The following is a 54,618-nucleotide window of genomic DNA, read 5'->3' on the forward strand; positions in this document are numbered from 1 at the left end:
GGAAGAATGCCTCCCGGGCGGCGGGGTCCATGCCGGACTGCTCCAACAGCGGCCCGGCGGCCTGCTGCAGCACCGCCAGCCAGAGGCGGTCGATGCCCGGTGCCAGCAGCTCCAGCAGCAGCACCGCGCCGGCCCCCATGAGCACCGCGGCGAGCAGGGTGGCGGACCAGGACACCCTGGCCCGCAACACCTGCGCCGCGGCCACGGCCGGGAGCCACTGCACCAGGGCGGTGGCCGCCCCTGCCGCCGGGCCAAACCCGGCGGCCCAGGTCATGACGGCGATGACCACGGCGGCAAGGCCCGTCACCGCCAGCCCCTGGGCGGCCCCCAGTCTCAGGGTCACCAGGGCGACGGCGGAACTGCCCAACAGGGCCACCGGGGGCAGCAGCAGACCGCCCGCGCCGAAGCCGGCGGTGGCGGTCACGGCCCGCAGCCGGCCCTGCATGATGAACCCCGCCAGTCTGCGCATGGGATCAGCCGCCCGGGGCGACGGGATCAGTGGTTATCGCAGTAGGGCAGCAGGGCCAGGTAGCGGGCGCGCTTGATGGCGGTGGCCAGCTGGCGCTGGTAGCGGGCGCTGGTGCCCGTGATGCGGCTGGGGACGATCTTGCCGGTCTCGGTCACGTAGTTCTTGAGGGTATTGAGGTCCTTGTAGTCGATGAACTCGACACCCTCGGCGGTGAAGCGGCAATACTTGCGGCGGCGGAAGAAACGGGCCATGGTCTTTCTACCTCGGAATCAGGGGGTGAACGGGGTGGTTCAGGCGGCGTTCTCGCCGGAGGACTCGCCTTCTTCCTCGTCCCGGTTCTTGGCCAGGGGAGAAGCTTCGGTGAAGGCCCGGTCCATGCGCATGACCATGTGACGGATCACGGCATCGTTGAAACGGAAGGCGCTCACCAGTTCCTCCAGGGCGCTCTCGGGGCACTCCACGTTCATGAGGACGTAGTGGGCCTTGTGCAGCTTCTGGATGGGGTAGGCCAGCTGGCGGCGACCCCAGTCCTCCAGGCGATGGACCTCACCCTCGGCGGATTCGACGATCCCCCGGTAGCGTTCCATCATGGCGGACACCTGTTCACTCTGGTCCGGGTGGACCATGAAGACGATCTCGTAGTGACGCATGCGGCTTTCCTTTCGGGTAACAGCCTCCCGGGGCATCCGGTGAGGCAAGGACGGCAGGCCGGGCGCTTGGCCCGGAAAAAGGCGGAATCTTAACCCGTCGTTGCGCTACGATCAATCGACCCGCACCGGGGGCATGCCCCGGCGCCGATCCCATCCGCTTGCGGAAGGAAACAGCCCATGATCCCCCTCTCCGACGAGAACCCCACCGAGCGAGCGCCCCTGGTCTCCTGGGCGATCCTGGTCCTGTGCGTAGTGGCCTTCTTCTGGCAGGTCTCCCTGGGCCAGGAGGGGGCGGCCCGGGCCATATATGGCCTGGGATTCATCCCCGCGGTGGTCCTGGAGGGGGCACAGCTCCCCCCCGGGGTGCAACTGGTGCCGCCCTGGCTGACGCCCTTCACCAGCCAGTTCCTCCACGGCGGCCTGTTGCATCTCATCGGCAACCTGCTCTTTTTGTGGGTGTTCGCCGACAACGTGGAGGACGCCCTGGGGCATGTGCGCTTTGTGCTCTTCTACCTGCTCTGCGGGGCCGCCGCCGCCCTGGGCCACGGCCTGCTGGCCCCGGGTTCGGAGGTGCCCATGATCGGCGCCAGCGGGGCCATCTCCGGCGTGCTGGGGGCCTATCTGCTGCTGCACCCGGCGGCGCGGGTGACCTTCCTCATCCCCCTGGGGCTGATCCTCTACCCCGCCCGGCTGCCGGCGGCCTTCGTACTGCTGTTCTGGTTCGTGCTGCAGCTGCTGCAGGCCCTGTTCACCCCGCCGGACCAGCCCGGCGTGGCCTTCCTGGCCCACGTCACCGGATTCGTCGCCGGGATGTTCCTGCTGCTGGTGTTCAGGCCCCGGGGGCGGTCGCCCTTCGGCTGAGGCGCTGGCGCACCGCCTCGTAGAGACAGACCCCCGCCGCCACGGACACGTTCAGGCTCTCCACCTGCCCCTGCATGGGCAGGTGCACCCGGGCATCGCAGTGTCGGGCGGTGAGCTGGCGCATGCCCCGCCCCTCGGCCCCCAGCACCAGGGCCACGGGGCCGGTGAGATCGGCTGCGTAGAGGCTGTCCTGGGCCTCGCCCTCCGTGCCCACCACCCACACCCCCAGGTCCTTGAGCAGGTCCAGGCTGCGGGCCAGGTTGGTCACCTGCACGAAGGGCACGCTCTCGGCGGCGCCGCAGGCCACCTTGCGCGCCACCGCCGTGAGGCCGGCGGCCCGGTCCCGGGGGGCGATCACGGCGCTGGCCCCGGCGGCGTCGGCGGTGCGCAGACAGGCCCCCAGGTTGTGGGGATCGGTGACCCCGTCCAGCACCAGCAGCAGGGCCTCCTGCCCGGCCTGCATCACCCGGTCCGGCAGGTCCCGCTCCTCCACCGCCCGGGCGGCGGCCACCCGCGCCAGCACCCCCTGATGGCGGCCGCCGCCGCAGGCCCGGTCCAGATCCCCCCGGGGCACCCGCCGCACCGGGAGCGCGGCCGCCTGCGCCCGGTCCAGCAGCGCCGCCATGCGCGGGTCGTCCCGGCCCTGCTGCACCTCCAGGGCCTTCACCCGCCCCGGGTCCCGGCGCAACAGGGCCTCCACGGCGTGCAGGCCGAAGACCTTGTCCCCTGCGGCCACGGCTCAGCTGTCCTTGCGCCGGGGACGGCGGCGCTTGCTGCGGGGCTTGTCCGGGGTCTCTGCGGCGGGGGCGGAGTCCTCCTTCTTGGCGGTGTCACGGGGCTGATTCCGGGGCTTGCGCCGCGAAGAGCCGCCCTTGTTGCGGGACCGTCCCCCGTCACCGGTCTCCCGGTCCCCCTCCTCCGTGGTCTCGGGCACGAAATCGATCTTGCGATCGTCCAGGTTCACCGCCGCCAGGCGCACACGGATGGGATCGCCCATGCGGTAGACCCGGCCGCTGCGCTCCCCTTTAAGGCAGTGGGCCACGGGGTCGAAGTGGTAGTAGTCGTTGGACAGGCTGGTGACGTGCAGCAGGCCCTCCACGTAGATGTCCTTGAGCTCCACGAACAGGCCAAAGGAGGTGACCGTCTTCACCACGGCATCGAAGGTCTCCCCCACCCGGTCCTGCATGTACTCGCACTTGAGCCAGGCCTCCACGTCCCAGGAGGCCTCGTCGGCGCGGCGCTCGGCCATGGAGCAGTGCTCCCCCAGGGACGCCATGTCCGACTGGGTGTAGTCGAACTCCCGCGGCTTGCCGCCGCGCAGCACGTGGCGGATACCCCGGTGCACCAGCAGGTCGGGATAGCGGCGGATGGGGGAGGTAAAGTGCAGGTAGTCGTCGTGGGCGAGACCGAAATGGCCCAGGCGCTCGGGGCTGTACACCGCCTGGGACAGGGAACGCAGCAGGGCGGTCTGCACCAGGTGGCCGTCGGGACGGTCCTTCACCGCCTCCAGCAGGGCGGCGAAATCCCCCGGCTCCGGTTCGTCACCCCCGCCCAGGGAGAGCCCCAGCTCACCGAGAAACTCCCGCAGGTCCGCCAGCTTCTCCGCCTTGGGGCCTTCGTGCACCCGGTACAGGGTGGCCATGCGGTGGCGGCGCATGAAGCGGGCCGTGGCCACGTTGGCGGCGATCATGCACTCCTCGATGATCTTGTGGGCATCGTTGCGCTCGTAGGGGACGATGCGCTCGATCTTGCGGTCCTCGCCGAAGACGATGCGGGTCTCGGTGGTCTCGAAGTCGATGGTGCCGCGGCGCTCCCGGGCCTTGCGCAGCAGTTTGTAGAGCCCGTACAGGTCCTCCAGATGCGGCACCACCGACGCGAACGCCTCTCGTGTCTCCTCGTCCCGATCCAGGAGGATGCGCGCCACCTGGGTATAGGTGAGCCGCGCATGGGAGCGCATCACCGCCTCGTGGAACTGGAACTCGGTGATGCGGCCGCGGGAGTTGACGGTCATCTCGCAGACCATGCACAACCGATCCACGTCCGGGTTCAGGGAGCACAGGCCATTGGACAGGGCCTCGGGCAGCATGGGGATGACCCGGTCCGGGAAATAGACCGAGGTACCGCGGCGGTAGGCCTCCTGGTCCAGGGGGTCCCCGGGATGCACGTAATGGGAGACATCGGCGATGGCCACCCACAGCTTGTAGCCGCGCCGCCCCAGGGATTCGCAGTAGACGGCATCGTCAAAATCCCGGGAGTCCTCCCCGTCGATGGTCACCAGGGGCATTTCGCGCAGGTCCAGACGGTCCTTCTTGGCCGATTCCGGCACCTCTTCGCCGAAGTGCTGCGCCGCCTCCAGGGCCTCTTCGGGCCACTCGAAGGGCAGCCCGTGGGCGCGCACGGCGATGTCCACCTCCATGCCGGGGGCCATGTGCTGCCCCAGCACCTCCACGATCTGACCGATGGGACGGGTGCGCTTGGTGGGCTGCTCGCGGATCGCCACCACCACGATCTGCCCCGCCTCGGCCCCGCCCAGCCATTCCGGCGGGATGAGCACGTCCATGGGCAGGCGCTTGTTGTCCGGGTCCACGAAGCCGATGCCCCCCTCGATGCTGAGGCGGCCCACCACCTGCTCCGTGTTGCGCTCCAGGACCTCGATCACGGCCCCCTCGCGGCGTCCGCGGCGGTCGATGCCCACCACCCGGGCCACGGCCCGGTCGCCGTGCATCAGGGCTCGCATCTGCCGGGGGGAGAGGAACAGGTCATCCCCGCCCTCGTCGGGGATGAGGAACCCGAAGCCGTCGGGATGGGCCGTGACCCGCCCCCGCACCAGGTCCGACTGGTTCACCGGCAGCCAGCCGCCGGCCCGGTTGCACACCAGCTGCCCGTCCCGTTCCATGGCCCGCAGGCGCCGCTGCAGGGCCTCCAGATCCGTATCCTCGTGCAGGTCCAGCAGACCGGAGAGGGTTTCGAAGGACACCGGGCCATCGGCCTCCTGGATCACCTTGAGGATCAGTTCCCGGCTGGGGATGGGGCGTTCGTATTTCTTGGCCTCGCGGTCGAAATGAGGGTCTTGGATGGTCTTCTTCTTTCGTGACATGGAATCGCCGAATAATTTTTTGTGGCGGGGCGTTGACACAGACCCCGGATGACTGTAAAGTTTGCGCTCACTTGAGACGCGGGCAACAAAAAAGCCCGCACCTCTGCCGAGGTGGCGGAATTGGTAGACGCGCTAGTTTCAGGTATTAGTGGGGGAGACCCCGTGGAGGTTCAAGTCCTCTCCTCGGCACCAATCTTCTTTTGAAAAGGCCCGCTCAGCGGGCCTTTTCTCGTTCAAGGGGCGGGATTCTACGCCCTTTCCCCGGTAAATCCCACACCAGCGCAGCCGCGGCCCCATGACGCCTTGGAAAAACGGCGCCGAGGGCCGCCCCGCGCCACGGGACAGGCCGCACCGCACTGCGGGGATCGGCAGGCGCGTCCCCGCGGGGCGGCCCATGCCCTCCCCCGGACGCCGGGGCACGCGGCCCCGGCCCGGGTTCCTTGCGGCCCTTACCGCGCTTCTCAATGGAAGGGGTGCCGCTGCAGGATGGTCTGGTCCCGATCCGGACCGGTGGAGATCATGTCCACCGGCACCCCCGCCACCTCCTCGATGCGCTTGAGGTAGGCCCGGGCATTGGCCGGCAGGTCCTCCAGATCGGTGAGCCCGGCGGTGGATTCCCGCCACCCCGGCAGGTCCTCGTATACCGGCTCGCATTCGGCGAAGGCATCGGCCCCGGCCGGGGGCTCGGCACTCACTGTGCCGTCGCAGCGATAGCCGACACACAGGCGCACCGTGTCCAGGCCATCCAGTACGTCCAGCTTGGTGATGCACAGCCCGCTGAGGCTGTTGATGGTCACCGCCCGCCGCAGGGCCACGGCGTCGAACCAGCCGCAGCGCCGGGGACGGCCCGTGGTGGAACCGAACTCGTGCCCCTTCTGCGCCAGGTGCTCGCCCATGGCATCGAACAGCTCCGTGGGGAAGGGCCCGGATCCCACCCGCGTGGTGTAGGCCTTGGTGATGCCCAGCACATAGTCCAGGTCCAGGGGCCCCACCCCGCTGCCGGTGCACACCCCGCCGGCGGTGGTGTTGGAGGAGGTGACAAAGGGATAGGTACCGTGGTCCACGTCCAGCAGGGTCCCCTGGGCCCCCTCGAACATCACCGAGGCCCCTTCCCGGCGCAGCTGCTGCAGGCGGGCGGGCACGTCCATCACCATCGGCGCCAGCCGCTCCCCCACCTCCAGGGCATGGTCCAGCACCGCCTGGAAGTCCAGGGTCTCCGCCTTGAAGTAGTGCTTGAGCACGAAGTTGTGGTAATCCAGCACCTCCCCCAGCTTGGCGGCGAAGCGCTCGCGGTGGAACAGGTCCCCCAGGCGCAGGCCGCGGCGGGCCACCTTGTCCTCGTAGGCCGGGCCGATGCCCCGCCCCGTGGTGCCGATGGCGGAGGCCCCGCGGGCCTTCTCCCGGGCCTGATCCAGGGTGACGTGATAGGGCAGGATGAGCTGGCAGGACTCCGACAGGCGCAGGCGTTCCCGCACCGGCACACCGTTGTCCTCCAGCATGGCCATCTCCTTGATGAGGGCCTCCGGCGACAGCACCACGCCGTTGCCGATGAGGCACTGCACGCCCTCGCGCAGGATGCCCGAGGGGATCAGGTGCAGTACGGTCTTGCGGCCGTCGATCACCAGGGTGTGCCCGGCATTGTGCCCCCCCTGGAAGCGGACCACCGCCGCGGCCTTCTCCGTGAGCAGGTCCACGACCTTGCCCTTGCCTTCATCGCCCCACTGACTGCCCAGGACCACTACAAATCTGCTCATTTCAAGCGTCCACCACTGTCCAATGATTGTCTGTTTTCACCAGGACCCGGTCGCAGCCCATGGCCGCGGCATCCCCGGTCTGACCCGAGAGCCCCCGGATGACCCGCTCGCCCCGGCGGCGCAGGTCCTCCACCGCCGCCTCCAGCCCCGGATCGGGGTCCGCTGGCGCGAAGATGGCCGCCGGGGCCGGGTTCTCGGGGCAGCGGGACAGGCGCACCAGGGTCTTGAGATCGGTGCTGAAGCCGGTGGCCGGGCGCGCCCGGCCGAAGACCCGGCCGATATCGTCGTAGCGCCCGCCCCGGGCCACCTCCTGGCCGTTGCCCGGCAGGAAGGCGGCGAAGACCAGCCCGGTGTGGTAGTGATACCCCCGCAGCTCCGCCAGGTCGAAGTGCAGCGCCACCCCGGGATGGGCGGCGCGCAGCCGCGCGGCCATCTCCTCCAGGGCCTCCAGGGCGGTGAAGACCCCGGCACCGGCACCGGCCAGGCGGTCCCGGGCCTGGGCCAGGGTGTTCTCGTCGCCGTTGAGCTCCGCCAGGGCGGCCAGGTGTCCGCGGCTGCGGGCCGGCAGGTCCAGGGCCTCCAGGCAGGCATGGATCTCCGGCACGGCCTTGCGCTGCAGCATATCGAACAGGTCCGACTCCTGCTGCCGGTCCAGGCCGGCATCTTCCGCCAGCTGGCGGAAGATGCCCACATGCCCCAGATCCAGCAGGGGGGATTCCACGCCACAGACCTCCAGGGTGCGCAGCATCAGGCGCAGGATCTCCAGATCGCTCTCCATGCCAAAATGACCGTACAACTCCGCCCCCACCTGCAGCGGGCTGCGGGTCCCGGCGAAACCGTCGGGGCGGGTGTGCAGCACGGTGCCCACGTAGCACAACCGCGTGGGCACCTCCCGCTGCAGGCAGTGGGCGTCGATGCGGGCCGCCTGGGGGGTCATGTCCGCCCGCACCCCCATGAGCCGCCCGTTCAATTGATCGGTGAGCTTGAAGGTCTGCAGATCCAGGCCATGCCCCGTCCCGGTGAGCAGGGACTCCAGGTATTCCACCAGGGGGGGGATGATCAGCTCGTACCCCCAGGCGTGATAGAGATCGAGCAGTTCCCGGCGCAGGGTCTCCAGGCGTTCCGCCAGCGGCGGCAGGGCCTCCTCGATCCCCTCGGGAAGCAACCAGCGATTGGTGTCGGTCATGTCAAGGCGTCGTGTCGATGGGCAAAGGATCGGGCCGGCGGCGGGCCCCATGTACGGCGGGGGCCGTTCGCCTCAGCCGCGCACCCACCAGAGCAGCAGGGCGCCGGCCAGCAGGGTGAACAACCCGACCCCGCGCAGCACCCCATCGGGCAACTGCGCCGCCTGCAGGAAGGCCCGGCGCAGGCCGCCGGGGTGAATGGAGGGCAGCAGGCCCTCGATCACCATGAGCAGGGCGAGGGCCGTGAGCAGATCGGACCAGTCCAAGGCCTGCCCTCCCGGGGTCACTCACCCCCGTTCAAGACCGGGGCGCCGCCGCCCTGGAAGTAGCGGAAGAACTCGGAATCCGGCTCCAGCACGTAGACGTTGTCCTTTCCGGACATGCTGTTGCGATAGGCCAGCAGGCTGCGATAGAAGCTGAAGAAGGCCGGATCCTGCTTATAGGCATCGGCATAGGCGGCCGCCGCCTGGGCATCCCCCTCCCCGCGGATCTCCTGGGCCTCGCGGTAGGCCTCGGCCAAGAGGATGGTACTCTCGCGGTCGGCCCGGGCACGGATGCGCTCGGCCTCCTCGCGGCCCCGGGCACGGAACTCCTGGGCGATGCGCTGGCGCTCGGCGCGCATGCGCTCGAACACCGACTCGCTCACCTCGGTGGGCAGCTCCATGCGCCGGATGCTCACGTCCACCAGGCTGATACCCAGATCGTCGGCGGCATCCAGGGCCTGCTGGCGCACCGCCCCCATGATGGTGAGGCGCTCACCGGAAATCACCTTGTTTAAGGTGTATTTGGCGAACTCGTTGCGCATGGCATCCCGCAGGATCTGGGCCATGCGTTGTTCGGCCACCCGTTCATCCCCCCGGGTGGCACGGAAGAACTGGGCCACGTCCTCGATACGCCACTTGGCGTAGAAATCCACGATGACATTCTTGGCCTCGCTGGTGAGGAAGCGGTCCGGGGGGATGTCCAGGGTGAGCACGCGATCGTCATAGGTGCGCACGTTGTTCACCAGTGGGAACTTGAAGTGCAGTCCCGGCTCCGGGTCCACCTGCTTGATCTCCCCGAGACTGAAGACGATGACCCGTTCGCGCTCGTCCACCGTATAGGTGGAGGACAGCAGCACCAGCAGGACGACGACGACGGCGGCAGCGGCGATCCTCAACATCAACGCACCTCCCGGGAACGGGGATCCGGACGCGTGCCCGGGTTGGGCAGCGGCATGGGTGTGGAATTCACGCCTCGGGGCCTGTTACCGGAGTCCGTCTCCGCATCGCCCCCCTGCCCTGTGAGCAGCTGATCCAGCGGCAGGAGCATGAGGTTGTTGCCGTCCTTCACGTCCAGGAAGACCTTACGCGTGGAACCCAGGACCTCTTCGGCGGTTTCGATGTAGAGGCGCTCCCGGGTTACCTCCGGGGCACGCTCGTACTCCGCCAGGAGCTGGCTGAAGCGGGAGGCATCCCCCCGAGCCTGGGACACGACCTCTTCCCGATAGGCCTCGGCCTCCTGGATGCGGCGGGCCGCCTGGCCCCGGGCCTCGGGCACCACGCGGTTGGCGTAGGCCTGGGCCTCGTTGCGGAAGCGCACCTCATCCTCGCGGGCGCGGATGGCATCGGCGAAGGCCTCCTGCACCGGCTCCGGCGGCTGCGCCTGCTGCATGCTCACCGCGGTGACGGCCACACCCAGGCCGTAGGTGTCCAGGGCCTCCTGGATGGCGGTCTGGGCGGTGCTGGCCACCTGGGCCCGGCCCTCGCCGAGGATGTACTCCATGCGGTTCTTGCCGATGCGTTCGCGAATGGTGGATTCCATCACCTGGCGCACGGTGGTGTCGGGATGGCGCACATTGAGCAGGAAGTCCACCGGATCGCTGACGCGGTACTGCACGGCCACATCCACGTCGATGATGTTTTCGTCGCTGGTGAGCATGAGGGCGCTGTGCTCGATGGAACGGATGGTGCCCACATCCACGATCTCTACCGTCTCCACGGGATAGGGCCAGTGCCAGTTGGGTCCGGGCATGGCCACGGAGGTGAAGGCGCCAAAGCGCAGCACCACGCCCCGTTCCCCCTCGCTGACGATGAAGAAACCCGAGGCCAGCCAGATCACCAGGGCGAGGAGGGCGGCCAGGCTGATCCCCGCCTGGGCGCCGCGGCCCATGCCGCCGCCCCCGCCATCCCCGAATAGGTTCTTAAACCGAGCCGACCACTTCCTGAGGAGTTCTTCGAGATCGGGGGGGCCCTGGTTGCCGCCGCGGTTACCGCCGCTCCAGGGATCCTTGTTGCCGTTACCCGGTTCGTTCCAGGGCATGTGCTGACTCCGTCGAAAACGCGATCATGCGTGTGGGGTGAGGCGGCCTCGCGGCCGAATTCCCGGCCACACAAGCCGGTCATTCTAGTCTTCGGACAGTTTCGGTGTGAACCCTGCCCCCCGAAAAAGTTCGTCCAGGCGCCGCCGCGGCAGGACCACGCGCAGGCGCCAGCCGCCACTCTCCAGGGTCTGTTCCTCCTGCACCGCGTCCATGTCGAACAAATGCGCCCGCTCCCGTCCGCCCCCGGGGGGCAGTTCCAGCCAGCCGCTGACCATGGCGCCGGCAAAACGCTCCGCCAGGCGCTCCCGCAAGGCCTCCACCCCCTCGCCGGTGGCCGCCGACAGCCACACCCGGTCCGGCTCGCCAAAGGCTCCGGGCTCCACCCGCGGGGCGGCCCCGGGGATCAGGTCCACCTTGTTGAACACCAGGATCTGGGGCACGTCCCGGGCGCCGATCTCCTCCAGGACCCGGTTCACCTGTTCCATGTAGAGATCCCGGCGCGGGTCGTGGGCATCCACCACATGCAGCAGCAGTGCGGCCTCCCGGGTCTCGGTGAGGGTGGCCTTGAAGGCGGCCACCAGGTCGTGGGGGAGATGGCGCACAAAACCCACCGTATCCGCCAACACCACCGCCTGCTGCGAGGGTAATTCCACGCGCCGCAGGGTGGGGTCCAGGGTGGCGAAGAGCTGGTCGGCAGCGTAGACCTCCGCCCGGGTGAGGCGATTGAACAGGGTGGACTTGCCGGCGTTGGTGTAGCCCACCAGGGAGACGGTGGGCACCTCCGCCCGGCGCCGGCCCTGGCGACCCTGCTCGCGCTGGTGTTCCACCTTCTCCAGGCGGCGGCTGATCTGCTTGATGCGCCCCCCCAGGAGGCGCCGGTCCGTCTCCAGCTGGGTCTCGCCGGGGCCGCGCAGGCCGATGCCCCCCTTCTGGCGCTCCAGGTGGGTCCAGCCCCGCACCAGGCGGGTGGACATGTGGCGCAGCTGGGCCAGCTCCACCTGCAGCTTGCCTTCGTGGGAACGGGCGCGCTGGGCGAAGATATCCAGGATCAAGCCCACCCGGTCCAGCACCCGGCATTGCAAAAGCTGCTCCAGGTTGCGCTCCTGACTGGGGGAGAGGGCGTGGTTGAAGATGGCCACCTCGGCCTCTTCCTCCCGTACCCGGTCACGCACCTCCCCGGCCTTGCCGCTGCCGATGAAGTATCGCGGATCGGGGGTCCTGCGGCTACCGGTGATCAGGGCCACCGGCTCGGCGCCTGCGGAACGCACCAGCTCCAGGAATTCGTCGCAGTCCTCTGCGGCCTCCTCCCGTTCGGGGAGATCCAGATGGACGAGAACGGCCTTCTCGCCGCGGCGGGGTCGGTCAAACAAGGCGGGGTTTCAACCTCCGGCAGGGGATGACCCGGGCCGCATCCGCGGCCGCGGGGCGTCGGGGATCAGGATGCGTCCTCTGCGTGGCCGTCCTCCCCCATGGAGAGCTTCACGGGGCGGGACGGGACGATGGTGGAGATGGCGTGCTTGTAGACCATCTGGCTCACGCTGTTCTTGAGCAGGACGACGAACTGGTCGAAGGAATCGATCTGTCCCTGGAGCTTGATGCCGTTCACCAGGTAGATGGAGACCGGGATGCGCTCCTTGCGCAGGGTGTTGAGAAAGGGTTCTTGTAGGGTCTGCCCTTTTGACATGGGGTGCTCCGGGTCGTGTCTCGTTATTGTGGTCCGGCCCCGTACCCACGTGGGACCGGATCGCCGTTTACGCGGATTCTAGCATAGGCCCCCGGGGCCCATCGGGTCCGCGTGGCGGCGCACCCGGGCCAGCACCGATTCCGGATCCAGCCCCTCCGGATCCAGGGGGACGATCCCGGGATAACGCCGCAGCCAGGTCATCTGCCGCTTGGCCAGTTGGCGCGTGGCGGTCACGGCCTTTGTGACCATGGTGTCATGGTCCAGTTCCCCTTCCAGATAGGACCAGACCTGGCGGTAGCCCACGGCGCGGATGGCGGGCAGCGCCGGCGACAGGTCGCCGCGCCGGTGCAGGGCCCGCACCTCCTCCACCAGCCCCCGGTCCAGCATCGCCTCGAAGCGGCGGGCGATGCGGGCCCGCAGCGGTCCCCGATCCCCGGGCATCAGGGCCAGGCGCAGCACCCGATGGGGCAACCCCGGCTGCGGCGCACCGCCCTGCTGCGCCGACAGGGGACGGCCGCTGACGCGGCAGACCTCCAGGGCCCGTTGCAGGCGCTGGGGATCGTTGGGGTGGATGCGCGCCGCCGCGGCCGGATCCAGCCGCGCCAGCTCCCGGTGTACCGCCGCCCAGCCGGAGCGGGCCGCCAGGGCCTCGATCTCCCGGCGCACGGCCGGATCCGCCTGCGGCAGGGGGTCCAGACCGAACTCCAGGGCGCGGAAATAGAGCATGGTCCCCCCCACCAGCAGGGGCAGACGGCCACGGGCGTGGATGGCGTCCACGAGCCCCAGGGCGTCCTCGCGGAAACGGGCCGCGGAATAGCTCTGGGCGGGATCCAGGATGTCCACCAGGTGGTGGGGCACCGCCCCCAGGATCTCCGGGGACGGCTTGGCGGTGCCCACGTCCATGTCGCGGTAGACCATGGCCGAGTCCACACTGATGATCTCGCAGGGCAGTTCCCGGGCCAGGGCCAGGGCCAGTTCCGTCTTGCCCGTGGCGGTGGGGCCCATGAGGAAGACGACGGGCAAGGGGGATAGGTGCATGGCGTTGTGGGAATCAGCAAAGGGATTCGGGATGGGCTTCAGCGCCCGCGCTGGAAGAGCCGGTCCAGCGCGTCCATGGACAGCAGCGTCCAGGTGGGGCGGCCGTGGTTGCACTGGCCGCTGCGTTCCGTGGCCTCCATGTCCCGCAGCAGGGCGTTCATCTCCGGCAGGGTCAGGCTGCGGTGGGCGCGCACCGAGCCATGGCAGGCCATGGTGCCCAGCAAGGCGTGGATACGCTCCTCCACACGACTGGAACTCCCCTGGGCCTTCAGGTCGGTGAGGACGTCCCGCACCAGGGCGGCGGTGTCCCCCTGGGCCAGCAGGGCGGGCACGGCCCGCAGCCGCAGCCGCTCCGGCCCGGCCCGGTCCAGTTCCAGACCCAGCCGCTGGAAGGTCTCCCGCCGTGCCTCGGCCAGATCTGCCTCCGCCCGGCTCACCTCCAGGGTCTCGGGCAGCAGCAGCGGCTGGGCGCGGATCCCTTCCTCCTTCCAGGCCCGCTTGAGGCGCTCGTAGGTGATGCGCTCGTGGGCGGCGTGCATGTCCACCAGCACCAGGCCGTCCCGGTTCTGGGCCAGGATATAGACCCCGTGCAACTGCCCCAGGGCGAACCCCAGCGGGGGGTCCTCCGGTGCCTCCTGCTGCGCCGTCCCCGCGGTGGCCTGCGGCTGTGTCGGGGCCTCGGCATGCAGACGCTGGTAGGCGGCCATGGCCTCGGCCACGGGCAGACCCAGCCGCCCCTGGGTGCCTCCCGGGTCCCGTTCCCCGGGGCCTCGGGTCGGCATCTGCGGGGCCGCGGCGGTGGGCCGGTGGCCCGCCTCAAGGGGTGCCTGCTGCTCCCCGGGACCGCCCTCGCCCCCGGATGCGGCTTCGCCAGAGGGAGCGGCAGGGGCGGGCACGGCCCCGGGTCGCAGTTCGGCCAGGGCCCGGTGCAGGCTGCGGAAGAGGAAGTCGTGCACCAGGCGGGCGTCGCGAAAGCGCACCTCGTGCTTGGCAGGATGGGCGTTCACGTCCACCAGGGCCGGGTCCAGTTCCAGGAACAGGACATAGGCCGGGTGGCGGCCGTGCTGGAGCACGTCCCGGTAGGCCTGGCGCACGGCGTGGGTCACCAGGCGGTCGCGCACCATGCGCCCGTTGACGCCGAAATACTGCAGGTCCGGCTGGCTGCGGGAGAAGGTGGGCAGACCCATCCAGCCCCAGAGCCGCAGTCCGGCCCCCTCCTGTTCCAAAAAGACCGATTGCTGGATGAAGGGCTCGCCGCAGATGCGCGCCACCCGCTGATCCCGCGCCGCAGCCTCCGTGGCCGGTGGCAGGCGCAGCCCGCTGCGGCCGTTGTGCACCAGTTCCAGCCCCAGGCCCGGGCGGGACAGGGCGATGCGCCGGATCACCTCCTCCAGATGGCCGTACTCCGTACGCTCCGTGCGCAGGAATTTGCGCCGCGCCGGGACGTTGTAGAAGAGATCGCGCACGTCCACGGTGGTGCCCACGGGATGGGGCGCGGGCTCAGGGTCCTCGAAACGGTCGCCCCCGTCCCCCCGCAGGGTCCAGCCGCTGTGGGCGCCGGCCACCGCCGAGGTGAGGGTGAGCCGGGACACGGAGGCAATGCTGGGCAGGGCCTCGCCCCGGAACCCCAGGCTGGCCACCCGTTCCAGGTCCGCCAGGTCCGCGATCTTGCTGGTGGCGTGGCGGCGCAGGGCCAGGGCCAGTTCGTCCCGGGGGATGCCGCGGCCATCGTCGCGCACGCGGATACGGCGCATGCCCCCCTGCTCCACATCCACCCGGATCTGCCCGGCACCGGCGTCCAGGCTGTTCTCCAGCAGCTCCTTGACCACCGACGCCGGCCGCTCCACCACCTCGCCGGCGGCGATCTGGTTGATCAGCTGGGGGGGCAGTTCACGGATGGACATGACGGGCCTTCGCGGGGGGCGAGGGCGAAGGATAGCGCAAGCGGGCCGGGAGACACGACCGCCGCCCAGTGGAACCGTGGAGGGGGTCAGCCGCCGTGGCGGGGGATCTCCAGCACCTGCCCCACCCGGATCAGGTCCCCGTCCAGGTTGTTGTGGCGGCGCAGGTGGCTGATGGGCACCTGATAGCGTTCGGCGATAGCGGAGAGGGTCTCGCCCCTGCGGATCACGTGCTGGTCCTCCCCGGCCTCGGCCAGCAGCGTCCCCGGCGGGGCGTGCACGCTGAAGTAGTCCCGCAGCCCTGCCAGCAGGGCCCGGGCCATATTGCGCTGAAAATCCTCGGTGCGCAGCCGGCGTTCCTCCTGGGGATTGGAGATGAAGGCCGTCTCCACCAGCACGGACGGGACATCCGGGGCCTTGAGCACGGCGAACCCCGCCCGCTCCACCGTGGAGCGGTGCACGTGCCCCACCCTTGCCAGCTGTCCCAGGAGTTCTTCCGCCAGGGTGTTGCTGGCCTCCAGGGTGGCGGTCTGGGAGAGATCCAGCAGCACCGAGGCCAGGACGTCGTCCTTGTCGCTGATGGGCACGGCCCCCAGGCGGGCATCCACCGCGTTCTCCCGCTGCGCCAGGAAGCGGGCCGCCTCGCTGGAGGCCCCCCGCTGCGAGAGCATATATACAGAGGAACCACGCACGCTGCGTTGCGGCACGGCGTCGGCATGGATGGAGAGGAAGACGTCGGCATGCCGCGCCCGCGCCGTGCGGATGCGCTCCCGCAGGGGCAGGAAGTAATCCCCGGTGCGGGTCATCACGGGCTTCATCCCCGGCTCCGCCGCCACCAGGGCCTCCAGGCGCCGGGCGATGGCCAGCACCACGTCCTTCTCATAGGTGCCCCCCGGACCGATGGCCCCGGGATCCTTGCCGCCATGCCCGGCGTCGATGGCCACGATCACGTCCCGGGAACGGGGCACGGATTCGCCCACGGCCGGCGCCTCCTGTCCGCCCTCCCCGTCGCGCCGCAGGTCGATGACCAGACGATGGCCGCTGCCCTTGGCGGGGCGCAGGAGGAAGCTGCGGGGATGGGCGGGGCGGCTCAGATCCAGCACCACGCGCAGGTCGTCCCCGTTGCGCGGGGCATGGCGGATGCGCTCCAGCAGGCCATCGCCGCTGCTCTTCAGATCCAGGTCGCCGGTGAGGCGCGCATCGCGCAGGTCGATCACCACCCGGTCGGGGTCACTGAGGGTGAACAGGGCATGCTCCACCGGCCCCGAGAGATCGAACACCAGGCGCATCACCTCCCCGTTGGCCGAGGAACGCAGCGCCTCCACCCGGGTACCGGTTCCCGCCCGGGCCCAACCCCACCAAGGGGAGACCACCAGGGCACCGGAGGTGCACAGGAGGGCACGCAGCAAGCGCCGCCGTATGAAATCGTGATCGTCCGCGGCCACGGCAGGCCCCCCACAAAACGCTTGGCTTCAATGATGGGCCCAGTCCCACCGGGATTGCAAGACTGAAAGACCGGGGATATGAACCAGATAGCCGCGGACCTTCGGGTCAATTCTCGGTCAGGCGCCGCAGCCAGTCCCGCCCCTCCGGGGTCGGGGCCTCCAGGGTGGCCCGGCGCCCCGCCCCCAGGGGGTCCAGGGTGATGCGCAGGTCCTCCGGCGGCAGCCAGCCCTGGCCCCGGGCCGGCCATTCCACCAGCACCAAGGCGTCCCCGTCTATCTCCTCGCGCACCCCCAGAAACTCCAGTTCCTCCGGGTCCGCCAGGCGGTACAGATCGAAGTGCAGCACCCGATGTCCCGCCAGGTCATAGGGTTCCACCAGGGTGTATGTGGGGCTTTTCACCGCACCGGTACACCCCAGGGCCCGCAGGAAGGCCCGCACCAGGGTGGTCTTGCCGGCCCCCAGGTCCCCGTCCAGGAACACCAGCCCCCGCACCGGGCAGGTGCGGGCCAGCCGTTCCCCCAGGGCCCGGGTGGCGGCCTCGTCCGCAAGATCGATCCGTTTCATGGGTTGACCGCCCCCCGCAGGTGGTTGAGCAGGTCCGAGGCCAGAAGCCCCCGCTCCCCCTCCCCGGCGGCCATGTCCGCCGCCCGGGCGTGGGCGCACACCCCCAGGACGGCCGTCTCCCCGGGGGTGGCCGCCAGGCCCTGGGCCATGCCCCCCGCCAGGATCCCGGTGAGCACGTCCCCCATGCCGCCGCTGGCCATGCCCGGGTTGCCGCCGGTGCAGACCGTCAGGCCGCGGCCATCGTGCACCAGGGTGCCGGAGCCCTTGAGTACGCAGACCCCGCCATAGCGGGCCTGCAGGGCGGCGGCCGCCGCGGGCCGGTCCGCCTGCACCCGGGCCGTGGTGCAACCCAGCAGCCGCGCCGCCTCCCCGGGATGGGGCGTCAGCACCCAGTCTCCCCGGCGCTGCGGCGCCCCCGCCAGCAGGTTCAGGGCATCCGCGTCCAGGACCCGGGGCCCTTCCCAGGCCAGCACCCGCTGCAGCAGGGCCCGGCCCCAGTCCCCCTGACCCAGTCCCGGGCCCACCGCCACCACGGTGGCCCGCTCCAGGAGGGGATCCAGATCGTCGGGGGCCGTCACGCCGTGGGCCATGACCTCCGGCCGGGCCAGGGGAATGAGGGCGGCATGTCCGGCATGGGTGGCCACGCTCACCAGGCCGGCCCCCACCCGGGCCGCCGCCTCGGCGGCCATGCGCACCGCCCCGGGCATCCCCGGCGCGCCGCCCACCACCAGGACATGGCCGAAATCCCCCTTATGGGCGCTGCGCCGGCGCCGGGGCAGGCGCCCCAGCACCGCGGCATCGGCTCGGGTCGCCGACGGGATCATCCCCGCATACACCGCCGCCGGGACCGCGAGCGCATCGAAATGCACCTCGCCGCCATGCTCCCGGCCCTCGCCGGTGAACAGCCCCAGCTTGAGGCCGATGAAGGTCACCGTGGCCCGGGCCCGCACCGCCCGTCCCAGCACGGCGCCGGTGTCCGCCCCAAGCCCCGAGGGGATGTCCAGGCTCAGCACCGGCACCCCTGCGGCATTGATGCGCAGGATGGCCTCCGCCATGGCCCCCTCCACGGGGCGCCCGAGCCCCGTGCCCAACAGGGCATCCACGATCACATCACAGCCCTCCAGGGCCGCATCCAGGGACACCACCCCGCCCCCTGCGGCGCGCCAGTCCCCCCAGGCCCGGGCCGCATCCCCCTGCAGAGCCCCGGGATCGGTGACCGCCGCCAGGCGCACCTCCCAGCCCGCCGCCCGGGCCAGACGCGCCAGGACGTAGCCATCCCCGCCGTTATTGCCCGGCCCGCAGACCACCGCCAGGACCCGGCCCCGGGGCCACATTCGGTCCAGCACCTCCAGGGCGGCGGCCCCGGCCCGCTGCATGAGGGTGTAGCCCGGGATGCCGTGCCCCTGGATGGCGCGGCGGTCCAGCTCGCGCACCTGGTCGGCGGTGTAGAGGGCTTCTGGGAGGGTCATCGAAGACTCGGGTGCCATGCTGGCCGCGGTTCGCGCATCGGTGGGAGAATCCCAGAAGATACAAGACTGCCCCGGACAAGACCATGGACACCCCCGACCCCGCATTGCAGCAACTGGCCCATGACATCAAGGCCTGGGGCGCGGAACTGGGCTTTGACCAGGTGGGCATCACCGACACCGACCTGGCCGAGGACGAGGCCCATCTGCTGCGCTGGCTCCAGGCCGGCCGCCACGGGGACATGGACTACATGGCCCGCCACGGCAGCAAGCGCTCCCGTCCCGGGGAACTGGTGCCGGGCACCCGGCGCATCATCTCCGTGCGTATGCAGTACCTGCCCCCCCGGGCCCGGGACGCCCGGGCGGTGATGCACGACCCCGGGGCCGCCTTCCTCTCCCGCTATGCCCTGGGGCGGGACTACCACAAGGTGCTGCGCAAGCGGCTGCAGACCCTGGCCACGCGCATGGAGGCCGCCATCGGCCCCTTCGGTTACCGCGCCTTCGTGGACAGCGCCCCGGTGCTGGAGAAGGCCCTGGCGCAGAAGGCCGGCCTGGGCTGGATCGGCAAGCACACCAACCTGCTGAGCCGGCGCTGGGGCTCCTGGTACTTCCTGGGGGAGCTCTACACCGACCTGCCCCTGCCGGTGGACCCGCCGGGTTCGGCCCATTGCGGCAGCTGCCGGGCCTGCCTGGACGCCTGCCCCACCGGGGCCATCGTCGCCCCCTGGGAGCTGGACGCCCGGCGCTGCATCTCCTATCTCACCATCGAACACCCCGGCCCCATCCCGGAGGATCTGCGCCCGCTGATGGGCAACCGTATCTACGGCTGCGACGACTGCCAGCTGGTCTGCCCCTGGAACCGGCGGGCCGCCCACACCCGGGAGCGCGACTTCTGCGTGCGCCACGGCCTGGACGACCCGGAGGCCATCGCCCTGTTCGCCTGGGACGAGGCCACCTTCCTGGAGCGCACGGCGGGCACGGTGATCCGCCGCCTGGGCCACGAGCGCTGGTTGCGCAACCTGGCGGTGGCCCTGGGCAACGCCCCCACGGGCCCGGAGGTGATCCGGGCCCTGGAAGCACGGCGCCATCACCCCTCCCCCCTGGTGCGGGAACACGTGCACTGGGCCCTCTGGCGCCACGGCGCCGGCTGAGGCGCCTCAGCCCGCCAGCAGGGGCATGGCCAGGAGGAAGACCGCCCCGGTCACCGCCACCAGGGCGATGAGGCTCAGGCGCCATCCCGCCCGCACCATGTCCGGCACCGTCACCCGCTCGGAACTGAACACGATGGCATTGGGCGGCGTGGCCACCGGCAGCATGAAGGCACAGGAGGCGGCCAGGGCCACCGGTACCGCCAACAGCAGCGGATGCTGCCCCAGGTTCACCGCCAGGGCCGTGGCCAGGGGCAGGACCGTGGCCGCCGTGGCGGTGTTGCTGGTGACATGGCTCAGGGCCATGGCCCCCAGGGCCACCGCCGCCACCAGCACCCAGTCGGGCCAGTGGGCCAACTGCCCCAGCCCCTGGGCCACCAGGGCCGACAACCCGCTGTCGCCGATGGCCGTGCCCAGGCTCAGACCGCCCCCCACCAGCACCAGCACCCCCCAGGGCAGCTGGCGCGTGGCCTCCCAGTCCAGCAGGAAGCGGTGCTGGCGCAGGTCGGCAGGGATGAGGAACAGGGCCATGGCCCCCAGCACGGCGATGCCCGCATCGCTGAGGGACAGCCACGGCAGCAGGGACTCCAGCAGGGGCCGCAGGATCCAGGCCAGGGCCACCGCCAGGAACACCAGGGCCACCCTCCGCTCCGGCCGGCTCATGGCCCCCAGCTGCGCCCGCTGGCCGGCCAGCAGGGCATCGATATCGGCGAAGGGCTCCCGGGACACGGGGAAGACCCAGCGGCACAGCACCCACCAGGCGGCCAGCAGCAGCACCGCCGCCAGGGGCAGCCCCACCATCATCCAGTTGACGAAGCCGATCTCCAGGTCGTAGTGATCCGCAAGGAAGGCCGCCAGCAGGGCGTTGGGCGGCGTGCCGATGAGGGTGGCCATGCCGCCGATGTTGGCGCCGAAGGCGATGCCCAGCAGCAGGGCCAGACCCACGTTGCGCACCTGCCCCGGCGCCAGGCCCCGATCCTCCAGCAGGGTGAGCACCGACACCCCGATGGGCAGCATCAGGGCCGCCGTGGCGGTGTTGCTCACCCACATGCTCAGCCCCGCCGTGGCGGCGATGAACCCCCCCACCAGGTGATCCAGGCGCCGCCCCGCCAGGGCCAGGATCCACAGGGCGATGCGCCGGTGCAGATTCCAGCGCTGGATGGCCAGGGCGATCATGAAACCGCCCAGGAAGAGGAAGATCAGCGGATTGGCATACGGCGCCGCCGCCGCGCCGATATCCCCCACCCCCAGGGGCGGCAGCAGGGCCACCGGCAGCAGGGCCGTGGCCGGGATGGGGATGGCCTCGGTGACCCACCACAGGGCCATGAGCACCGTCAGGGCCGCCACCGACCAGGTGGCCTGGGCCATGTCCCCCGGCGGCCCCAGCAGCAGCATGAGGACGAACACCAGCGGACCCGCCACCAGGCCCAGGCGCGGCCGCCACAGGCCGGAGCGGGCCGGTGCGTTGGAATCAGGGGATGCAGGCATGGGGGATGTTCCCTTCGCTGGAGGATGGCGGCGCCATTCTACCGGCGATGGTGCCGTGCATCATCGTCCCCGGCCGCAAGGGTCCCCCCATCGCGCCCGAGGGTATATCCTGACCCCCATGGCGGCCCGCCCCATCCCGCGCCGGCCCCCGGCCCGGCATCACCACACAACTACAGGCAGTCCACGGACCCCTTCATGACCACGGCAACCGGCACCTACCCCCTCGTCACCCTCAACGAATTCATCATCCAGCGCCAGGGCGACTTCCCCTACGCCAAGGGCGAACTCTCCCGCCTGCTGCATCACGTGGGCGTGGCCGCCAAGGTGGTGAACGAGAAGATCAACAAGGCCGGCCTGGTGGACATCCTGGGCGCCGCCGGGGACGTGAACGTCCAGGGCGAGGACGTGCAGAAACTGGACCTGTTCGCCAACCACCACTTCATCGCCGCCCTGCGCGCCACCTCGGAATGCTGCGCCATCGCCTCCGAGGAGGACCAGGAGATCACCCTCTTCGACGACGGCCTCTCCCGGGACGCCAAATACGTCTTCTGCATGGACCCCCTGGACGGCTCCTCCAACATCGACGTCAACGTCTCCGTAGGCACCATCTTCTCCATCTACCGGCGCATCAGCGAACGCGGCAGCCCGGCGGACCTGAGCGACTTCCTGCAACCGGGCACCCACCAGGTGGCGGCGGGCTACATCATCTACGGCTCCTCCACCATGCTGGTATACACCACCGGCAAGGGCGTCAACGGCTTCACCCTGGACCCCAGCATCGGCGAATTCTGCCTCTCCCACCGGGACATCCGCACCCCCCGCCAGGGCCGCATCTACTCCATCAACGAAGGCAACTACGCCCACTTCCCCGCCGGCGTGAAGCAATACATGAAGCATTGCCAGGTGGTGGACCCGGACACTCGCCGCCCCTACAGCTCCCGCTACATCGGCTCCCTGGTCTCGGACTTCCACCGCAACCTGCTCAAGGGGGGCATCTTCATGTACCCCCCCACCCAGAAGGCCCCCGGCGGCAAACTGCGCCTGCTCTACGAATGCAACCCCGTGGCCTTCATCGCAGAACAAGCCGGCGGCCGCGCCAGCGACGGCCACCGCCGCATCCTGGACATCCCCCCCGAAAGCCTGCACCAGCGCGTCCCCTTCTACGTGGGCTCGCCGGACATGATGGAGGACCTGGAGGGGTTTTTGGCGCAGGAGGGGGACCCATCACCGGCATAGAAAAAAATCCTCCAAGAGCAGATCGGGATTCCAGGTCATCGGCCCGATTCCTCGCTACTCGACGTCCACCCATTTCTGGCATGCCATGTTTGCGTAAAAGCGGCAGCTTGCCGGAGCGCGTCCAGCGGGGGCGACAGGAATACACGCAGAACGGCAACGACCTCGGAAAGCAGAAGCTCGTCCAAGGCATTCTTCCTCAAGAATGCTTGCCACTGGGTCTGCTTCTGCCGATCCTGCGCGAATTCGTCGCTCAATCCGAAAGGGACGCCATCCGGCAGCGGCGTCCTGCGGCGTTCGAAGGTGGCATGGATCGCCCTGCAAAGAAGCTCGCCATCGAAGTCAGTCCAGCGCGACAAGATCCAGAGATCGAAGTAATCCTTCATGCGGCTGTTGGCGATGCCGAGCGACACCAGCGCCTCCAGCTTTTCGGCGATGACCGTGTAGCGGGGGTAGGCTCGCAGCCTGGGGGCTGGCATGTCCGGAAGCAGCACCGGGTAGTCCACGGCCTCGGGGCCGGGCGTCACGGCGTCGCCGAAACCCACATCGACCTGCATCGGACAACGGGCGCCGTCCAAGATTCCGATCAACGTGACCCGGACGCCGGAGTAGTTGGCCTCCTTGCGGATCTCCTCCGCGTATACCGAGTCAGGCTGGAAGCGTATGCCGTCGTCCAGTTCCACCGCGCAGATGTCCCGGAACGCCGCCTCGACATGCGGGATCTCGGCTATGCCTAGGTGTTGGGTCTCGCGGGCGCGTTTGAGCAGGCGGGCGCGCACCGAGGCGGCCATGTTGCGCTGATTCATGGCCCGCATCCCTGTGCACCATCCTGACGGGCGTCCAGCGGACGTGCACAACGGCTGTCGTGCCGTTTTATCATGACAGGGTTTCCATGTAGGGACGCATCACATTGGCCACACGGCACAGCGCAGCAAAACGCCAAAGTTCATCCATGCTGACGCGCTTGGCACGCCAGGACTCCTGTAGCGCCTCCAGCGCAACATCGAGGCCGATCTTGTTGCGGAACTTGAAGCAGTCAGCCACGGTCCGGGCGACGTTGGTCACACGCACCGGCACACCATCGATGAGGTGCTCCTCGACCCCCTCCGTCAACGCAGCGCCTGAGAAGCGCACGATGCGCAGCGGGGGATAGTCCATCTTTGGCGCGCGTGCCTTGTTGGGGATTGCCACCCAGACCTCAAACGGCGACTGTGTAGTGAGTTCATGCAGGCGCAGTGCCGACAGCAGGCAGACGATGGCTTGCGGGTGCTTGCGTGCCACCTCGGACAGTACGCCGTGTTCCGAGACGGCCCGGTCCGGAATCGCGTACAGGCCCCGTCCCACGCGCTGGAGCAGCCCTTGCCGCACCAGCCGCGTGAGGGCGACCGTGGGCAGCCCACGCTCATTGAGATCGCGTGGGCGAATAAGGCCGCGCTGGGCGGCAAGTTCCAGAATGCTCTCGTGCGAACTGTCCATGTCGTCATGGTGTTGCTAAACGTCGGCAGATATCAATAACTACCGACAATAAACAACACACATGGTTTCCTTTACCTGCCGATGCCGCAATCCAACCGTTTGATTCGTGCGCGCTTAAACCATTGATTTGTAACATTAGAAATCGCAGCCTTTGCCGACTCTGGGCCAGGTGTCGACGCTGAGTTGTGGCATATCGGCAGCGCTCCCTGTTGGATGATCCCCTCAGCTTACCCTTCCAGGGCCGGGACCTCAGCCCTGGGCCGTTCGTCGTCCTCGCGTGGCCAGGACGGGATCCAGATGCGGTGGGCCCGAAACGGCGCCGGGGGGAAGGTTGGGGTCACACCTCGGGGATCATCCATTGCCCCGCCGCCCCCTGTACCAGTGGATCAGCCCGTTGGTGGAGGCGTCATGGCCGGTGGCCGGGGTGTCGGCGCGCAGGTCGTCGAGGACGGAGCGGGCCAGTTGCTTGCCCAGTTCCACGCCCCATTGGTCGTAGGAGTTGACGTTCCAGATCACCCCCTGGACGAAGATGCGGTGCTCGTACAGGGCGATGAGGCGGCCCAGGGTGCGGGGGGTGAGGCGGTCGAAGAGGAGGGTGTTGCTGGGGCGGTTGCCCTCGAAGACCCGGTGCGGGGCCAGGCGGGCCACCGTGTCCTCGTCCAGCCCCTCGGCGCGCATCTGGGCCTGCACCGTCTCCAGGGTGCGGCCCTGCATCAGGGCCTGGGTCTGGGCGAAGACGTTGGACATGAGGATGTCGTGGTGGTCCCCCATGGGGTTCTGGCTGTTGCAGGGGGCGAGGAAGTCGCAGGGCACCAGCCGGGTGCCCTGGTGGATGAGCTGGTAGAAGGCGTGCTGGCCGTTGGTGCCGGGCTCGCCCCAGATCACCGGCCCGGTGTGCCAGCCCACGCGCTGGCCCTGGCGGTCCACGCTCTTGCCGTTGCTCTCCATGTCCGCCTGTTGCAGGTAGGCGGGGAAGCGGTGCAGGTATTGGTCATAGGGCAGGATGGCGTGGGTGTGGGCGCCGAAGAAGTTCACGTACCAGACCCCCAGCAGGGCCATGATCACCGGCATGTTCCGCTCCAGGGGGGCCTCCCGGAAGTGGCGGTCCATGTCCCGCCCGCCGGCCAGCAGTTCCTCGAAACGGTCCATGCCCAGGTACAGGGCGATGGGCAGGCCGATGGCGGACCAGAGGGAGTAGCGGCCGCCCACCCAGTCCCAGAAGACGAACATGTTCTCCGGGTCGATGCCGAAGGCCTTCACCTTCTCGGTGTGGGTGGACACGGCGACGAAATGGCGCCGGATGTCCCCCTCCCCCGCCCCCGAGGCCAGGAACCACTCTCGGGCACTGTGGGCGTTGGTGAGGGTCTCCTGGGTGGTGAAGGTCTTGGAGGCGATGATGAACAGGGTGGTCTCCGGGTCCACCGCCTTGAGGGTCTCCGCCAGGTGGGTGCCGTCCACGTTGGAGACAAAATGCATGGAAAGCCCCGGGTGGCCGTAGGGCCGCAGGGCCTCGCAGACCATGAGCGGACCCAGGTCCGAACCGCCGATGCCGATGTTCACCACATGGCGGATGGGCTTGCCGGTGTAACCGGTCCAGCGCCCCGAACGCACCTGCTCCGTGAATCCCCGCATACGCTCCAGCACCGCGCGCACCGCCGGCATGACGTCCTCCCCATCCAGCAGCACCGGCGCATCCCCCCGCAGGGCCGTGTGCAATACCGCCCGGTCCTCGGTGCAGTTGATGCGCTCGCCAGAGAACAGGGCCTCGCGCCACTGGGGCAGGTGCATCTCCCGGGCCAGGTCCATGAGCAGGCCCAGGGTCTCGTCGGTGACGCGGTTCTTGGAGTAGTCCAGCAGGAGATCGCCGCATTCCACGGTGTAGCGCGGAAACCGCCCGGGGTCACGCGCAAAGAGATCACGCATGTGCACATCGCGCAGGGCCGCGAAGTGATCTTCCAGGGCGGACCAGGCCCGGGTCTTGTCGGGCGAGTGGGAGGTCACGGACATGGGGGCTCCTCGGATGAACGGAATCGGAAAAGGCAGAAGATAACGGAAGCGGCGAGCCGGTCTCCAGGGACGGATCCACCACGCCCCCGTGGATCGGGAGAGTCGCCCGTGGGCCGGGGGTGCCCTCCCGCAGGGGGTGTGCGCCGCGGGGAGGCGGCGCGCAAGCCTCCAGGGATGGATCCACAGCGTCCCTATGGATCCGGAGAGTCGCCCGTGGGCCGGGGGTGCCCTCCCGCAGGGGGTGTGCGCCGCAGGGAAGCGGTGCACAAGCCTCCAGGGATGGATCCACAGCGTCCCTATGGATCGGGAGAATAGCCCGTGGGCCGGGGGTGCCCTCCCGCAGGGGGTGTGCGCCGCAGGGAAGCGGCGCGCAAGCCTCCAGGGATGGATTTACGGCGTCCCCCGGAGGGAGGGCACCCCCGGCCCACGGGCACCTTCCCGCAGAACTCGATTAACACCAGAAGGCCGCATGCGTATCATGAACCGCACGAAACCACCACAGGGAGCGCCCGCCCGCTTCCCGGCGTCGTAACAAGGGATGGGGCACGACACGATCATGAGAATCCTCTTCGCCTCCAGCGAGGCCCACCCGCTGATCAAGACCGGCGGCCTGGCGGACGTGTGCGGCAGCCTGCCGCCCGCCCTCAAGCGCCTGCGCCACGACGTGCGCCTGATCCTGCCCGCCTACCCCGCGGCCCGGGCCGCGGCGGGCAAGACCACCCCCGTGGCCGAGATCCACCTGCCCGGCTGGGATGCCCCGGTGCGCATCCTGGAAGGACTGTTGCCCAAGACCCGCGTCACGCTCTACCTGGTGGACTCCCCCCTGCACTTCGACCGTGCCGGCGACCCCTACAAGGCCTCGGACGGCCGCGACTGGCAGGACAACCCCCTGCGCTTTGGCCTGTTCGCCCGGGCCATCGTCAAGCTGGCCCTGGACCAGGCGGGGCTGGACTGGAAACCCCAGATCCTGCACTGCAACGACTGGCAGACCGGCCTCGCCCCGGCCCTGCTCAGCCAGTACCCCGAACGCCCCGCCACGGTCTTCACCATCCACAATCTTTCCTACCAGGGCCTCTTCCCCGCCCATGTCCTGGAAGACCTGATCCTGCCGCCGGAATTCTGGAACTTGCACGGACTGGAATTCCACGGTCAGCTCTCCTTCATCAAGGGGGGCCTGGTGTTCGCCGACCGGCTCACCACGGTCAGCCCCACCTATGCCCGGGAGATCCAGACGGCCCAGTTCGGCCAGGGCCTGGACGGCCTGCTCAACGCCCGCGCCCGAGACCTTCAGGGCATCCTCAACGGCGCCGACTACCGCCACTGGGACCCGGCCCGGGACAAGCTCATCCCGGCCCGCTACGACGCCGACCACCTGGAGGGCAAGGCCGCCTGCAAGCAGGCCCTGCAGGAGGCCCTGGGGCTGGAACCCGACCCCGCCATCCCCCTGCTGGGTCACGTGGGGCGCATGGTGCCGCAAAAGGGGATGGACCTGATCCTGGAGGCCTGCGAACCCCTGCTCACCTCCGGACAGGTGCAACTGGCCATCCTGGGCAGCGGCGACCGCGGCCTGGAGGCCCGTGCCCAGGGCCTGGCGGCCCGCCATGCCGGACGCATGGGGCTGCGCATCGGCTACGACGAGGCCCTGGCCCACCGCATCGAGGCCGGGGCCGACCTGTTCCTCATGCCCTCCCGCTTCGAGCCCTGCGGCCTGAACCAGATCTACAGCCTGCGCTACGGCACCATCCCCGTGGTGCGCCGCACCGGCGGCTTGGCGGACACCGTGGTGGACGCCGACGCACTGCACCTGGCCGAGGGCACCGCCACCGGCCTGGTGTTCGACGCCCCCACCGCCGAGGCCCTGGGGGAGGCCATCGCCCGCGGCCTTGCCCTGCACGCGGAACCGGAGACCTGGCGCGGCCTCATGCGCCGGGGCATGGCCATGGACTTCAGCTGGGAGCGCAGTGCCCGGGCCTATCAGGACCTCTATCGGGAATTGATCAGTCGATGAGCAGCCACTCCGCCAAGGCCGGGGAACGCACCCCCCGGGACAAACACCTGCGCGCCCGGGTCAAGCTCCTGGGCAAGCTGCTGGGGAATATCATCCGCCGCCTGGAGGGCCAGGAGGTCTATGCCGCCGTGGAGGAACTGCGCCGGGGCTTTGTCAGCCTGCGGCGGCGGGAGGACCCGAACCGCCGCGCCCGGCTCATGCGCCTCATCGACGAGATGCCCCCCGAGCGCCTGGAGACGGTGATCCGCGCCTTCAGCATCTACTTCTCCCTGGCCAACATCGCCGAGGAGGACTTCCTCTACCGCGAACGCCGCCGCCAGGTGAGCGAGGGCGGCCCCCTGTGGCTCGGCTCCTTCGACCACACCGTGCGCCAGTTCAAGGCCATGGACATCCCCCCGGAGCAGCTGCAGGAACTGCTGCAGCAGGTGATGTACATGCCCGTGTTCACCGCCCACCCCACCGAGGCCCGGCGGCGCACGGTGATGGAGGCGCAGCGGCGCATCTTCCTGGCGGCCGACCCCCTGAACCGGCCCCGCCTGGGGCGCGAGGAACGGGCCGAGGTGATCCGCAACCTGGAGACCCAGATCCAGGTGCTGTGGCGCACCAACGAGGTGCGGGAACGCAAGCCCCAGGTGATCGACGAGATCAAGTACGGCCTGTTCTATTACGTGGAGAGCCTGTTCACCGCCGTCCCCCTCACCTACCGGCTGCTGGAGAAGGCCATCCGCCGCAGCTACGGCAGCGACGCCCAGGGCAACCCCCGGGTGCGCATCCCCAGCCTGCTGCGCTTTGGCTCCTGGATCGGCGGCGACCGGGACGGCAACCCCAACGTCACCCCCGAGGTCACGGAGATGGCCTGCCGCCTGGCCATGGAACAGGTGCTCACGGAATACGTGCGCCGTGTCCACGACCTGCGCTTTGTGCTCACCCATTCCTCCCTCATGTGCCAACCCACCCAGGCCTTCCTGGACAGCCTGGCCCGGGACGAGCAGATCGCCCCGGCCGTGTTCGGCGGGAGCACCGAGCGCATGCGCACCGAACCCTACCGGCGCAAGCTCTATTTCATCCGCCACCGGCTCAACGAGACCCTGAACACCGTGCGCCGCCGGCTCAACGGCGAGCAGGCCGTGCTACCCACCAAGTCCGCCTACCGGGATCACCACCAGTTGCTGGAGGATCTGTACCTGATACGGGAGTCCCTGGTGAGCCATGGCGACGGCAACATCGCCGGCGGCGAACTCACCGACCTGATCCGCCTGGTGGAGACCTTCGGCTTCCACCTGCATCACCTGGATGTGCGCCAGGAATCCACCGTGCACACCGAAGCGGTGGCGGAGATCCTGGCCGCCACCGGGCGCTGCCCGGACTACACCGCTCTGGACGAGGACGCGCGCATGGCCCTGCTGGAGGCGGCCCTGCAGGACGAGGCGCCGCCGCTGCCACAGGACCTGACGGAGACCACCCGCCAGACCCTGCGGGTATTCCAGGTGATGGCGCGCATGCGCGGGGAGACCGGGGGCGAGGGCATCGGCACCTACGTCATCTCCATGACCCATGCCGCCTCCCATGTCATGGAGGTGCTGCTGCTGGCCCGCCTGGCGGACCTGGCGGGGCTGGGGGCGGATGCGGCGGGGGATCACTGCCATGTACGCGTGTCCCCCCTGTTCGAGACCATCGAGGACCTGCACCACGTGGAGGGGGTGCTCACCCGCCTGCTGGACAGCCCCGTCTACGCCCGTCTGCTGCGGGCCTCCGGCAACCGCCAGGAGGTGATGCTGGGCTACTCGGACTCCTGCAAGGACGGGGGCATCCTGGCCTCGGCCTGGAACCTCTACGACGCCCAGAAGAAGATCATCGCCATCGCCGCCGCCCGCGGGGTGCAGTGCCGCCTGTTCCACGGCCGCGGCGGCACCATCGGCCGTGGCGGCGGCCCCACCCACGAATCCATCCTGGCACAGCCCCCGGGGACGGTGCAGGGACAGATCAAGTTCACGGAACAGGGGGAGGTGCTGTCCTACAAGTACAGCAACATCGAGACGGCGGTGTACGAGCTGAGCATGGGGGCCACGGGGCTGATCAAGGCCAGCCGCGGGCTCATCGGCCTGCACACCCAGGACCACCCGGAACACACCCGCATCATGGCGGAACTGGCCGAGGCCGGCGAGGGCGCCTACCGCGCCCTCACCGACCACACCCCGGGCCTGCTGGACTACTTCTACGAGGCCACGCCGGTGCAGGAGATCGGCCAGCTCAACATCGGCTCGCGCCCCTCCCACCGGCGCATGGGCGACCGCGCCAAGGCCTCCATCCGCGCCATCCCCTGGGTCTTTGGCTGGGCCCAGTCCCGCCACACCCTGCCCGCCTGGTACGGCATCGGCACGGCCCTGCGCCGCTGGCGGGGGGACGACCCCCAGCGCCTGGAACGGCTGCAGGCCATGTACCGGGAATGGCCCTTCTTCCACTCCCTGCTGTCCAACTGCCAGATGTCCCTGTCCAAGGCGGACATGGGCATCGCCGGGGAGTATGCCCAGCTATGCAGCGATGCAGAGCAGGCCGGGGCCATCTACCGCACCATCCGCGAGGAATACGAACGGACCGTGGCGGAGGTGCTGGCGGTGGCCCGTACCGGCTCCCTGCTGGAGGAGAACCCCACCCTGGCCCTGTCCCTGATGCGGCGGGATCCCTACTTGGACCCGCTGAACCACATCCAGATCACCCTGCTCAAACGGCGCCGCGGCGGGCAGATGCCGGAGGAGGACGACCCCTGGCTCTCCCCCCTGCTGCGCTCCATCAACGCCATCGCCGCTGGCCAGCGCAACACCGGCTGACCGGCGGTACCATCGCCCCGCCCAAAGGTCACGCCCCGGTCTGCGCCGGTCCCCCCCGGCGGCCATACTCATCCCATGGGGGATGCCCGCGGCGAGCGTGGCGGGATTCCCCGGCCCCGCCCCGGGGCACCGGTGGCGGCCCATCTCTTCCCCGGAGGGAGGTCACGGCCATGAATCTGGCCAGCGTGCGTCACATCGCCCGGAGCAAGGGCGTGGCACCGGAGCGGCGGTGCAAGCGGGAACTGATCCAGGCCATCCAGATCGCCGAGGGCTACCAGCCCTGCTTCGGCCAGGCCCCGGCCGGGGTCTGCCGGCAACTGGACTGCCACTGGCACGAGGACTGCCGCCGGCATTCGCGGCGGCATTGAGGCGGGGGCCTTCGGGCGGGGGATCAGGCCGCCTGGGTGGCGATGGTGTCACCGGTACCGGTGACATGGTTGTGCTCATCCAGATACACCAGGGTGGGCTTGAACCGCTCCGCCTCCTGGGCCTGCATCTGGGCATAGGCGCAGATGATCACCCGGTCCCCCGGACGGGCCTTGTGGGCGGCGGCGCCGTTGACGGAGATGATGCGGCTGCCCGCCTCCGCGCGGATGGCGTAGGTGGTGAAGCGCTCGCCGTTGGTGACGTTGTAGATCTGGATCTGCTCGTAGGGGCGGATGCCGGAGCGTTCCAGCAGATCGGCGTCGATGGCGCAGGAACCCTCGTAGTCCAGTTCGGCATGGGTCACGGCCGCCCGGTGGAGCTTGCACTTGAGCAGGGTCAGAAACATGGTGAAACACGTCCTCCGGTACAAGGCCCCCGCCGCCGGGGGCGCATATGCTTATTTTGGAAAAGCGCCGAACACGGCGCGTCCCGGCCACGGGTCCGGGACCCGGCCGGTGCCTTTCCGGGGTCTGGATCGGCGGGACGGGGGCCATCCCCGGGGTCTCACCCCTATGCAGGGAGATCCACGGAGAGGTTGTCGATGAGCCGCGCCCGCCCCAACCAGGCGGCGCCCAGCAGCACCAGATGCCGGTCCCCTTCCTGGGGGGGCAACAGGTCCTCCCGCCTTCGCACTGCAACATAATCGGGCCGCAGGCCGGAGATTTCAAGCGCCTTCATGCCCTCCTGCTCCAGGGCGGCAGGATCCGGCCCTGGGGCGGCCCGCAGGCGCCCGGCCAGTTCCCGCAACACCCGGTACAGGGCCGGCGCCCGCGCCCGCTCCTCGGGGGTGAGATAGGCGTTGCGTGAACTCAAGGCCAGGCCGTCGGCCTCGCGCACCGTGGCCCCGGCCTCCACGCGCACCGGCAGGTCCAGATCCGCCACCATGCGCCGGATCAGCAGCAGTTGCTGGAAGTCCTTCTCCCCGAACACGGCCACGTCCGGCTCCACCAGGTGGAACAGCTTGCACACCACCGTGGCGACGCCGGTGAAATGCCCCGACCGGTGCGCCCCCTCCAGCAGCTCGGAGATCACCGGCACCTCCACCCGGGTGATGTTCTCCCGGCCACGGGGGTAGACCTGGGCGTCGGCCGGGGCGAACACCGCATCCACCCCCTCCGCTTCCAGGCGGCGGCAGTCTTCCTCCAGGGTGCGCGGGTAGGCGGCCAGGTCCTCGGGGCGGTCGAACTGCAGGGGGTTGACGAAGATGCTCACCACCAGGCGGTCGGCCAGGCCCCGGGCCTGGCGCACCAGGGCCAGGTGCCCGTCGTGCAGGTTGCCCATGGTGGGCACCAGGGCCACACGGGCGTGGTCCTGGCGCCATGCGGCGCGGGCTCGGCGCAGCTGGGGGACGTCGTGAAGGATCTGCATGGCGTCGGGACTAGGCGCTGAAGGCGTGCTCGGCGGCGGGGAATTGGCGCCCCTTCACCGCGGCCACATAGGCGGCGAGGGCCGCCTGGATGCTGCCGGCCCCGGCCAGGAAGTTGCGCGAGAAACGCGGGGAATGGGGGCTGATACCCAGGATGTCGTGGTAGACCAGGACCTGTCCGTCGCAGTCCGATCCGGCGCCGATACCGATGACGGGGATGTCCGACTGGGCGCGGATGCGTCCCGCCAGGGGGGCGGGCACGCATTCCAGCAGCAGCAGGTCCGCGCCGGCCCCCTGCAGGGCCAGGGCGTCGCTGAGCATGCGTTCGGCGGCGGCCTCGCCACGGCCCTGGACGCGGTAGCCCCCCAGCTTGTGCACCGACTGGGGGCGCAGCCCCAGGTGGGCGCACACGGGGATGCCGTGGCCGGCCAGGGCCCGCACCACGTCCACCTGCTGCGCGTCCCCCTCCAGCTTCACCATGCGCGCCCCGCCCTCCTGCATGAGGCGGGCGGCGGTATGCACCGCCTGGTCCACGCCGGTGTAGCTCATGAAGGGCATGTCCGCCATGAGCAGGGCGTGCCCCACCCCCCGGGACACCGCCCGGGTGTGGTGGATCATGTCCTCCAGGGTCACCGGGATGGTGGTGTCGTGGCCCAGCACCACCATGCCCAGGGAATCGCCCACGAGCACAAAGTCCGCACCGGACTCGTCCACCAGCCGGGCCTGGGTGGCGTCATAGGCGGTGAGGCCGGCGATGGGCTCATCGCGGCCGCGCATCTCCTGGAGATCGCGCAGGGTCAGGCTTCTTTTCGGGGTCTGTACGCTCACGCTCGGTCCGTGTTCGTTGATGGATCGTGGAGGGCCGCGCCGGCCTCAGACGGCCGATGGCAGGGGATTGAAGTAGTGGCGGCCGGCATGCACCGTGCGCATGAAGTCCAGCAGTTGCCGGAAGTCCTCGTCGCGGTTCACCCAGTCGATCTCGGCGGCGTTGACGATGAGCAGGGGTGCATCCTCGTAATGATAGAAGAAACTGGCATAAGTCTCACTCAGGCGCTGTAGATAGGCATCGTCGATGCGCCGTTCGATGGGGCGGCCGCGATGGGCGATGCGCTCGCGCAGGGTCTCCACCGGCGCCTGCAGGTAGATCACCAGGTCAGGTCGGGGCAGGTCCGCGGGCAGGTGGGCCCGGATACGCCGGTAAAGGGCGTATTCCTCCTCCTTCAGGGTCACCTGGGCGAACAGCTCGTCCTTGTCGATGAGAAAATCCGTGATACGCACCCCGCCGGGGTCCGCCTCCGCCTCCCGGGCCAGGGTGCGGAGCTGCTCCACGCGCTGCATGAGGAAGAACAGCTGTGTGCCCAGGGCCTGCCCCTCCCCCTGGTAGAAGCGCTCCAGGAAGGGGTTGCCCTCGGGGGTCTCCAGCACCTGCTCGGCCCCCAGGGCCTGGGCCAGGCGGGCACAGAGGCTGGTCTTGCCCACGCCGATGGGGCCCTCCACGGCGATGTATCCCGGCTCCGCCGGGCGGGTCTGGTTCATGGCGCCACCCCCAAGCCTGTGATCCGTTATTGTTGCCGATCCATCGGATTTTCGCCATGGCGCCGCCCGGGCGCAATCCCGCCGGGCGTCACGGCAGCGGCGTCAGCCCGTCACCGGGACAGGCCTGCAGCAAGGGGGCCAATGGTCCGAGCCCGGGGATCTCCAACCCCGGCGCGATCTCCGCCAGGGGGTGGAGCACAAAGGCCCGCTGCGCGATCCCCGGATGGGGCACGGTCAGATGGGGCGTATGCAGGACCCGGTCGCCGAAGAGGAGGAGGTCCAGGTCCAGGGTGCGCGGCCCCCAGCGTTCCCCATCGCGCCGCCGCCCGTGGCGGGCCTCCACCGCCTGCAGGGCCTGCAGCAGGTCCTCGGGGGGGAGCCGGGTCTCCAGGGCACAGACGGCGTTGACGTAGTCGGGCTGATCCCGGGGGCCCATGGGGGGGTTACGATACAGGGCGGAGGCCCGGATCAGGCGGCTGCGGGGGAGCCCGCGCAGCGCCTCCAGGCCCCGGCGCACCTGGGAGGCGGGGTCGTCCAGGTTGGCGCCGATGCCGATGAAGGCGGTCTCCGGGGTCATTGCGCCGGCTTGCGCCGCCGGCGGCGGCGCTTGCGACCGGAGCGGCCCGTGGCCTCCACCATGCGCCGCTGCTCCGCCTCGTCCACCTCCTGCAGGCGGGTCCACCACTGGCAGCCGTCGTCCAGGGCCTCGCCGGAGCGCCCGCGCAGGCAGTAGAAGTCGTAGGCGGCACGGAAACGGGGATGCCCCAGCAGGCGCAGGGCGCGGGCCCCCTGGCGCTGTTCGAAACGGGGCTGGAGTTCCCAGATCTCCCGCACCGGCAAGGCGAAGCGCTTGGGGATGAGGATGCTCTGGGCCTGCTCCGCCAGGATGCGGGCTCCGGCCTGCTGCAGGGCCGGAACCTGGCCCTCGCCCTCGGCCATGAGCCGCTCCGCCTCGTGGCGCACCGGTTCCCACAGGAGCACGGCGTAGAGGAAGGCGGGATGCACCCCCTTCCCCGACTGGATGCGGTCGTCGGTGTTGCGCAGGGCATTGGCGACGAAGGTGATGGGATAGCCCTGCTCCTCCCGCTCCAGTGCGCGCTCGGTGAGGGGGAACAGGCGCCGGAAGAGATCGTAATGGCGCAGCATCTCGAAGGTCTGCAGGGCCGCACCACCGTGGAAGAGCTTGATGACCTCATCGAAGAGCCGCGCCGGGGAGACGTCCTCCAGCAGACCACCGAGGCGGACCATACCCTCCTCGGCCGCCGGATCCACGCGGAAACCCAGCTTGGCGGCGAAGCGCACGGCCCGCAGCATGCGCACCGGATCCTCCCGGTAGCGCACCTCGGGATCACCGATCAGGCGCAGCACCCCCTGGCGCAGGTCCTCCATGCCCCCGGTGTAATCCACCACGGAGAAGTCGCGGATATCGTAGTACAGGGCGTTGATGCTGAAGTCCCGGCGCCAGGCATCCTGCTCGATGTTGCCGTAGACGTTGTCCCGGATGATGCGCCCGTCCTCCGCCTGGGCCTCGCCGTCCCCCTCGTCGTGGGGGGCGCGGAAGGTGGCCACCTCGATGATCTCACGGCCGAAGTAGACATGGGCGAGGCGGAAGCGCCGGCCGATGAGGCGGCAGTTGCGGAAGATGCGGCGCACATCCTCGGGGTGGGCGTCGGTGGCCACGTCGAAGTCCTTGGGCTCCCTGCCCAGGAGCAGGTCGCGCACGCCACCGCCCACCAGGCAGGCGCGAAAGCCCGCGTCCTTGAGGCGGTAGAGGACCTTGAGGGCATTCTCGCTGATGTTGGCACGGGAGATGCCGTGCTCGGCCCGGGCGTAGACCCGCTGGGTGGATTCTGCACAGGGGCTGGTGAGGGGACGTTCGGACACGCAGGTATCGGTGCTACTGATGAGGAATCCTCCCATGATAACAGTTTCGCCCGCGCCATGAGGATGCCCGCCGCGCGGGGGCCTGGGGATGCAGGCGCAGACCTTGTCATATTTCTGTCACAGGCCTATGGTGGCTGGTTTTCCCTTCACCCCACGAATCGTCCAGGAGGGTCAGGAAACCATGTCCAACCGGCTCACGTGGATGGCCTATGGCATCGTGCTGGTGCTGCTGGCCGTGCTGTTTGTCGCCACCATGCCCCTGACGGGCGATGCACGCGAGCTGTGGCTCAAGGAATGGGGCATCGTGGAGATGGCCTCGGCCCTGGGCTATGCCGCCAGCATCCTGCTGCTGATCTTCCGCCGCCATGCCCTCATCCTGTGGCCCTTCACGGTGATGATCACCTTCTTCATGCTGCGGGAGATGGACCTGGACAAGCAGTTCACCACCATGGGGATCTTCAAGAGCCGCTTCTACATCAGCCCGGAGGCGGGCTTGGTGGAGAAACTGGCCGGCGGGGCGGTGCTGCTGGGGCTGGTGGTCACGGGCGTGGTGATCCTGCGGCGCTACACCCGCCCCTTCCTCTCGGGCCTGCGCACGGGTTCGGCGGTGGCCTGGGGGGGGCTGCTGGCCTTCGCGGGACTGGTGGCGGCCAAGTCCATGGACGGTCTGCCGCGCAAGCTGGATGCCCTGGGGATCGACCTCAGTGAACAGGCCACCCTGCACGCCGGGGCCTTCGAGGAGGTGCTGGAACTGGGGGTGCCCGTCTTCATCTTTCTGGCCCTGATGGCCTACCTGCGCCACCGCTGGGCCTGATGCCAACCGGGGCCGCCTCTCCGGCGGCCCCGGCGCAACAACGGGTCTGCCGCCCTAGCGGAAATGCTTCATGGCCTCCCTGAAGCCCTGGGCGATGTCATCCCAGGCCGCCTCCATGCGCTCACGCATGTCGTGCCACGCATGTTCGCTGGACTCCTGCATCTCCTGCAGCTTCTTGCGTCCCTCCTCCTGATGCTGCTTGAGCGTTTCGATCTGTTCGTGATAGCGCATCTTCGCGCTGGCCTCGGCCTGCTCGGCCTTGGCGGAGAGCTTGTCGATCTCCGCCTGCCATTCCTCCAGCCGGGCCTTCATCTTCTGGATCATTGCTTCGCGGTCAGTCATCCCTCAACCCTCCGACATGGATCGCGCCGGGCATAGCCGGCAAGCATGGCACGGTCCCCGGTACGGGCCGTGTCCTTCCGAGTATAGGAGGAGGTAACGGGGGACTGCAGGGGGATCCCCGGCGGCGGTCCGAGGCCGGGGAGAGGCCCCGGCCTGGGCCTCACATGGTGGCGGCCATCTCGGAGAACGGGGCCATGGCCACGCGCCGGCTGCGGTCGGCCTGCTCCAGCTGGGCCAGCAGCGCGCTGCTCACGCGCCGGAAACGGCGCAGTTCTTCGCCGGCCAGGTGATGGCTCTCGGGCAGGTCGGCCCGCATGGCGTCCACGGCCCGTCCGTTGACATGCAGTTCGTAGTGCAGGTGGGGGCCGGTACTGCGCCCGGTGTTCCCGGACAGGGCGATGCGATCCCCCCGCTCCACGCTCTGGCCTGGACGCACCAATACGCGGCTCAGGTGCAGATAGCGGGTGGTATACCCCTGGCCGTGCTCCACCACCAGGTAGCGGCCGGCGTAGGGATGATGGGCCACCCGGCTCACGCGGCCGTCCGCCGGGGCGACGATGGGGGTACCCGAGGGCATGGCGAAATCGGTACCGCGATGGGGGGCGACGCGGCCGGTCACGGGATGCACGCGGCGGAGATTGAAGGGGGAACTGATGCGGTAGTGTCCGGCGAAGGGGCGCCGATCGAAGGGCGGCAACAGCCCCCGGCCCTCGGGGGTGTAGAAACGGTTGTCCGTGTGGCGGGCGGCACGGATATCGATCTGCTGCCCCTGGTACTCGAAGGCCAGTAGGCGCAGGTCATAGGGTTCGTCATCCCCCACCAGGGTCTCCTGCTCCACCAGCAGGGTGAAGGTATCCCCGCTGCGGGCCCGGGAACGCACCGGCAGATAGCGATCCAGCAGCACCACCAGGGCGGCCACGGCACTGGCGGAGAGATCACTGTTGCGGGCCAGGGCAGCGGCGATGCTGCTCTCCACCTGGCCGGTAATCACCAGGTGGGACACCTCCCGGGCGTTCTCCACCTCACGGCGGCTGAAGTCCCAGCCCCCGGCCTCCCGCTTCCATTCGGTGCCCCGCCCCTGGTCACCCCAGATGCGCAGGCGGGTGAGATAGCCCTGTTCATCCGTCTGCCATTCCACCTGCTGCCCCACCTGCAGGCGATTGAGGATGCGGGCATTGCCATCGGCCTCCAGCAGGCGATAGAGGGTGGCCATGGGCAGGCCCCAGTCGTTCCCCCAGAGGGCCGACAGACGGTCCCCGGGACGGATGGTGTAACTGCTCCATTCGGGGGCGGCGGCCGGTTCCCCCTCTTCCAGATCCAGGGCCTCGTAGGAGGTGGGGTTCTCCTCCCGACCCAGATCCGTCTCGATGCCCGCCTCGGGGGTATAGGATGCCCGTTGCAGGCCCTGGGCATCGGGTGTGGCGGAGAGCCGGGCCGTGGGCTTGGCAGAGGGCCGGGGCGATTCCGCCGCCTCTCCGTGGGGGGGCAAGGACAGGGGGCGCACGAGCCGTTCCTCATCGGGGTTCATGCTCTCGCCGCTGAATCCGCAGAGCAGGCCGGGAAAGAGCGCACCGGCGATGAGGCCGATGCCGAGACAGGCCATCAGCAGGGTAAAGCTTCGTCTTGGGACACGCATGGTTCCCCCAGTGGTTTCTTCGCCGCCCCCGGAAGATCTTAGGCCCGGGCAGGCCGGAGCATATCACCAAGGATCACACGATGCGAATCAGGGCTTTGCAATCAAGGCTTGAGCGGCCTTTCCTGCCATACGACCTTCGGATTTTTTGTACCTTTTATCCGCGCGAGATGGGCCATGACAAACGGGCCCCGTTGCGGGGCCCGTGGGCTCGGTACGTCCATGGATGCGCCGGCGGGACCTTAGAAGGAGGTGAACAGACCGCCGTTCACCGGCAGATTGGCGCCGGTGATATAACCGGCCTGCTCATCGCAGAGCATGGCCACGGCGAAGGCCACATCTTCGGGGCTGCCCATGCGTCCGGCGGGGATCTGGGCGACGATGGCGTTGCGCACGTCCTCGGGCATGGCCTCGGTCATGGCGGTGGCGGTGTAGCCGGGGGAGACGGTGTTGACGGTCACCCCCTTGGCCGCCGTCTCCTGGGCCACGGCCATGGTGAAGCCGTGCATGCCGGCCTTGGCCGCGGAGTAGTTGGCCTGGCCGAACTGCCCCTTCTGGCCGTTGACCGAGGAGATGTTGACGATGCGGCCAAAGCCCCGGGAGGTCATCCCCTCCACCACCTGGCGCGTCACGTTGAACACGCTACCCAGGTTGATGTTGATGACGTCCCGCCACTGGCTCTCCTCCATCTTGCGCAGGGTCTTGTCGCGGGTGATCCCGGCGCAGTTCACGAGGATGTCGATGGGGCCGATGCGGGCCTCCACGTCCTGCACCATGTCGGCGCAGGACTGGAAGGAGGACACGTCGCCGGCGGCGATGTGCACGTCCAGACCCTCCCCCTTCATCCGCTCCAGCCAGGCCTCCGCCTCGGACTGCAGGGCGGGCAGGTAGTTGGCGACGACGGTGTGGCCCTTCTGGGCCAGCGTCCTGCAGATCTCGCTGCCGATCCCGCCGGTTCCTCCGGTCACTAATGCGATGCGCTTGCTCACGATCTCAGGCTCCTGACTGTTGCGATCGGGTCGTGCAGGCCGGGTGCGGGCCGTTCAGGCCGCCTTCTTGGAGGTCTGGGTGGCCTGGCGCACGGTCTCCTCCGCGGTCTTTACGGAATCATCCATCAGCTGCGTCATGGATCCACGCAGTTCGTTGAAGATGTCCTGGCTGCCCTTGTAGCTGGAGAGCAGCTTCTGGCCGTAATCACGGGCCAGATCGGCCTGACCGGACATCAGTTCCTGATAACCCTTGGCCTTGGTCATCAGTTCCAGCTGCTTCATGCTCACATCCACCATGGAGGTGGTCAAGTCCATCTGCTGGGTCATGAAGCGGTCCATGGCCTTCTGGTTGATGTCCCCCATCCTGCGCAGGGTCTCGAACAGGGACTGGTTGGCCTTGTGCACGGGTTCGAAGAGTTCATTCATGGCGTATCGCCTCCTTGATCGGGTTGGGCAGGGGCGCGGCCTGCATGCTGCGCCGCGTCATTGTTGCAATGCAACATATACGCACCACACCGCCCCCCGTCAAGGCCGTAAGGCGACCCGTTTCACATCCTCAACCCTTTTTCCGGGGCGCGGATGGATCGCTGTCGCCCTTGCCGGAGTCCCCGCCTTGCCGCGGAGGGGGGGGATCCCCGCCCTCGCCCTCCCGGCCGCCCTGGCCAAAGCCCGCCACGCGGAAGAACTGATCCTGCATGTCCTGCCAGAACTCCAGGTTGCGCCGGGTCATCTCCGTCACATCCCAGGGGGCCGTGCCGCCGAGGACGCCGCGCATGCGCTCGTTGAACTCCCGCTGCTGTTCGGCGAAGAAGCGCAGGCTGTGATCCAGATAGCCGGAGAAGGCGTCGTGCACCGCCTCGTCGTAGAAGCGGATGAAACGCACCAGCATCTCCGTGGTGAACAGCGGCTCCCCGGCGGTCTCCTGCTCGGTGATGATCTGGATGAGGATGCCCCGGGTGATGTCATTGCCGGACTGGCTGTCCACCACCTTGACGTCCACCCCGCGGCGCACCAGCTGCTGCACGTCCGCCAGGGTCACATAGCGGCTTTCCTCCGTGTCGTAGAGGCGCCGGTTGGGGTACTTCTTGATGATCCGCGGTTCACTCACCCGCATCTCCTGTCGAATGTATGGAACCTATGCCGCCCCCTTTCCAGGGGGCGGCCCACGGCGCCCCTTCAGGGGCGCTCCACCGCCAGGGCCACGCCCTGGCCGCCACCGATGCACAGGGTGGCCAGGCCACGCCGGGCGCCGGTGCGCTTCATGCCGTGCAGCAGGGTCACCAGCACCCGCGCGCCGGAGGCACCGATGGGATGCCCCAGGGCGATGGCCCCGCCGCTGATGTTCACCTTGGAGAGATCCCAGCCCAGCTTGCGGTTGACGGCGATGGCCTGGGCGGCGAAGGCCTCGTTGGCCTCCACCAGGTCCAGGTCGCCGGGGCTCCAGCCCGCCCGTTCCAGGCAGCGGGTGGCCGCCGGGATGGGACCGGTGCCCATGAGGGCCGGATCCACCCCGGCGGAGGAGAAGGAGACGATGCGGGCCAGGGGCTCCAACCCCAGGGACCGGGCCCGGGACTCGGACATGACCACCACGGCGGCGGCCCCGTCGTTGATGCCGGAGGCGTTGCCGGCGGTCACCGAGCCGTCGCGCTTGAAGGCCGGGCGCAGCCTGGCCAGCCCCTCGGCCGTGGTGCCGTGGCGGGGAAACTCGTCGGTGTCGCAGATCGTCACCTGCCCCTTGCGCCCGGGGATCTCCACGGGGACGATCTCGTCCGCGAAGTGGCCCGCCTTCTGCGCCGCCTCCGCCCGCTGCTGGGAACGGGCGGCGAAGGCATCCTGCTCCTCACGGGGGATGTCGTATTCCGCGGCGACGTTCTCGGCGGTCATGCCCATGTGGTAGTCGTTGAAGGCGCACCAGAGGCCATCCCGGATCATGGTGTCCACCAGGGGCCAGTCCCCCATCTTGGTGCCCTGACGGGAGCGGGGCAAGGCGTGGGGGGCGGCGCTCATGTTCTCCTGCCCGCCGGCGATGACCACCCCGGCATCGCCGCACTGCACCGACTGCCAGGCCAGGTGCACCGCCTTGAGGCCGCTGCCGCAGACCTTGTTGATGGTCATGGCCGGGGTGGCGTAGGGGATGCCCGCCTCCACGGCGGCCTGGCGGGCGGGGTTCTGCCCCACCGCGGCCTGCAGCACCTGCCCCAGGATCACCTCCTCCACCTGCTCGGGGGACAGGCCGGAGCGCTGCAACAGGGCCTGCATGACGCGGGCCCCCAGGCTCGATGCCGGCACCTGGGAAAGGGCACCGTTGAAGGTCCCGATGGGGGTACGCAGGGCACCCACGATGACGGTGGAGTCGGTCATGTTTCCTCCTGGCTTGCGCTCTGTCCTGAGGGGTTGGTGAAGACCGGCCCGGGGTGCAACCCGCTGACCCGGCCGTGGGGCCGGGGAACGGACCCGCCATGGCATGGGTCCGTTTATACCAGACCCGTCCGTGCCTGACCAACGCGTCCCCAGGGACATCCGGCAACAAATTGTTGCAGTGCACAACCACTATGCTAGTCTCATGCACAGTCCGCCGCCGCGGGCACGCGCCCGCTTGCCGTCACGCGGCAAATGGTGTGTGATCGCCGCATACGGCCGGCACGGGAACCGATCCCCGTCGGGCACGGCCCCGACGCCCACAGGATGCACAGGAGATGACCGCATGGCAGATTCCAACCCGTTCAACCCGGAGGACTGGCTCGAGGCCCAGCGCAGATACTGGGATGCCTGGATGGACATGAGCCGCAAGGCCGTGGGCTCCGGCGGCGAGCAGGCCGACTGGTCCCGGGCCCTGGACCAGTGGTGGCAGGCGGCCGCCCAGGGCCTGCCCCAGGGCACCGCGGGTTTCCTCGAGCCCATGCTGCAGATGGGGCGCAACTACTTCTCCATGGCCGAGCAGTTCCACCGCAACAGCGGCGGCCAGGAAGGGGCCACGGAGGCGGTCAACAAATGGCTGGAGCAGATGACCGAGGCCTTCCGCCAGATGGGCACCGGCTCCATGGGCGGCAAGGACATGAACGCCTTCTGGCAGATGCCCCTGGACACCTGGCGCCGGGCCACCTCCTCGTTCATGCCCATGCCCGGGGACTTCATGCAGGCCCTGCGCCCGGCGGCCCGCCCCCCCTACGGCGACGTGGTGCAGGAGCAGCTGGACCGCTTCCTCTCGGTGCCCGGCGTGGGCTATACCCGGGAATCCCAGGAGCAGTACCAGGACCTGGCGCGGCTGGCCATGGAGTACCAGCAGGCCCTGCAGAACTACCAGGCGGCCATGGCCCGGGTGGGCATGGACTCCGTGGAGCGCTTCCGTGCCCGCCTGGAGGACGCCGGACGCCAGGACAAACCCATCACCAGCCTGCGGGCCCTCTACGATGAGTGGGTGGATGTCTGCGAGGAGGTGTACGGCGAATTCACCCTGTCGGAGGAATACGCCCGGGTCTATGGCGAGATGGTCAACAGCCTCATGGCCCTCAAGCGCCAGGGGACACGGTTCATGGACGAGGCCGCCGAGAGCCTGAACATGCCCACCCGGCGCGAGGTGAACACCCTCCACCGGCGCCTCCAGGAGAGCCGCCGGGAACTGCACCAGATCCGCTCGGCCCTGCGGGAGTTGCAGGAGAATCAGGCCAAGAAGGGGGATGAGGCCAAGGCCGGCGCCCAGGGCGCCACCTCCGGCGGCAGCGGCACCCGCGGCCGTTCCGCTCGCAGCGGGGGCCGCACCACCGCCGCCAAGGGCGCCTCCGGCAGCGGCCGCACCCAGAAGAGCTCGGCCGGCACCGCCACCAGCAAGCAGACGGATGCCTCCACCCAGACCGAGTCCAAGAGCTGAAGGAGACGCAGGACATGATCCCGATTCAGATCCGCCCCGACCAGGTGATGGATGAGATCACCACCTTCCAGAACAAGCTGGGCGTGGGCATGCAGAACCTGGCGGACGCCCAGGACATCCCCACGGGGGTGACTCCCAAGGAGGCCGTCTACCGGGAGGACAAGCTCACCCTGTACCGCTTCCAGCCCCCGGCGGCGGTGGTGCAGAACCCGGTGCCGGTGCTCATCGTCTACGCCCTGGTGAACCGCCCCTACATGACCGACCTGCAGGAGAACCGCTCCACGGTGAAGGGGCTGCTGGACGCCGGCCTGGACGTCTATCTCATCGACTGGGGCTACCCGGACCGGGCCGACCGCTATCTCACCCTGGATGATTACATCAACGGCTACCTGGACCGCTGCGTGGACGAGGTACGCCGGCGCCATGGGGTGGACAAGATCAACCTCCTGGGCATCTGCCAGGGGGGCACCTTCAGCCTCTGCTATAGCGCCATCCACCCGGACAAGGTGGCCAATCTCATCACCATGGTCACCCCGGTGGACTTCCAGACCCCGGACAACGTGCTCTCCCACTGGGTGAAGCACGTGGACGTGGACACCCTGGTGGACACCATGGGCAACGTCCCCGGCGAACTGCTGAACTGGACCTTCCTCACCCTCAAGCCCTACCAGCTCATGGGCCAGAAGTACCTGGACATGGTGGAGGTGCTGCAGGATAAGGACAAGCTGGACAACTTCCTGCGCATGGAGAAATGGATCTTCGACAGCCCCGACCAGGCGGGCGAGGCCTACCGCCAGTTCATCAAGGATTTTTATCAGAAGAACAAGCTGATGCACGGGGGCCTGCACATCGGCGATCACGAGGTGGATCTGAGCCAGGTAACCATGCCCGTGCTCAACATCTTCGCCGAGCAGGACCACCTGGTGCCGCCGGACGCCTCCCGCGCCCTGGGCAAGAAGGTGGGGACCCAGGACTACACCGAGCTCTCCTTCCCCGGCGGCCACATCGGCATCTACGTCAGCGGCAAGGCCCAGAAGATGGTGCCGCCGGCCATCGGGGAATGGGTGGAACAGCGCACCAAGTAACCCCCGCATTGCCCTGAAGGCCCCCTACCCGGACGCCGGCCCCTCGTGGCCGGCGTCCGTTTTTCAGGGCACGGTTCAAAAGCGCAGGGGCGCCACCTCTCCCGTGGCGCGATAGCGCAGGTAGTCCCCAAGGATCAGGGCATGGTCGAAGGCCAGGGGGACCCCGGGATCGGCCGGGTCCACCCAGCGGGCGTCCCGGGCGTCATCCCCCGCCCGGGGCTCCCCCCGGGCCGTGGCCACGTAGACGGCGCTCACCGTATGCCCCCGGGGGTCCCGCGCGGGGTCGGAATAGCATCCCAGCAGGGCCTCCAGGGCCACCTCCAGCCCCGTCTCCTCCCGGGCCTCGCGCAGGGCCGCCGCCTCCACCCGCTCCCCCCGGTCCACGAAACCACCGGGCAAGGCCCAGCCATGGGGGGGATTGCGCCGCTGGATGAGCAGCACCCGGTCCGGGGCTGACTGCGGGCGGATGATCACGTCGGCGGCCAGGAGCGGGGTGACGGGGGCGGTCATGGATACGCTCATTCCTTGCCCATGAAGCGGCGGATGCGGTGGCGGTCCCGGCGGTCCGGACGGTGTTCGGTCTGGGGCGCGGCCAGACGCGCCAGGCGGCGGGCCTCGGCCGCCTCCTCCCGGGCGCGTCGGCTCTGCGGGGTCTCCTCGTAGAGTTGCTGCGCCTCGGCGGCCGGACGGCGCTTGTCCAGGAGGGCGCGCACCTCCACCTCCCAGGTCAGCCCGGAGCGGGTGATGCGCAGCCGGTCCCCCACCCGCAGGGGGCGGGAAGGCTTCACGCGGGTGCCGTTGACATGGACATGCCCCCCGCCCACGGCCTCGGCGGCCAGGGCCCGGGTCTTGAAGAAGCGGGCCGCCCACAGCCACTTGTCGATGCGCAGGGTGTCACCGGAATCCTTCATCACAGGTCCCATGGTGCCAGAACGGCCGCGGGCCGGTCATCCTCAGCCGGGCCAGTCCACGATATGTTCCTCCCAGTCATCGCCCATGGCCTCCTCACTGATCACCCGGCCGCGCACCGAGACGCCCGCCGCATGCACAGTCTGCGCATCCCCGCTGATCAGGGGATGCCAGTCCGGCAGGGGCTCCCCCCGGGCCAGCAGGCGGTAGGCGCAGGTGGCCGGCAGCCAGGGGGTGTGGGCCACCTCCTCCGGACGCAGAGTGATGCAGTCCGGGACCTGCCGGGTGCGATGGGCATAATCCGAACACCGGCAGGAATGGAGGTCCAGCAAGCGGCAGGCCACGTCCGTGAAATAGATCTCATCGGTATCGGCATCCTGCAGCTTGTGCAGGCAGCAGCGGCCGCAGCCATCGCACAGGGCCTCCCATTCCTCGTGGCTCAGATCCTCCAGGTCCCGCCCCTCCCAGAAGCGTCCCGTCGGCACGGCCTTCCCCTGGGCGGCGCTCATGGCAGCACCCGCTCGGGGTCGTCCCCGTCCCGCAGGCGCTGCTCCAGGGCCCCGAAGGCCCGGGGCGGCACGTAGTGCAGGACATCCCGCCCCTCCCTGGCCAGGTACAGGGCAAGGCCCTGTTCGGGATAGAGGAAATAGCGCCCGTCCCGGGCCGGGAGGCGGGACTCCGGATCGCCGAAGCGCCGCCCCACGGTGTCCTCGCTGTAGCGGGCCCGCGGGGCGTAGATCAACTCCGCCACCGGCAGCGCCATGGCCGCGTCGACCTCACCCTGCGGCAAGGGCAGCCGCCGGTCCCCACCGGAGGGGACCCCGTTGCCCGCCGCCCACGAAGAGGTCTCGGGGGCGTCCAGACGCGCCACCAGATCCACCAGGAACGGCCCCAGGGTAACCCCCTCGAAGATGGCCTCCAGGCGCCGTCCCCCTTCGGGGGAACCGACCCATTCCAGCCGGGGCCGGGCCCGCAGGCGATCGGAAAGGTTTTTCAATGGCGTCTCCCCCAAAGTCACGCCAAAGACCCGGGAACCGCCGCCGGGCAGGACCTCCACCTCCCAGGGGAGGTTCTCGTGCACCGGGCTGGAAGGGGGCGCCGTCAGCCAATAGGACAGGCCGAAGAAGGGGATGGCCAGGGCCAGGAAGACGATGATGTTGCGTAGGATCATGAACGGGACCGTTGGCGGAGAATCCGCCATCCATTAGAACATTTCGCACCGCTCCACGGCACGCCCCGCCGCACGCAGTCCCCCATGGCTGCAGGAGCGGCGCCGGTCTTCTATACTTGAATCAGGTACTGATCCATGAGCAGCCCCATGACCCTCTCGCCTGCATCCGGCTCCGCCCTGTCCGGCATCCACACCGGCCTGCAGCACCTGCGCGGCGTCGCCGCCGAGATCGCCGGCACCGCCGTGGATCCCGTCGGCCGTGATCCGGCCCGCCCCCTGGTGGAACAGCGAATCCAGGCCCGCCAGGTGGAGGCCTCCGTGGAGGTGCTGGAGACGGAACAGCGCATGCTGGGCACACTCATCGACATGAAGGTCTGAGGCAAGGAGTACACGCCATGAACGTCAACCCCGGCATCCCCGTGATGAACCCCGCCATGCCCGCGGTGAGCAATCCCGTGCCCACACCGCCCACGGACCGCATGGGCGGCGGCGGCACCTCCGCACCGGCGGAGACGGCGCGCGCGGTGGGCGACGCCCGCGAGACCGAACCCAACCGTCCGGACACCCCTCGGGACCGGGCCACCGAGGCCCGGGCCGACCAGGCCATGCGGCCCCGGGACGAGGACGCGGCGGCCGGTCGCGCACGGGTCGACGCGGCCCGCACCCAGGAGGCCGAGCCCGCCGGCAACAACAACCCCGCCCCGGCGACGGCCAACGGCGAGACACAGGACGCGGCCGAGACTGACCCGCTGGGTCCACCCCAGGAAGCGGATACCAACGCGCGCATGCGGGAGCGCCTGGATGCCCGCATGGAGACCTCGGTCAACACCACGGGTAACCGTGGCGGCGAGGCCCTGGACGAGATGGTCTGAGCCCGCGCCAAACCGGTTCCCTCCCCATCCGCCCGCCGGGATCCCCTTCCCGGCGGGCGGTTGTCGTTGTGGCCCGCCCCCGCGGGGGGCAACCCCACTTTAGACAGGGGCATGGACCGGGACTACAATCACCAGCGACCCACCGGGGATCCGGACCGAGAAGAATCCACCAACAACCACGGGCGAGAGACATGCGCATCCCTTACACGCTTTGGGCTCCCATCTATGACCGCTTCGTCGAGAAACCCACCCAAGAGGCACGACGCAACAGTCTGCAACGATTGGGGGACGTGGAGGGCATGGAGATCCTCATCTGCGGCGTGGGTACGGGTCTGGACCTGCCCCATCTACCACAGGGGGCCACCTACCGGGGCGTGGACCTGACCCCGGCGATGCTGGCCAAGGCCCGCGAGCGGGCCGAGGCCCTGGGTATGGACATCGACCTGCAGGAGGCCGACGCCAAGGCCCTGCCCTTCGAGGACGGGCGCTTTGACGTGGTGATCCTGCACAGCCTCCTGGCCGCCTGCGGCAAGCCCGAGAAGGCCCTGGCGGAGGCCGCGCGGGTGACCCGACCCGGCGGACGCCTGCTCATCCTGGACAAGTTCCTCAAGCCCGGCGAGAGCGCCCCCCTGCGCCGCCTGCTGGGGGTGGTCACCGGCCCCCTGGCCAGCCGCACCGACCTGGTCTTCGAATCCCTCATGCGCCGGCACAAGGACCTGAAGGTGGTGGAGAACAGCCCCGCCCTGCTGCGCGGCTGGTTCCGCCACATCGTGCTGGAGAAGGCGCAGGAGGAGGCGGTCGCCACACCGCCCCGGCAGCAGCCCGAGGCGACCGAGGAGGCCCCCGCCCCCGAAAGCGGCGCCTGATGGCCCTCTATGCCGTCGGAGACCTCCAGGGCTGCCTGGATCCGCTGAAGCAACTGCTGGACCGGGTCCGCTTCGACCCGGCACAGGACCGGCTGTGGCTCGTGGGGGACCTGGTAAACCGCGGGCCCCAGTCCCTGGAATGCCTGCGCTTCGTACGCGATCTGGGGTCGGCCGCCACCTGTGTCCTGGGCAACCACGACCTGCACCTGCTGGCGGTACACGCCGGACTGCACCGGGTGCGCCGCAAGGACACCCTGACGCCGGTGCTGCAGGCCGGGGATCGGGACGAACTCATGGACTGGCTGCGCCACCGTCCCATCCTGCACCACGACGCCCAGGCCGGCTGGACCCTGGTACATGCCGGGCTGACCCCCCAGTGGGATCGGGCCACCGCCCTGGCCTGCGCCCAGGAGTTCCACACGGTGATGCGGGGCCCCCAGGGCCTGGACCTGCTGCGACGCATGTACGGGGACGAGCCGGACCGCTGGGATCCGGGGCTCCAGGGCTGGCCGCGGCTGCGCTTCATCACCAATGCCTTCACCCGGCTGCGCTACTGCACCCGGGACGGGCGCATGGACATGGAGCACAAGTCGGCCCCCGCACAGGCACCGCCCCATCTCATCCCCTGGTACGCCCATCCCGAACGGGCCACCCGCGGCGAGCGCATCGTCTTCGGCCACTGGTCCACCCTGGGATGCCACCGGGGGGACGGCGTCCTCTCCCTGGACACGGGCTGTGTCTGGGGGGCGCACATGACCCTGGCGCGCCTGGACACCCCCGAACCCGAAATCATCCAGGTCCCCTGCCGGGGGCATCAGCGCCCCGGCTAAGGCCTCACTCCCCGCCGCAGACCCCCCGGGCCACCGCCGCCTGCGCCTCCCGGGCCAGGGCGCGGGGCTCCCGCTGCGCGGCCGCAAGCGGCGGACTGAAGATCAGGTCCACCTCCAGACCGGGTTCCCCCAGGATGCGCAGGGCGTGACGCAGGAAGTGCTCGCCGCCCACGAACGGCGCCGCCCCGGGGCGCCCGTCCGGCCGCAGATGGTAACGCAGGGCCACCGGCTGCACCGGGCATCCGGCCCGCCGTGCGGCGGCGAACAGTCGGTGATGAAAGCGGCGCACCGTGGTGCCGTCCGTGGTGGTCCCCTCGGGGAAGACCAGCACCGTCCCGCCCCGACCCAATTGCTCCGCCATGGCCCGGGTGACCGCCTCGGCCGCCCCGTGCTCCCCGCGGCGGATGAACAGGGTGGCGTTGAAGCGGGCCAGCCAGCCGATCACCGGCCAGTGGCGCACCTCGGACTTGGACAGGAAACCCGCCGGGGCATGGGCCCCGATCACGGGGATGTCCAGCCAGGAGACGTGGTTGGCCACCATGAGGACAGGCCCCTCCACGGGTCGCCCCGAGACATGGATGCGCACCCCGAGGATGCGGCACAGGCCGCGGTACCAGGCCATGATCACCCGCCGGAAACGGGGCGTGGGCAACCCGGAGGGATCGCGGCGGCCCAGGGCCAGGGTGGCCAGGACCGCCAGCAGCAGATGCAGAAGCAACACGGGCAGGCGGATGAATCGTCTGAGATGGGACATGGCCTCGATGGCGATGGGGATGTCCCGCGTTTATACTCAAGGCCACCCCCTGGATGCCACTCCCCCACAGGTTCGCATGCATCTCATCCCCCTGCGCCGACACCCCGTAGCCATGCTCGCCGCCCTGCTGGCGCTGGGCCTCGCCGGCTGCCTTGGGGCCTCGCAGCAGGAGATGCAGGCGCCGCCCCGGGTCCAGGCCCTCACCGCTGGCGACCATTGCGGCCGGGAATCCCCCATGCCCGCCGCGGAGGTGATCGCCGATGCGGACACCCTGGAGCGGGTGCTGGCACGCACCGGACTGCGCCTCCCCAAGGCCGAGCGGCCCGACCTGCGCCGCCACTGGCTGCTGCTGGTGCATCAGGGGCGACGCCCCACCCTGGGCTACGGCGTGGAACTGGCCGATCCCCCCCTGCTCCCCACCCCGGACGGCCATGTGTTGCAACTCCGGGCCCGGTCCCCGCAAGCGGGGGCCGCCGTGGGCCAGGCCATCACCAGCCCCTGCCTGCTGCTGCAACTGCCCCGCAGCGGACTCCACGGCCCCCTGCAGATCCAGGACCAGACGGGGGACACCTGGGCCACGGTGCAGCCCCCGGGTGCCTGGTGAGCCCCGGGAGAATCACGTAGAATCCGCCTTCCCATGTCTGCTTACCCCACCCATCCCTTCCTCGACCCCGTGGCCATCGAGATCGGCCCTCTGGACATCCACTGGTACGGGATCATGTACCTGCTGGGCTTCGCCGCCTTCTGGGGCCTGGGGCGGCTGCGGGTGCGTCAGCCCTGGAGCCCGCTGACGGCGGAGCAGCTGGGGGACCTGCTGTTCTACGGCGTGCTGGGCGTACTCGCCGGCGGCCGCCTGGGGTATATGCTGTTCTACCAGTGGGATGCCCTGGCCGGGGACCCGCTGATGGTCGTGCGCATCTGGGAAGGGGGCATGAGCTTCCACGGCGGGCTGCTGGGCGTCCTGCTGGCCACGGGGCTCTATGCCCGCCACCAGGGGATCGGCTTTCTCCGGCTCACGGATTTCGTGGCCCCGCTGGTGCCCATCGGCCTGGGTCTGGGCCGCATCGGCAACTGGATCAACGGCGAGCTCTGGGGCAAGCCCACGGACCTGCCCTGGGCCATGGTCTTCCCCGCGGCGGACCTCCTGCCCCGCCACCCCAGCCAGCTCTACCAGGCCTTCCTGGAGGGCGCGGTGCTGTTCACCGTGCTCTGGCTCTTCACCCGCCGGCCGCGGCCCGCCGGGGCCGCTTCCGGGCTGTTCCTCACGGGCTACGGGCTGTTCCGCTTCATCATCGAATTCGTGCGCGAACCGGACGCCCACCTGGGCTACCTGGCCTTCGGCTGGCTGACCATGGGCCAGCTCCTGAGCCTGCCCATGGTCCTGGCCGGTCTCGGCCTCATGGCCTGGGCCGGGCGCCGTAACCGGCCCCCGGAGGTGTAAGCCGTGCGCCCCTACCTGGAACTGCTGCAGGAGATCCTGGACCACGGCACGGAGAAGGACGACCGCACCGGCACCGGCACCCGCTCCCTGTTCGGACGCCAGATCCGCTTCGACCTGGCGGAGGGCTTCCCGGCCGTCACCACCAAGCGGCTGCACCTGAAGTCGGTGGTGCACGAGCTTTTGTGGTTCCTGCGGGGGGAGACCCATCTGGACTATCTGCATACCCACGGGGTGAGCATCTGGGACGAATGGGCCACGGAGGACGGCGATCTCGGCCCCATCTACGGCCGCCAGTGGCGCTCCTGGCCGGCCCCAGACGGGCGCAGTATCGACCAGATGCGGGAGCTGGTGGAGCAGATCCGCAACCGCCCCGATTCCCGCCGGCTGGTGGTGAGCGCCTGGAACGTGGCGGACCTGCCGGACGAGTCCCGCTCCCCCGTGGAGAACGCCCGCGCGGGGCGCATGGCCCTGGCCCCCTGCCATTGCCTGTTCCAGTTCTACGTGGCCAACGGGCGCCTCTCCTGCCAGCTCTACCAGCGCAGCGCGGACATCTTCCTCGGCGTGCCCTTCAACATCGCCTCCTACGCCCTGCTCACCCACATGGTGACCCGGGTGACGGGGCTTGAGGCGGGCGAGTTCGTGCACACCTTCGGCGACGTGCACCTGTACCGCAACCATCTGCAGCAGGCCCGGGAGCAGCTCGCCCGGGCGCCCTTCCCTCTGCCGCGGCTGTGGCTGAACCCGCAGGTGGACGACCTGTTCGCCTTCCGCTTCGAGGACATCCGCCTGGAAGGCTACCGCAGCCATCCCCCCATCAAGGCACCCATCGCCGTATGAACGCCCCCGAACCCCTGCTCACCGTGGTGGTGGCCATGGACCGTAACCGCCTCATCGGGGCGGCGGGTGGCCTGCCCTGGCACCTGCCGGCGGACCTGGCCCATTTCAAGCGCCTCACCCTGGACGGGACCCTGCTCATGGGGCGGCGCACCTTCGAATCCATCGGCCGCCCCCTGCCCCGGCGGCGCAGCATCGTGGTCAGCCGGGACCCGGACTACCGCGCCGAGGGCTGCACCGTGGTGTCCTCCCCCGAGGCGGGGATCGCAGCGGCGGCGCCCGCGGCGGAGGTCTTCCTCATCGGCGGCGCCGACCTCTTCGCCCAGCTGCTGCCCCGCTGCCGCCGCATCCAGCTGACGGAGATCCACCACGCCTTCGAAGGGGACACCTGGATGCCCCCCTTCGGCCCCGGCTGGCGGGAAACCGCCCGCGCATCCCATGCCGCGGACGCAGGCAACCCCTACCCCTACAGCTTCGTCACCCTGGAGCGGGACTGACGCCCCGGGCGGGCTCACCCCTCAGCGCGTCCCGCTTCCCCACGACGCCGCATCCAGTCCACCGGTACGGCCAGCATCAGCAGGAAGATCCCCGCCGCCGCCACCACGATGGAGGGCCCTGCGGGGGTGTCCCACTGCCAGGACCCCCAGAGCCCCGCCGTCACCGCCAGGCAGCCCAGGAGTGAGGCCAGGGCCGCCATCTGTTCCGGGGTGCGGGACAGCCGCCGGGCCGCGGCGGCGGGGATGATCATCAGGGAGGTGATGAGCAGCACCCCCACCACCTTCATGGCCACGGCGATGACCAGGGCGATGAGCATCATGAAGGCGATGCCCACCGCCGTCACCGGCACCCCTTCCACCCGGGCCAGGTCCTCGTGCACCGTGGCCGACAGCAGCGGACGCCAGATCCCCACCAGGGCCAGCAGGGCCACCGCGCCGCCCCCCAGGATCCACCACAGGTCCACCCAGGACACCGCCAGGATGTCCCCGAAGAGATAGGCCATCAGGTCGATGCGCACCGTCTCCAGGAAGGCGATGGCCACCAGCCCCAAAGACAGGGCGCTGTGGGCCAGGATGCCCAGGAGGGTGTCCGAGGCCAGCCGGCGCTGGCGCTGCAGCACCACCAGGGCCGCCGCCAGGGCCATGCACACCAGGATCACCGACAGGTTCACGCTGATGCCCATGAGAAAGCCCAGGGCCACCCCCAGCAGGGCCGAGTGGGCCAGGGTGTCCCCGAAATAGGCCATGCGCCGCCACACCATGAACGAGCCCAGGGGACCCGCCACCAGGGCCACCATCAATCCGCCCAGCAGGGCCCGGAGGATGAAGGCGTCCATGGGCATACCTCCGTCAGTCGTCGTTGCCGTCACCGTGGACCGGCGCCCCTTCCGGGGCGGATTCGGGGATGACATTGCCCCGCAGGTCGTGGTGGTGATCGTGATGATGGGGATAGAAGGCCACCCCGGGGGGCATGGAATCACCGAAGAGGCGGCGGTAGGCCGGATCCCGGCTCACCGCCTCGGGGTGCCCCGTGCAGCAGACGTGGCGGTTCAGGCACACCACCGAATCCGCCGCCGCCATCACCAGGTGCAGCTCGTGGGAGACCATCAACACCCCGCAGCCGTAGCGGTCCCGCAGGGAGGCGATGAGCTGGAAGACCTCCCCCTGGCCGGACACGTCCACCCCCTGGGCCGGCTCGTCCAGCACCAGCAGATGGGGTTCCCGCAACAGGGCCCGGGCCAGCAGGATGCGCTGCATCTCCCCGCCGGAGACGGACTGTACGGGCTGATCCAGGAGCCAGCCCACCCCCACCTCCCGCAGCGCGGCCTGCAGCCGCTCCCGGGGGACGCGCCGCCCCAGGGAGAGGAAGCGGCGCACGGTGATGGGCAGGATCTCGTCCACCGCGATGCGCTGGGGCATATAGCCGATGCGCAGCCCCCGGCGCCGGTGCACCACCCCCTCCGTGGGCGGCACCAGCCCCAGCAGGACCCGCAGCAGCGAGGTCTTGCCGGCGCCGTTGGGACCGATCAGGGTGGTGATCTGCCCGGGCTCGATGCGCAGGTCCACGTCCCGAAGGATGCGCCGCCCCCCCAGGACCAGGCCCACGCCGCGGGCCTCCATGAGGCTGGACAGTGGCTGCGAAGACGGGCTCTTCTGATTCGTTGCAAACAGCACGGCCGGACTCCCATCGGCACCCGGTGTCACGTCGGAAAGATGTTATATTATATCTTTTCACCAGCCAACGGATCCCGGGAGGACCTCATGGAACGCGCATCCCGTCTGCTCATCCTGATCCTTGCACTGATCACCTGGGGCAGCGCCGCGGCGGCGCCCCAGGTGGTGACCAGCATCGCCCCGATCCACAACCTGGTGCACGGCGTCATGGAAGGGGTGGCGG

Annotated in this window: 58 protein-coding genes and 1 tRNA gene (2 of these 59 only partly in view); 19 read left to right on the top strand and 40 right to left on the bottom strand. The window is 69.6% G+C overall.

All coding sequences use genetic code 11. The annotated features are described in order from the left end of the window. The 3 genes in view from BM214_RS05465 to rpsF are tightly spaced (at most 39 nt apart) and all read right to left on the bottom strand, a layout consistent with a single transcriptional unit that may run on beyond the window. Positions 1–469: the 5' portion of a YybS family protein gene (locus tag BM214_RS05465; protein ID WP_090484304.1), read on the bottom strand. It extends 443 nt beyond the left edge of the window; the window shows 469 of its 912 coding nt (coding positions 1–469); it begins with the start codon at positions 467–469; its stop codon lies beyond the left edge, outside the window. Between the two features lie 26 nt (positions 470–495). Further along, entirely contained in the window at positions 496–720 is a 225-nt protein-coding gene (gene rpsR, locus BM214_RS05470; RefSeq protein ID WP_090484306.1) for a 30S ribosomal protein S18, read from the bottom strand. Between the two features lie 39 nt (positions 721–759). Beyond that, the gene (gene rpsF / locus BM214_RS05475) at positions 760–1,119 is read right to left on the bottom strand and encodes a 30S ribosomal protein S6 (RefSeq protein ID WP_090484308.1); all 360 of its coding nucleotides are present in this window, start codon (positions 1,117–1,119) and stop codon (positions 760–762) included. Between the two features lie 177 nt (positions 1,120–1,296). Here rpsF and BM214_RS05480 point away from each other — a divergent pair, with 177 nt between their 5' ends. Further along, entirely contained in the window at positions 1,297–1,980 is a 684-nt protein-coding gene (locus tag BM214_RS05480; protein ID WP_090484310.1) for a rhomboid family intramembrane serine protease, read from the top strand. On the opposite strand, the gene rlmB is transcribed toward BM214_RS05480, so the two are convergent. Together rlmB and rnr are read right to left on the bottom strand one after the other, a co-directional pair. After that, complete coding sequence (rlmB, locus tag BM214_RS05485; RefSeq protein ID WP_090484312.1) at positions 1,949–2,716, bottom strand: 23S rRNA (guanosine(2251)-2'-O)-methyltransferase RlmB; 768 nt, start codon at positions 2,714–2,716, stop codon at positions 1,949–1,951. The two genes, BM214_RS05480 and rlmB, sit on opposite strands and share 32 nt — an antisense overlap. Before the next feature lie 3 nt (positions 2,717–2,719). Beyond that, entirely contained in the window at positions 2,720–5,077 is a 2,358-nt protein-coding gene (gene rnr / locus BM214_RS05490; RefSeq protein ID WP_090484314.1) for a ribonuclease R, read from the bottom strand. Between the two features lie 105 nt (positions 5,078–5,182). On the opposite strand from rnr, the gene BM214_RS05495 reads away from it, so the two are divergent. Continuing rightward, positions 5,183–5,269, top strand: a tRNA-Leu gene (locus BM214_RS05495). 269 nt (positions 5,270–5,538) lie between these two features. Here the strand turns inward: BM214_RS05495 and BM214_RS05500 are convergent. The 12 genes from BM214_RS05500 to BM214_RS05555 form a co-directional block, all read right to left on the bottom strand. Beyond that, complete coding sequence (locus BM214_RS05500) at positions 5,539–6,831, bottom strand: adenylosuccinate synthase (protein ID WP_090484315.1); 1,293 nt, start codon at positions 6,829–6,831, stop codon at positions 5,539–5,541. Between the two features lies 1 nt (position 6,832). Then, on the bottom strand, positions 6,833–8,017 hold the full coding sequence (locus BM214_RS05505; RefSeq protein WP_090484317.1) for an ATP phosphoribosyltransferase regulatory subunit: 1,185 nt from the start codon (positions 8,015–8,017) through the stop codon (positions 6,833–6,835). A 72-nt stretch (positions 8,018–8,089) separates the two neighbouring features. Next, on the bottom strand, positions 8,090–8,281 hold the full coding sequence (locus tag BM214_RS05510; protein WP_090484479.1) for a DUF2065 domain-containing protein: 192 nt from the start codon (positions 8,279–8,281) through the stop codon (positions 8,090–8,092). Positions 8,282–8,298: 17 nt separating this feature from the next. After that, positions 8,299–9,177 carry a protease modulator HflC gene (gene hflC / locus BM214_RS05515; RefSeq protein ID WP_090484321.1) on the bottom strand — a complete coding sequence of 293 codons (879 nt, stop codon included), beginning with the start codon at positions 9,175–9,177 and terminating at the stop codon, positions 8,299–8,301. Beyond that, positions 9,177–10,316 carry an FtsH protease activity modulator HflK gene (gene hflK, locus BM214_RS05520; RefSeq protein WP_090484324.1) on the bottom strand — a complete coding sequence of 380 codons (1,140 nt, stop codon included), beginning with the start codon at positions 10,314–10,316 and terminating at the stop codon, positions 9,177–9,179. The genes hflC and hflK overlap by 1 nt, the downstream gene beginning before the upstream one ends. A gap of 84 nt (positions 10,317–10,400) precedes the next feature. Then, on the bottom strand, positions 10,401–11,687 hold the full coding sequence (hflX, locus tag BM214_RS05525) for a ribosome rescue GTPase HflX (protein WP_090484326.1): 1,287 nt from the start codon (positions 11,685–11,687) through the stop codon (positions 10,401–10,403). Between the two features lie 65 nt (positions 11,688–11,752). Then, a complete protein-coding gene (gene hfq / locus BM214_RS05530; RefSeq protein ID WP_090484328.1) occupies positions 11,753–12,001 on the bottom strand; it encodes an RNA chaperone Hfq in 249 nt (82 codons plus the stop codon). Between the two features lie 78 nt (positions 12,002–12,079). Then, positions 12,080–13,039: a tRNA (adenosine(37)-N6)-dimethylallyltransferase MiaA gene (miaA, locus tag BM214_RS05535; protein WP_090484330.1), complete on the bottom strand. Its 960-nt coding sequence runs from the start codon at positions 13,037–13,039 to the stop codon at positions 12,080–12,082. Between the two features lie 38 nt (positions 13,040–13,077). Continuing rightward, on the bottom strand, positions 13,078–14,943 hold the full coding sequence (gene mutL / locus BM214_RS05540) for a DNA mismatch repair endonuclease MutL (RefSeq protein WP_090484332.1): 1,866 nt from the start codon (positions 14,941–14,943) through the stop codon (positions 13,078–13,080). Between the two features lie 86 nt (positions 14,944–15,029). Continuing rightward, positions 15,030–16,385, bottom strand: a complete 1,356-nt coding sequence (locus BM214_RS05545) for an N-acetylmuramoyl-L-alanine amidase (protein WP_244887857.1) — start codon at positions 16,383–16,385, stop codon at positions 15,030–15,032. Between the two features lie 106 nt (positions 16,386–16,491). Continuing rightward, positions 16,492–16,950: a tRNA (adenosine(37)-N6)-threonylcarbamoyltransferase complex ATPase subunit type 1 TsaE gene (gene tsaE / locus BM214_RS05550; RefSeq protein WP_090484335.1), complete on the bottom strand. Its 459-nt coding sequence runs from the start codon at positions 16,948–16,950 to the stop codon at positions 16,492–16,494. Further along, a complete protein-coding gene (locus BM214_RS05555; protein ID WP_244887858.1) occupies positions 16,947–18,419 on the bottom strand; it encodes an NAD(P)H-hydrate dehydratase in 1,473 nt (490 codons plus the stop codon). Before BM214_RS05555 ends, tsaE begins: the two co-directional genes overlap by 4 nt. Before the next feature lie 83 nt (positions 18,420–18,502). Here BM214_RS05555 and queG point away from each other — a divergent pair, with 83 nt between their 5' ends. After that, positions 18,503–19,567 carry a tRNA epoxyqueuosine(34) reductase QueG gene (gene queG / locus BM214_RS05560; RefSeq protein WP_090484339.1) on the top strand — a complete coding sequence of 355 codons (1,065 nt, stop codon included), beginning with the start codon at positions 18,503–18,505 and terminating at the stop codon, positions 19,565–19,567. 6 nt (positions 19,568–19,573) lie between these two features. Here the strand turns inward: queG and BM214_RS05565 are convergent, their stop codons facing one another. After that, entirely contained in the window at positions 19,574–21,052 is a 1,479-nt protein-coding gene (locus BM214_RS05565; protein WP_090484342.1) for an SLC13 family permease, read from the bottom strand. Between the two features lie 195 nt (positions 21,053–21,247). Here BM214_RS05565 and fbp point away from each other — a divergent pair, with 195 nt between their 5' ends. Beyond that, positions 21,248–22,288: a class 1 fructose-bisphosphatase gene (gene fbp / locus BM214_RS05570; protein WP_090484343.1), complete on the top strand. Its 1,041-nt coding sequence runs from the start codon at positions 21,248–21,250 to the stop codon at positions 22,286–22,288. A gap of 35 nt (positions 22,289–22,323) precedes the next feature. Here fbp and BM214_RS05575 read toward each other — a convergent pair whose 3' ends face one another. The 3 genes from BM214_RS05575 to pgi all read right to left on the bottom strand — a co-directional run bounded on the left by BM214_RS05575 (position 22,324) and on the right by pgi (position 25,768). Beyond that, entirely contained in the window at positions 22,324–23,091 is a 768-nt protein-coding gene (locus tag BM214_RS05575) for a nucleotidyl transferase AbiEii/AbiGii toxin family protein (protein WP_090484483.1), read from the bottom strand. 70 nt (positions 23,092–23,161) lie between these two features. Continuing rightward, positions 23,162–23,761, bottom strand: coding sequence for a type IV toxin-antitoxin system AbiEi family antitoxin domain-containing protein (locus BM214_RS05580; RefSeq protein WP_090484345.1), 600 nt, complete (start codon positions 23,759–23,761; stop codon positions 23,162–23,164). Positions 23,762–24,112: 351 nt separating this feature from the next. Next, complete coding sequence (gene pgi, locus BM214_RS05585; protein ID WP_090484347.1) at positions 24,113–25,768, bottom strand: glucose-6-phosphate isomerase; 1,656 nt, start codon at positions 25,766–25,768, stop codon at positions 24,113–24,115. 556 nt (positions 25,769–26,324) lie between these two features. Here pgi and glgA point away from each other — a divergent pair. The 3 genes from glgA to BM214_RS05600 all read left to right on the top strand — a co-directional run bounded on the left by glgA (position 26,325) and on the right by BM214_RS05600 (position 30,972). Then, positions 26,325–27,776, top strand: a complete 1,452-nt coding sequence (glgA, locus tag BM214_RS05590) for a glycogen synthase GlgA (RefSeq protein ID WP_090484485.1) — start codon at positions 26,325–26,327, stop codon at positions 27,774–27,776. Next, a complete protein-coding gene (gene ppc, locus BM214_RS05595; protein WP_090484349.1) occupies positions 27,773–30,604 on the top strand; it encodes a phosphoenolpyruvate carboxylase in 2,832 nt (943 codons plus the stop codon). The genes glgA and ppc overlap by 4 nt, the downstream gene beginning before the upstream one ends. A gap of 170 nt (positions 30,605–30,774) precedes the next feature. Then, entirely contained in the window at positions 30,775–30,972 is a 198-nt protein-coding gene (locus tag BM214_RS05600) for a hypothetical protein (RefSeq protein ID WP_090484351.1), read from the top strand. Positions 30,973–30,995: 23 nt separating this feature from the next. Here the strand turns inward: BM214_RS05600 and panD are convergent, their stop codons facing one another. From panD to pcnB, 6 genes are all read right to left on the bottom strand, one after another. Then, on the bottom strand, positions 30,996–31,376 hold the full coding sequence (gene panD / locus BM214_RS05605) for an aspartate 1-decarboxylase (protein ID WP_090484354.1): 381 nt from the start codon (positions 31,374–31,376) through the stop codon (positions 30,996–30,998). Between the two features lie 164 nt (positions 31,377–31,540). Then, on the bottom strand, positions 31,541–32,398 hold the full coding sequence (gene panC / locus BM214_RS05610) for a pantoate--beta-alanine ligase (RefSeq protein WP_090484356.1): 858 nt from the start codon (positions 32,396–32,398) through the stop codon (positions 31,541–31,543). Between the two features lie 10 nt (positions 32,399–32,408). Next, positions 32,409–33,224: a 3-methyl-2-oxobutanoate hydroxymethyltransferase gene (gene panB, locus BM214_RS05615; protein ID WP_090484358.1), complete on the bottom strand. Its 816-nt coding sequence runs from the start codon at positions 33,222–33,224 to the stop codon at positions 32,409–32,411. Positions 33,225–33,269: 45 nt separating this feature from the next. Beyond that, on the bottom strand, positions 33,270–33,932 hold the full coding sequence (locus BM214_RS05620) for a deoxynucleoside kinase (RefSeq protein ID WP_090484360.1): 663 nt from the start codon (positions 33,930–33,932) through the stop codon (positions 33,270–33,272). A gap of 88 nt (positions 33,933–34,020) precedes the next feature. Next, positions 34,021–34,509 carry a 2-amino-4-hydroxy-6-hydroxymethyldihydropteridine diphosphokinase gene (folK, locus tag BM214_RS05625; protein ID WP_090484362.1) on the bottom strand — a complete coding sequence of 163 codons (489 nt, stop codon included), beginning with the start codon at positions 34,507–34,509 and terminating at the stop codon, positions 34,021–34,023. Further along, positions 34,506–35,816, bottom strand: a complete 1,311-nt coding sequence (gene pcnB / locus BM214_RS05630) for a polynucleotide adenylyltransferase PcnB (protein ID WP_244887859.1) — start codon at positions 35,814–35,816, stop codon at positions 34,506–34,508. The genes folK and pcnB overlap by 4 nt, the downstream gene beginning before the upstream one ends. A 181-nt stretch (positions 35,817–35,997) precedes the next feature. Between pcnB and BM214_RS05635 the strand changes: the two genes are divergently transcribed. Beyond that, positions 35,998–36,630: a hypothetical protein gene (locus BM214_RS05635; RefSeq protein ID WP_143096359.1), complete on the top strand. Its 633-nt coding sequence runs from the start codon at positions 35,998–36,000 to the stop codon at positions 36,628–36,630. Between the two features lie 54 nt (positions 36,631–36,684). Here the strand turns inward: BM214_RS05635 and BM214_RS05640 are convergent, their stop codons facing one another. The 6 genes from BM214_RS05640 to BM214_RS05665 form a co-directional block, all read right to left on the bottom strand. After that, positions 36,685–36,972: a sll1863 family stress response protein gene (locus BM214_RS05640; RefSeq protein WP_143096360.1), complete on the bottom strand. Its 288-nt coding sequence runs from the start codon at positions 36,970–36,972 to the stop codon at positions 36,685–36,687. A 160-nt stretch (positions 36,973–37,132) separates the two neighbouring features. Then, positions 37,133–38,608: a peptidoglycan DD-metalloendopeptidase family protein gene (locus BM214_RS05645; protein ID WP_090484371.1), complete on the bottom strand. Its 1,476-nt coding sequence runs from the start codon at positions 38,606–38,608 to the stop codon at positions 37,133–37,135. A gap of 239 nt (positions 38,609–38,847) precedes the next feature. Next, complete coding sequence (gene phbB, locus BM214_RS05650; RefSeq protein WP_090484373.1) at positions 38,848–39,594, bottom strand: acetoacetyl-CoA reductase; 747 nt, start codon at positions 39,592–39,594, stop codon at positions 38,848–38,850. 54 nt (positions 39,595–39,648) lie between these two features. After that, complete coding sequence (locus tag BM214_RS05655) at positions 39,649–40,020, bottom strand: phasin family protein (RefSeq protein WP_090484375.1); 372 nt, start codon at positions 40,018–40,020, stop codon at positions 39,649–39,651. Positions 40,021–40,150: 130 nt separating this feature from the next. Next, entirely contained in the window at positions 40,151–40,708 is a 558-nt protein-coding gene (phaR, locus tag BM214_RS05660; protein WP_090484377.1) for a polyhydroxyalkanoate synthesis repressor PhaR, read from the bottom strand. A gap of 62 nt (positions 40,709–40,770) precedes the next feature. After that, a complete protein-coding gene (locus tag BM214_RS05665) occupies positions 40,771–41,955 on the bottom strand; it encodes an acetyl-CoA C-acetyltransferase (RefSeq protein ID WP_090484379.1) in 1,185 nt (394 codons plus the stop codon). A 343-nt stretch (positions 41,956–42,298) separates the two neighbouring features. Here BM214_RS05665 and phaE point away from each other — a divergent pair, with 343 nt between their 5' ends. After that, positions 42,299–43,462 carry a class III poly(R)-hydroxyalkanoic acid synthase subunit PhaE gene (phaE, locus tag BM214_RS05670; RefSeq protein ID WP_090484380.1) on the top strand — a complete coding sequence of 388 codons (1,164 nt, stop codon included), beginning with the start codon at positions 42,299–42,301 and terminating at the stop codon, positions 43,460–43,462. A 14-nt stretch (positions 43,463–43,476) separates the two neighbouring features. Continuing rightward, complete coding sequence (locus BM214_RS05675) at positions 43,477–44,547, top strand: class III poly(R)-hydroxyalkanoic acid synthase subunit PhaC (RefSeq protein WP_090484382.1); 1,071 nt, start codon at positions 43,477–43,479, stop codon at positions 44,545–44,547. A gap of 75 nt (positions 44,548–44,622) precedes the next feature. On the opposite strand, the gene BM214_RS05680 is transcribed toward BM214_RS05675, so the two are convergent. The 4 genes from BM214_RS05680 to BM214_RS05695 are packed head-to-tail and all read right to left on the bottom strand — an operon-like array spanning position 44,623 to position 46,627. Continuing rightward, the gene (locus BM214_RS05680) at positions 44,623–45,057 is read right to left on the bottom strand and encodes an NUDIX domain-containing protein (protein WP_244887860.1); all 435 of its coding nucleotides are present in this window, start codon (positions 45,055–45,057) and stop codon (positions 44,623–44,625) included. 8 nt (positions 45,058–45,065) lie between these two features. Beyond that, the gene (locus BM214_RS05685; RefSeq protein WP_244887861.1) at positions 45,066–45,458 is read right to left on the bottom strand and encodes an RNA-binding S4 domain-containing protein; all 393 of its coding nucleotides are present in this window, start codon (positions 45,456–45,458) and stop codon (positions 45,066–45,068) included. A gap of 42 nt (positions 45,459–45,500) precedes the next feature. After that, positions 45,501–45,941 carry a YcgN family cysteine cluster protein gene (locus BM214_RS05690; RefSeq protein ID WP_425319158.1) on the bottom strand — a complete coding sequence of 147 codons (441 nt, stop codon included), beginning with the start codon at positions 45,939–45,941 and terminating at the stop codon, positions 45,501–45,503. A gap of 20 nt (positions 45,942–45,961) precedes the next feature. Next, the gene (locus tag BM214_RS05695; RefSeq protein ID WP_090484390.1) at positions 45,962–46,627 is read right to left on the bottom strand and encodes a hypothetical protein; all 666 of its coding nucleotides are present in this window, start codon (positions 46,625–46,627) and stop codon (positions 45,962–45,964) included. 135 nt (positions 46,628–46,762) lie between these two features. On the opposite strand from BM214_RS05695, the gene BM214_RS05700 reads away from it, so the two are divergent. The 4 genes from BM214_RS05700 (at position 46,763) to BM214_RS05715 (ending at position 49,195) form a co-directional block, all read left to right on the top strand. Continuing rightward, entirely contained in the window at positions 46,763–47,005 is a 243-nt protein-coding gene (locus tag BM214_RS05700) for a hypothetical protein (protein WP_244887862.1), read from the top strand. A 17-nt stretch (positions 47,006–47,022) separates the two neighbouring features. Next, positions 47,023–47,499, top strand: coding sequence for a flagellar biosynthesis protein FlhF (locus BM214_RS05705; protein WP_090484394.1), 477 nt, complete (start codon positions 47,023–47,025; stop codon positions 47,497–47,499). A 191-nt stretch (positions 47,500–47,690) separates the two neighbouring features. Further along, entirely contained in the window at positions 47,691–48,365 is a 675-nt protein-coding gene (locus BM214_RS05710) for a class I SAM-dependent methyltransferase (RefSeq protein WP_090484396.1), read from the top strand. After that, complete coding sequence (locus BM214_RS05715; RefSeq protein ID WP_090484398.1) at positions 48,365–49,195, top strand: symmetrical bis(5'-nucleosyl)-tetraphosphatase; 831 nt, start codon at positions 48,365–48,367, stop codon at positions 49,193–49,195. The genes BM214_RS05710 and BM214_RS05715 overlap by 1 nt, the downstream gene beginning before the upstream one ends. 4 nt (positions 49,196–49,199) lie before the next feature. Here BM214_RS05715 and BM214_RS05720 read toward each other — a convergent pair whose 3' ends face one another. Next, a complete protein-coding gene (locus BM214_RS05720; RefSeq protein WP_090484400.1) occupies positions 49,200–49,949 on the bottom strand; it encodes a lysophospholipid acyltransferase family protein in 750 nt (249 codons plus the stop codon). Positions 49,950–50,025: 76 nt separating this feature from the next. Here BM214_RS05720 and BM214_RS05725 point away from each other — a divergent pair, with 76 nt between their 5' ends. Genes BM214_RS05725 through BM214_RS05740 form a run of 4 tightly spaced genes read left to right on the top strand, consistent with a single transcriptional unit; the run spans position 50,026 to position 52,721 of the window. Continuing rightward, complete coding sequence (locus tag BM214_RS05725) at positions 50,026–50,553, top strand: protease complex subunit PrcB family protein (RefSeq protein ID WP_177217590.1); 528 nt, start codon at positions 50,026–50,028, stop codon at positions 50,551–50,553. A 33-nt stretch (positions 50,554–50,586) separates the two neighbouring features. Continuing rightward, positions 50,587–51,390: a prolipoprotein diacylglyceryl transferase gene (gene lgt, locus BM214_RS05730; RefSeq protein WP_090484404.1), complete on the top strand. Its 804-nt coding sequence runs from the start codon at positions 50,587–50,589 to the stop codon at positions 51,388–51,390. A gap of 3 nt (positions 51,391–51,393) precedes the next feature. Then, complete coding sequence (locus tag BM214_RS05735) at positions 51,394–52,227, top strand: thymidylate synthase (protein WP_090484407.1); 834 nt, start codon at positions 51,394–51,396, stop codon at positions 52,225–52,227. Then, complete coding sequence (locus BM214_RS05740; RefSeq protein ID WP_090484409.1) at positions 52,224–52,721, top strand: dihydrofolate reductase; 498 nt, start codon at positions 52,224–52,226, stop codon at positions 52,719–52,721. Before BM214_RS05735 ends, BM214_RS05740 begins: the two co-directional genes overlap by 4 nt. 14 nt (positions 52,722–52,735) lie before the next feature. On the opposite strand, the gene znuB is transcribed toward BM214_RS05740, so the two are convergent. Together znuB and BM214_RS05750 are read right to left on the bottom strand one after the other, a co-directional pair. After that, positions 52,736–53,557 carry a zinc ABC transporter permease subunit ZnuB gene (gene znuB, locus BM214_RS05745; protein WP_090484411.1) on the bottom strand — a complete coding sequence of 274 codons (822 nt, stop codon included), beginning with the start codon at positions 53,555–53,557 and terminating at the stop codon, positions 52,736–52,738. Between the two features lie 13 nt (positions 53,558–53,570). After that, positions 53,571–54,341 (bottom strand): ATP-binding cassette domain-containing protein, encoded by a 771-nt coding sequence (locus tag BM214_RS05750; protein ID WP_090484412.1) that lies wholly within the window; start codon positions 54,339–54,341, stop codon positions 53,571–53,573. 141 nt (positions 54,342–54,482) lie between these two features. On the opposite strand from BM214_RS05750, the gene znuA reads away from it, so the two are divergent. Continuing rightward, a protein-coding gene (znuA, locus tag BM214_RS05755; RefSeq protein ID WP_090484414.1) for a zinc ABC transporter substrate-binding protein ZnuA crosses the window boundary here: on the top strand, positions 54,483–54,618 show its 5' portion. The gene runs 824 nt beyond the window's last position; 136 of the gene's 960 nt are visible here — the first part of the coding sequence; its start codon is at positions 54,483–54,485; the stop codon falls past the right edge of the window.

Source organism: Ectothiorhodospira mobilis (assembly GCF_900114895.1).
In the GTDB taxonomy this organism is placed as follows: Bacteria; Pseudomonadota; Gammaproteobacteria; order Ectothiorhodospirales; family Ectothiorhodospiraceae; genus Ectothiorhodospira; species Ectothiorhodospira mobilis_A.

Excerpts from the sequence above, each read along its gene's own strand:
- BM214_RS05500 (WP_090484315.1), bottom strand. The coding sequence starts at position 6,831 with ATGAGCAGATTTGTAGTGGTCCTGGGCAGTCAGTGGGGCGATGAAGGC.
- phaE (WP_090484380.1), top strand. The coding sequence starts at position 42,299 with ATGGCAGATTCCAACCCGTTCAACCCGGAGGACTGGCTCGAGGCCCAG.
- BM214_RS05675 (WP_090484382.1), top strand. The coding sequence starts at position 43,477 with ATGATCCCGATTCAGATCCGCCCCGACCAGGTGATGGATGAGATCACC.
- glgA (WP_090484485.1), top strand. The coding sequence starts at position 26,325 with ATGAGAATCCTCTTCGCCTCCAGCGAGGCCCACCCGCTGATCAAGACC.
- ppc (WP_090484349.1), top strand. The coding sequence starts at position 27,773 with ATGAGCAGCCACTCCGCCAAGGCCGGGGAACGCACCCCCCGGGACAAA.
- pgi (WP_090484347.1), bottom strand. The coding sequence starts at position 25,768 with ATGTCCGTGACCTCCCACTCGCCCGACAAGACCCGGGCCTGGTCCGCC.
- hflK (WP_090484324.1), bottom strand. The coding sequence starts at position 10,316 with ATGCCCTGGAACGAACCGGGTAACGGCAACAAGGATCCCTGGAGCGGC.
- mutL (WP_090484332.1), bottom strand. The coding sequence starts at position 14,943 with ATGTCCATCCGTGAACTGCCCCCCCAGCTGATCAACCAGATCGCCGCC.
- BM214_RS05555 (WP_244887858.1), bottom strand. The coding sequence starts at position 18,419 with ATGACCCTCCCAGAAGCCCTCTACACCGCCGACCAGGTGCGCGAGCTG.
- BM214_RS05580 (WP_090484345.1), bottom strand. The coding sequence starts at position 23,761 with ATGGACAGTTCGCACGAGAGCATTCTGGAACTTGCCGCCCAGCGCGGC.
- BM214_RS05700 (WP_244887862.1), top strand. The coding sequence starts at position 46,763 with ATGAGCAGCCCCATGACCCTCTCGCCTGCATCCGGCTCCGCCCTGTCC.
- BM214_RS05705 (WP_090484394.1), top strand. The coding sequence starts at position 47,023 with ATGAACGTCAACCCCGGCATCCCCGTGATGAACCCCGCCATGCCCGCG.
- hflC (WP_090484321.1), bottom strand. The coding sequence starts at position 9,177 with ATGTTGAGGATCGCCGCTGCCGCCGTCGTCGTCGTCCTGCTGGTGCTG.
- BM214_RS05665 (WP_090484379.1), bottom strand. The coding sequence starts at position 41,955 with ATGACCGACTCCACCGTCATCGTGGGTGCCCTGCGTACCCCCATCGGG.
- BM214_RS05740 (WP_090484409.1), top strand. The coding sequence starts at position 52,224 with ATGAACGCCCCCGAACCCCTGCTCACCGTGGTGGTGGCCATGGACCGT.
- hfq (WP_090484328.1), bottom strand. The coding sequence starts at position 12,001 with ATGTCAAAAGGGCAGACCCTACAAGAACCCTTTCTCAACACCCTGCGC.
- rnr (WP_090484314.1), bottom strand. The coding sequence starts at position 5,077 with ATGTCACGAAAGAAGAAGACCATCCAAGACCCTCATTTCGACCGCGAG.
- BM214_RS05695 (WP_090484390.1), bottom strand. The coding sequence starts at position 46,627 with ATGATCCTACGCAACATCATCGTCTTCCTGGCCCTGGCCATCCCCTTC.
- BM214_RS05710 (WP_090484396.1), top strand. The coding sequence starts at position 47,691 with ATGCGCATCCCTTACACGCTTTGGGCTCCCATCTATGACCGCTTCGTC.
- rpsR (WP_090484306.1), bottom strand. The coding sequence starts at position 720 with ATGGCCCGTTTCTTCCGCCGCCGCAAGTATTGCCGCTTCACCGCCGAG.
- BM214_RS05575 (WP_090484483.1), bottom strand. The coding sequence starts at position 23,091 with ATGAATCAGCGCAACATGGCCGCCTCGGTGCGCGCCCGCCTGCTCAAA.
- BM214_RS05640 (WP_143096360.1), bottom strand. The coding sequence starts at position 36,972 with ATGACTGACCGCGAAGCAATGATCCAGAAGATGAAGGCCCGGCTGGAG.
- BM214_RS05725 (WP_177217590.1), top strand. The coding sequence starts at position 50,026 with ATGCATCTCATCCCCCTGCGCCGACACCCCGTAGCCATGCTCGCCGCC.
- BM214_RS05680 (WP_244887860.1), bottom strand. The coding sequence starts at position 45,057 with ATGACCGCCCCCGTCACCCCGCTCCTGGCCGCCGACGTGATCATCCGC.
- BM214_RS05685 (WP_244887861.1), bottom strand. The coding sequence starts at position 45,458 with ATGAAGGATTCCGGTGACACCCTGCGCATCGACAAGTGGCTGTGGGCG.
- BM214_RS05565 (WP_090484342.1), bottom strand. The coding sequence starts at position 21,052 with ATGCCTGCATCCCCTGATTCCAACGCACCGGCCCGCTCCGGCCTGTGG.
- panC (WP_090484356.1), bottom strand. The coding sequence starts at position 32,398 with ATGCAGATCCTTCACGACGTCCCCCAGCTGCGCCGAGCCCGCGCCGCA.
- BM214_RS05655 (WP_090484375.1), bottom strand. The coding sequence starts at position 40,020 with ATGAATGAACTCTTCGAACCCGTGCACAAGGCCAACCAGTCCCTGTTC.
- folK (WP_090484362.1), bottom strand. The coding sequence starts at position 34,509 with ATGACCCCGGAGACCGCCTTCATCGGCATCGGCGCCAACCTGGACGAC.
- miaA (WP_090484330.1), bottom strand. The coding sequence starts at position 13,039 with ATGCACCTATCCCCCTTGCCCGTCGTCTTCCTCATGGGCCCCACCGCC.
- panD (WP_090484354.1), bottom strand. The coding sequence starts at position 31,376 with ATGTTTCTGACCCTGCTCAAGTGCAAGCTCCACCGGGCGGCCGTGACC.
- lgt (WP_090484404.1), top strand. The coding sequence starts at position 50,587 with ATGTCTGCTTACCCCACCCATCCCTTCCTCGACCCCGTGGCCATCGAG.
- phaR (WP_090484377.1), bottom strand. The coding sequence starts at position 40,708 with ATGCGGGTGAGTGAACCGCGGATCATCAAGAAGTACCCCAACCGGCGC.
- tsaE (WP_090484335.1), bottom strand. The coding sequence starts at position 16,950 with ATGAAACGGATCGATCTTGCGGACGAGGCCGCCACCCGGGCCCTGGGG.
- BM214_RS05750 (WP_090484412.1), bottom strand. The coding sequence starts at position 54,341 with ATGGAGGCCCGCGGCGTGGGCCTGGTCCTGGGGGGGCGGCGCATCCTT.
- znuB (WP_090484411.1), bottom strand. The coding sequence starts at position 53,557 with ATGGACGCCTTCATCCTCCGGGCCCTGCTGGGCGGATTGATGGTGGCC.
- BM214_RS05645 (WP_090484371.1), bottom strand. The coding sequence starts at position 38,608 with ATGCGTGTCCCAAGACGAAGCTTTACCCTGCTGATGGCCTGTCTCGGC.
- queG (WP_090484339.1), top strand. The coding sequence starts at position 18,503 with ATGGACACCCCCGACCCCGCATTGCAGCAACTGGCCCATGACATCAAG.
- BM214_RS05620 (WP_090484360.1), bottom strand. The coding sequence starts at position 33,932 with ATGAACCAGACCCGCCCGGCGGAGCCGGGATACATCGCCGTGGAGGGC.
- BM214_RS05715 (WP_090484398.1), top strand. The coding sequence starts at position 48,365 with ATGGCCCTCTATGCCGTCGGAGACCTCCAGGGCTGCCTGGATCCGCTG.
- BM214_RS05720 (WP_090484400.1), bottom strand. The coding sequence starts at position 49,949 with ATGTCCCATCTCAGACGATTCATCCGCCTGCCCGTGTTGCTTCTGCAT.
- rpsF (WP_090484308.1), bottom strand. The coding sequence starts at position 1,119 with ATGCGTCACTACGAGATCGTCTTCATGGTCCACCCGGACCAGAGTGAA.
- fbp (WP_090484343.1), top strand. The coding sequence starts at position 21,248 with ATGACCACGGCAACCGGCACCTACCCCCTCGTCACCCTCAACGAATTC.
- BM214_RS05505 (WP_090484317.1), bottom strand. The coding sequence starts at position 8,017 with ATGACCGACACCAATCGCTGGTTGCTTCCCGAGGGGATCGAGGAGGCC.
- BM214_RS05635 (WP_143096359.1), top strand. The coding sequence starts at position 35,998 with ATGTCCAACCGGCTCACGTGGATGGCCTATGGCATCGTGCTGGTGCTG.
- BM214_RS05480 (WP_090484310.1), top strand. The coding sequence starts at position 1,297 with ATGATCCCCCTCTCCGACGAGAACCCCACCGAGCGAGCGCCCCTGGTC.
- BM214_RS05600 (WP_090484351.1), top strand. The coding sequence starts at position 30,775 with ATGAATCTGGCCAGCGTGCGTCACATCGCCCGGAGCAAGGGCGTGGCA.